Source organism: Paenibacillus sp. 598K (assembly GCF_003851045.1).
Classification (GTDB): domain Bacteria; phylum Bacillota; class Bacilli; order Paenibacillales; family Paenibacillaceae; genus Paenibacillus_D.
Map to the genome: position 1 here is coordinate 102,961 of NZ_BFBX01000003.1, position 47,258 is coordinate 150,218.

The window sequence follows — 47,258 nt, forward strand, 5'->3', positions numbered from 1 at the left end:
AGCCGCAGCAGCCGATGATTCGGGATCGCTATCTTGAGGTGTTCCGCATGCACGAGCAGGGCAAATCGATCGAAGCGATCGCCCGCAAGGCCGGCCTGAACAAGGGAGAGGTCCAGTTGATCCTCCAGCTTTCCAGACAGGAGGAGCGCCATCGTGTTTAGAAATCGATCCTATATGCTGGGGCTCGGCACCGGCATTATCCTCGGCTGTCTGCTGCTCGTGCTTATGCAGGCGGCCGAGCAGGGCGAGGAGCGGCTGTTGGGCTTCGAGGATAGCGGCGGGACGCCTGCGGCCCAGGAGGGCAAGCAGTATACGGAGGAAGCGCTGCAGGCGCTGCTCGCGGAGGAGGCGGAGCGGGTAAGGGCCGAGCTGGCGGAGCAGGCCACCGCTGTGCACGAGCTGGAGACGGCGGAGGGAGCTGCGAAGGCGGAAGAGGAGGCTGTTGCGGATGCGAAGCCGCTGCAGCGCGTCGTCCGGATCCAGAGCGGCACGACGCTGCAGAAGACAGCGGGCATCCTGGAAGATTACGGCCTGATCGACAACCGTCTGCAGTTTATGGCACGGATGAAGGAAGCGGGCGCCAAAATTCGACGGGGCACCTTTTATTTTGAAGGCATGCCGGACGAGGACGAAGTGATGCAGATCATTACGGGCCCGCCGATCACGCTGGATTGACAGGATCGGGCGGATCGTGGTTTGCTAGCGGATTTGCAGCGCATCTGCGGTTGCACAGGCTTTGGAGATATGGTATAGTAATTGACGGTGTTAAAAACACACGCTTGTCAATTTTGCCAAGGGTGCTTGCTTATGGAAGCGAGTCTTGTCAAAAGATGCGACGGGCGGAGGACACAAATAAAACCATGTACAGGAGGTGTTGTGAAAATGGCGGTTATTTCCATGAAGCAGCTGCTTGAGGCTGGGGTACACTTCGGTCACCAGACACGTCGTTGGAACCCGAAAATGGATCGTTATATTTTCACAGAAAGAAACGGTATCTACATCATTGACCTGCAAAAAACGGTCAAAAAAGTTGAGGAAGCGTACAACTTCGTTCGCTCCATCGCGGAAGAAGGCGGCAGCATCCTGTTCGTCGGCACGAAGAAGCAAGCTCAGGATTCCGTTAAGGAAGAAGCGGAGCGTTGCGGCAACTTCTACATCAACCAGCGTTGGCTGGGCGGTACGCTGACTAACTATCAGACGATCCAAAAACGGATCGACCGTCTGAAGCAGCTCGAGAAATGGGAAGAGGACGGCACGTTCGAAGTGCTGCCGAAAAAAGAAGTTATCATTCTCCGCAAGGAGAAAGAGCGTCTGGATAAATTCCTGGGCGGCATCAAAGGCATGAGAGGCCTGCCAAGCGCGCTGTTCATCATCGATCCGCGCAAAGAGCGCATCGCAGTTGCCGAAGCTCGCAAGCTGGGCATCCCAATCGTCGGTATCGTCGATACGAACTGTGATCCGGACGAGATCGATTACGTGATTCCGGGCAATGACGACGCGATCCGCGCAGTCAAGCTGCTCACGTCGAAGATGGCAGATGCGATCGTTGAAGCCAACCAAGGCGAGCAAACGACTGCATAATTAACGCCGATAACGTTCTAGAATATAAAGAACACACAGAAGGGTGGTCAGAAGCTGTATAGCCTCTCACCATCCTTTTTTTGAAATGAAGATCCACTGCGGTTCATCCCAGGCATTACATATTCCGAAGATTAACAGGAGGGTTATTCCTATGGCAGTTAGTGCAAGTGCGGTAAAAGAGTTGCGTGAAAGAACAGGCGCGGGAATGCTGGATTGCAAAAAAGCGCTGGACGAAACGGGCGGCGACATCCAAAAAGCATCCGAGCTGTTGAGAGAAAAAGGTCTGGCAGCGGCCGCTAACAAAGCGGGCCGCGCAGCGACTGAAGGTCTGGTCGAGTCTTACATCCATGGTGCCGGACGCGTCGGCGTACTGGTCGAAGTGAACTGCGAGACAGACTTCGTAGCTAAAACAGATCAATTCCGCACATTCGTCAGAGACATCGCGATGCAGATCGCAGCTGCCAACCCGAAGTACGTGCGTCGTGAAGAAGTAGCTGCCGACGAGCTGGAGAAGGAGCGCGAGATCCTGCGTGCCCAAGCGCTCAACGAAGGCAAGCCGGCTCACATCGTCGACAAAATGGTCGACGGCCGCATCAGCAAGTACTATGAAGAGCATTGCCTGCTCGAGCAAGCCTTCATCAAAGATCCGGACAAAACAATCTCCGTCCTGCTGAACGAAAAAATCAGCGCGATCGGCGAAAATATCTCGATCCGTCGCTTTGCTCGCTTCGAGCTGGGCGAAGGTCTGGAGAAAAAAGAAGATAACTTCGTAGAAGAAGTTATGGCGCAAGCAAAACTGTAAACCGAACGCAATTGGCGGAGCGGCTCGTCCGCCCCGCCAACTTCTTATACGCGGCGCGGCAAGCGCGTCTAGGGACAGGATAGATCAACCTCTTGGTAAGAGGTGCAAGATGGAGGTTATAGCGTGGAACAGCCCGTGTACAAACGTATAGTATTGAAAGTTAGCGGTGAATCGCTGTCTGGTCAAAATGGGTACGGCATCGAGGCCTCGATGATCGCATCGATCGCTGAACAGGTCAAGGAAGTCGTCGATATGAAGGTAGAGGTTGCCATCGTTGTCGGCGGCGGCAACATCTGGCGGGGCATCGCCGGAACGGAGAAAGGCATCGATCGCGCAACGGCGGATTATATGGGCATGCTGGCGACGGTCATGAACTCGCTGGCGTTGCAGGATGCGCTTGAGCAGATTGATGTGCCTACGCGCGTGCAGACCTCGATCGCGATGCAGCAAATTGCCGAGCCTTACATTCGCAGACGTGCGATTCGGCATTTGGAGAAGGGTCGGGTCGTTATTTTTGCAGCCGGTACGGGCAATCCGTTCTTCTCGACCGATACGACTGCAGCGCTGCGCGCAGCCGAGATCGAGGCCGAGGTCATCCTTATGGCTAAGAACAAGGTCAACGGCGTCTACTCTGCGGATCCGTTCAAGGACGAGACGGCAGAGCTGTTCGAGCAACTGACCTATCTGGATGTGCTGAACCGCAACCTGGGAGTCATGGATTCCACGTCAACCTCTCTCTGTATGGACAATAATATCCCGCTCGTTGTCTTCTCGATCACCGAGAGCGGCAATATCAAGCGTGTCGTGTTAGGCGAGAAGATCGGCACTATTGTGAAAGGAAGCGTGAATTAAGATGCCACAATCGATCAAATCGAATGCGGAAGAGCGTATGGACAAAGCAATAGGAGCACTGAAGCGCGAGCTTGCGACCCTGCGTGCAGGGAGAGCGGCGCCAGCGCTGCTCGATCGCGTGCAGGTGGAGTATTATGGAGCGATGACGCCTGTTACTCAGCTGGCCAATGTGAACACGCCGGACCCCCGCACCTTACTTATCCAGCCGTGGGACAAAACGTCGCTGGGCGCGATTGAAAAAGCGATTCTCAAGTCGGATCTGGGCTTGACGCCTTCCAACGACGGCAACATGATTCGAATCAGCATCCCGATGCTGACGGAGGAGCGCCGGGCCGAACTGGTCAAAACGATGAAAAAAATCGGCGAAGAGGCGAAGGTTGCGATCCGCAACATCCGTCGCGATGCCAACGACGACATCAAAAAGCTGGAAAAGGGCGAGATTTCGGAAGACGAATCGCGTGGACATCAAGCCGACATCCAGAAAACAACGGACCAATTTGTGGCCGAGGTCGACAAATTGCTGGCCGCCAAAGAAAAAGAAATTATGGAAGTGTAATAGCTGCTTAGCCCGCCCCTCCGACAGGTGGGGTTTGTTGTACTTATTGGGGTTTCTGCCGGGCGCTTGCGCCGACGCTTGACGGTCTCACGTCCCATTAGGGAGGAAAGTTACATGATGGAACGAGTGAAGAGCTGGTTCATAAAGCCTGCTAAGCCCGTAGAGGCTGCTCTCAAAGCGGACAATATTCCGCAGCATGTCGCTGTCATTATGGATGGCAATGGCCGGTGGGCAAAGGAACGCGGACTGCCAAGAATGGCTGGCCATCACTCCGGCATGAAGGCGGTAAAACGGATTACGATGGCTGCAGATCGACTTGGCATACGTTATCTGACCTTATACGCCTTCTCTACGGAGAACTGGAAACGGCCGAAGGCCGAAGTCGATTTTCTGATGAAGCTGCCACAGGAGTTTCTCTCGATCGAACTGGACGATCTGATCAAAAACAATGTGCAAGTAAAAATGATGGGCTACCGTGAAAGTCTGCCCGATTATACGCTGGGCGCAGTGGAAGAAGCGATCGCCAAGACGGCTGGCAACACCGGTCTCGTCCTTAATTTTGCTCTTAATTACGGCAGTCGTAAAGAAATGGTCGATGCGGTGCGCGAGATTGCGATCGATGTTCGCGAAGGCAAACTGGCTCCAGAGGCCATCGACGACGCGCTCTTCAGCGAACGATTGCTCTCCTGCGAGCTGCCGGACCCGGATCTGCTGATCCGGACAAGCGGAGAGCTCCGGATCAGCAATTTTATGCTCTGGCAGATGGCTTACAGCGAGCTGTGGTTCACCGATGTGTACTGGCCGGAGTTCACGGACGAGCATTTTTACGAGGCGATTCGAGAATACCAGCGGCGCGCTCGCCGATATGGCGGCGTATAGCCTTTATTGGAGTGAACTGACGTTGAGACAACGCATCCTGACGGGCGTCGTAGCTGGCGCCTTGTTTGTCGGCCTCGCCATCGTTGGCGGCTGGGCTTATATGGCGATGATCCTGCTCTTGGCGGTGATCGGCTACGCCGAGTTCGCGCGCATGATCGGCTACGCCTGGCATCATCCGGCCGCGCTAGCCGGCTTTGCTGGCTTGCTGCTGCTCGTCTTCCCCTGGTCCCAGGCAGGCTTGTCCGCCCCGGACCCGCTGGTCTCGCTATGGCTGCTAATGTTTGTGCTGCTTAGCATCACAGTCGTAACGCGCAATCGGGTAGCTGTAGATCAGGCGGCGCTATTGCTGCTCGGCAGCTTGTACATAGGAATAGGCTTCTCCGCGATGATTGCCGTTCGCGAGCTGGAGCCGCATGGCCTGTTTTATACCGCGCTCGCATTCGGCTGCATCTGGTCCTCCGATATCGGCGCTTATTTCACTGGTCGAGCCTTCGGCAAGCATAAGCTGTGGCCCGCTATCAGTCCCAACAAGACAATCGAAGGCGCGCTTGGCGGCATCCTGCTGGCAGTTGCGGTCGCGCTCGTGTGCGCGCTCGCCGCTCCCGCGTGGATCGGACTCGGCAAGGCGTTGCTCATCGGACTGATAGCGGCCGTCGCCGGTCAGCTGGGGGATCTGATCCAGTCGGCCTACAAGCGAGTCAAAGGGATCAAGGATACCGGCAATCTGTTGCCCGGTCACGGCGGTGTGCTGGATCGATGCGACAGCTGGCTGATCGTATTCCCGATCCTGACCTTGACAGGCTTGCTATAGACGAATAGGGGGCACTATGAAGAAAATTACGATCTTGGGGTCCACCGGCTCCATCGGTACGCAGACGCTGGACGTCATCGCTAGCCATCCCGATCAATTCGAGGTCGTCAGCCTGGCCGCCGGGGCCAACGTCGAACTGCTCGTCGAGCAGGCGCGGCGGTTCCGTCCGCGCGCCGTATCGCTGGCGACCAAGGAGGCTGCAGAACAGGCAGCCGGCCTGCTGCCTGCGGAGATCCGGGTGCTGCACGGTGAGGAATCGCTGAGCGAGCTGGCGGCCGACCCTGCATCGGATTATGTCGTAACGGCGATGGTCGGTAGCCGAGGCTTGCGTTCGACGCTGGCTGCCATCGATGCCGGCAAGACGATTGGTCTGGCCAACAAGGAGACGCTTGTCACCGCCGGACATCTCGTCATGAAACGAGCAGCCGAACGCGGCGTCCGCATCCTGCCGGTGGACAGCGAGCATTCCGCCATCTTCCAATGCTTGAATGGCGAGTCCTTACGCGATGTGAACAAGCTGATCATCACCGCCTCCGGCGGTTCTTTCCGCGATCGGACGCGCGCTGAGCTAGAGGGCGTCACGATCGAACAGGCGCTTAGCCACCCGAATTGGTCGATGGGAGCGAAGATTACGATCGATTCCGCGACGATGGTGAACAAGGGTCTGGAGGTGATCGAGGCGCATTGGCTTTTCGATATGCCTTATGATCGGATCGAAGTGCTGGTCCATCCCGAGAGCATCATTCATTCGATGGTCGAATTTGCGGATTACAGCACGATCGCCCAACTGGGCTGGCCGGATATGCGGGTGCCGATTCAATATGCGCTCACCTACCCGGATCGGCTGCCAACGCCCACCAAGCCGTTTAATCTGGCGGAGCTCGGCAAGCTGCACTTCCGCGAGATGGACTATGAGCGCTTCCCGTGTCTGGCTATGGCCTTCGAGAGCGGACGGGCTGGCGGCTCGGCACCAACGGTGTATAATGCGGCCAATGAAGTAGCGGTAGCGCGTTTCCTCGCCGGGGAGATCGCCTTCCTGGATATCGAGCGGACGATCGCCGCTGTCCTCGAACGTCATGCCGTACAGCAACTCCCCGACCTGGAGACGATCGAGGAGATCGATCGCTGGGCCAGACGGTCCGCTGCCGACTGCATCTAATGGTTCTCTTGTAACCTCCGGGAGAATAATGATAATCTAGGTACAGGCCATTACGAACAGGAGGCTTTACAAGGTGGAAATGGTGCAGACCGTCTTATTGGTTGTGCTTGTGTTTTTTGTTATCGTGTCGATCCATGAATGGGGACATTTCTTCTTCGCCAAACGCGCGGGCATCCTCGTGCGGGAGTTCGCCATCGGCTTCGGGCCGAAGCTGTTCTCCGTCAAGAAAGGCGAGACTCGATATACGCTGCGTCTGATCCCGGCGGGCGGCTTCGTGCGGATGGCCGGGGAGGACCCGGAGATCGTCGAGGTGCAGCCCGGCCAGACGATCGCCGTACGCCTCGCAGGCGATCAGGTGACGCGTATCTATCTGGACCGTCTAGAGGAGCGTACCGATGTCATTCGCGGTGAGGTCGAGACAATCGATCTGGAGCGCTCGCTTGAGATCGTCATGGATGTCGAGGGCGTGCGCGAGTCGTACAAGGTTCATCCGCAGGCCTTTATGGTCAGCAAAGGACGCGACACGCAGATCGCGCCGCTGGATCGCCAGTTCGGCAGCAAGACGGTCGGCCAGCGTGCGCTGGCGATCTTCGCTGGTCCGTTCATGAACTTCGTCCTGGCGTTCGTGCTGTTCATGGTGTACATCCAGATGGTCGGCGTGCCGATCGATCCGCCGGACAAGGTGATGATCGGCCAGATTATCGAGGGCCGTCCCGCCGCAGACGCCAATCTGGAGGTCGGCGACGAGATCCAGAGCATCAACGGCGAGGCGATCGGCGGCGACTATGAACGGATGATCGCTCTGATCGGCGCTTCGGCTGACAAGCTGATGCAATGGACCGTCCTGCGAGACGGCCAGCCGATCAACGTCGAGATTACGCCGATCCTCGATCCCGAGGCAGGCGAGGGCAAGGTCGGCATCTCGCCGTCGTTCCCGATGCGCTCGGCGTCGGTGGGCGAGACGATCAGCTATGCCGGTAAAGCGATGAAGAACATGACCGAGCTCATCTTGCAGGGACTGAAGAAGCTGGTGCTCGGAGATTTTGTACTCGATGATCTGGGCGGTCCGGTACGGACGGCGGAAGTGACCGGGCAGATTGCAAAGCAAGGCATTGCGCAACTGACCTCCTGGACCGCGATCTTAAGTCTCTACCTGGGCATCTTCAACCTGCTGCCGTTTCCGGCGCTGGATGGAAGCCGACTGATCTTTATTGGTCTGGAGGCGGTCAGGGGACGTCCGATCGATCCGAACCGCGAGAGCATGGTCCATTTCATCGGCTTTGCGATGCTGATGCTGCTTATGCTTGCGGTCACCTACAACGATATTTTGAGATTGGTCAGGGGATAGCTGTGGCGTCCCCTTCTTTTTAAGCATTGGCTCGCACGTTCATTACAAAGGTGGAGGCTACTCATGGCAAAAGATAAGCAATTTGTTACCGAAATTACGCCGCAAAGCGAGGATTTCTCCCGCTGGTATATCGATGTCATCAAGAAAGCAGAGCTGATGGACTACTCGCCTGTGCGCGGCTGTATCGTATTCCGTCCCGAAGGCTATGAGCTGTGGGAGAACATCCAGCGGGAGCTGGACAGCCGCTTCAAGGCAACCGGGCACCGCAACGCATACTTCCCGATCTTCATCCCCGAGAGCTTCTTCCAGAAGGAAAAGGAGCATGTCGAGGGTTTTAATCCGGAACTGCCGTGGGTAACCGAAGCGGCGGGCGAGAAACTTGAGGAGCGACTGGCGATCCGACCGACCTCGGAGACGATGTTTGGACATATGTACGCCAAATGGATCCAGTCCTATCGCGATCTGCCGTTGCTCATCAACCAGTGGGCGAACGTCGTCCGTTGGGAGAAGCGGACGCTGCCGTTCCTGCGGACGAGCGAATTCCTCTGGCAGGAGGGCCACACCGCGCATGAGAACGAAGAGGAAGCGCGCGCCGAGACGATGCAGATGCTGGAGATCTATCGCGACTTCGTCGAGTCGTTCCTGGCTATTCCGGTCGTCGTCGGCCAGAAGACACCGTCCGAGCGGTTTGCCGGCGCGGTTGACACGTACTCGATCGAAGCGATGATGAAGGACGGCCGAGCGGTGCAGGCAGGCACGTCCCATTACCTCGGCACCAAGTTCGCTGTGGCATTTGATATCAAGTTCCTCGATCGCGACAACAATCTGCAGCATGCCCATACGACATCATGGGGCGTCAGCACGCGGCTGATCGGCGCGATGATCATGGTGCATGGCGACGATCGCGGTCTGGCATTGCCGCCGAAGGTCGCGCCGACCCAGGCTGTGATGATCCCGATCGGTCCGGCCAAGACGCGTGACGCTGTAGTCGCGCGGGTGGACGAGCTATACGCCGAGCTGAAAAAAGCCGGCGTCCGCGTCCGTGTCGACGACCGTACGGATGTGTCGCCGGGCTGGAAGTTCAACGAATACGAGATGCGCGGCATCCCGCTGCGGATCGAGCTCGGACCGCGCGACATGGAGAATGGCCAGATCGTGCTCGTCTCGCGGATCAGCGGCGAGAAGCGGATTATCGCCCAGGATACGCTCGTCGAGGAAGTCGGCCGCATGCTGGAGCAGATCCATCAGGAGATGTATGAGCGGGCACTCAACTTCCGCGATAACAACTTCAAGGCCGTCGATACGCTCGACGAGATGAAGGCGTTTATGGAAGAACGCCGCGGCTTCGTCGAGGCTGGATGGTGCGGGTCCGAGGCGTGCGAGCGCCAGGTGAAGGAAGAGACCGGCGCCACCAGCCGCAACATTCCGTTCGAGCCGCGCGAGCGCAAGCACAGCTGTCTCGTATGCGGCGACGCCGCCACCGAGACCGTCGTTTTTGCGAGAGCTTATTAGGATTTGAATGTGAGTAAGGGGGGGAATGAACATTTCACAAGCAAAGCGCGAGCGGTTTGTGCTGTTGATGCAGCAGGCCGGGCTTACGGAGGCGTTCATCGACACCTATTTCCGGGACGGCCGCATCGAGCAGGTGCGGGTCAGTCCCAATAATCGAGCGTGGACGTTTTGCCTGAGCAAAACGTCTTTGGTGCCTTCGGAAGCCTGGGCCGGCTTCACACAGAAAGTCAAGGACAAGTTCAGTCACATCGCCGAGGTGCGGTTCGTCCTGCAGTACGACGAGAGCGTACCCTTCGGCGAGGTGATGGCCGAGTATTGGCCCTTCTTCGTCCAGTGGGCGCAGCAGGAGCTGCCGTCGGTGAACGGCTGGCTCGGACGCGCGGATATCCGCAGCGACGGCGATCTGCTCACTGTGACGCTGCAGAACGAGACGGCGTTAGAGATGGCCCGCAAAAAAAAGCTGGATGAAGAGGCAGTTCGTTTCTTTGAACGCCACTTTGGCCGTGCGGGACGGCTCAAGCTGGTCGCCGGAGAGATCAAGGCGGAGGAGCAGGAGCTGTTCCGGCAGCGGCTCGAGCAGGAGGAGCGGGATATCATCGAGCAGATGATGGCCAGCGCCCCAAGCGAGATGCCGCTGGAGGAGGAAGGCGATGTTCGGCTCGTCGTCGGCTACGACATCAAGGAACCGCCGGTGCCGATCATGCAGATCATCGAGGAAGAGAAGAAGATTACGGTGCAGGGTACGGTGTTTGGCCTCGATCGCAAGGAGCTGCGCAATGGCAGTACGCTGTTCACCTTTAATCTGACGGACTTCTCGGATTCGATCGCCATGAAAATGTTTGCCAAGACCAAAGAGGATGTCAAGGTGTTAAGCCAACTGGCTAACGGCAAATGGATTAAGGCGCGCGGGCGCGTCGAATATGATCGGTTTATGCAGGAGCCGGAGCTCGTCATGATGCCCAATGATCTGCATGAGGTGAAGGCGCCGGCAGATCGGACGGACAAGGCGGAGCAGAAGCGGGTCGAGTTCCACCTCCACACGACGCTGAGCACGATGGACGCCGTGACGCCGATCGATGCTTATGTCAAGACGGCGGCGCGTTGGGGTCATCCGGCGATCGCCGTCACCGATCACAGCAATGTGCAATGTTATCCCGATGCGGTCAAGGCGGCCAAAAAGCACGGCGTCAAGGTGCTGTTCGGCCTTGAGGCCAACGTCGTCAACGACGCGGTGCCAATGGTGCTGGAGCCGCGCGAGGAATCGCTGGCGGATGCCGTCTATGTCGTCTTCGATATCGAGACGACGGGTCTGTCGGTTATTAACAACCGGATCATCGAGCTGGCGGGCGTGAAGATGCAGGACGGCAAGGAGATCGATCGCTTCTCGACCTTTATCAACCCGCATGAGAAAATCCCATACCATATCCAGCAGCTGACCAACATTAACGACGAGATGGTCAAGGATGCGCCAGAGCTAGAGCCGATGCTGCGACAGTTTCTGGAGTTCGTCGGCGATGCTGTGCTGGTCGCTCATAATGCTCGCTTCGATATCGGCTTCCTCCAAGCCTCCTGCAAAAATCTGGGGCTGCCGGAGATTAAAAATCCGGTGCTGGACACGCTGGAGCTGGCACGCTTCCTGCATCCGTCAATGAAAAATCATCGGCTCAACACATTGTCCGACAAATACAAGGTCAGCCTCGACAACCATCACCGCGCCGTTGATGACTCGGTGGCGCTGGGCGGCGTGTTGTTCGGGTTGATCAAGGATGCGGCAGACCGCAATATAACCGGACTTCATCAATTAAATGATTATGTCGGCTTGGATCTCTCCAATGCAAGGCCGTTCCACTGCCTGATCTTCGCGATCAATGCAGCAGGCAAAAAAAATCTGTTCAAGCTGATCTCGATGTCGCATACGGAGCATTTCAAGCGGGTGCCGACGATTCCGAAAAGCAAGCTGGTGACGATGCGGGAAGGACTGCTGGTCATCTCCGGCTGCGAGAAGGGCGAGTTTTTTGAGACAGTGCTCAACAAGACTGTCGAGGAAGCCGAAGAGGTGGCGCGTTTCTATGACGTACTGGAGATCCAGCCGATCACCTTCTACATGCATCTCGTCGACAAGGGGCTGGTCGGAAGCCGCGCCGAGGTGGAGCAAGCGTTGCGCCGGGTCGTCGAGATCGGCGAGAAGCTGGAGAAGCCGGTCATCGCGACAGGCAATGTCCATTACTTGAATCCGAAGGACAAAATGTTCCGCGACATTACGATCCACGGTATCACGGGCTTTAGCCCGCTGAAGGATCAGAACAAGCCGGACGCCCACTTCCGGACGACCGACGAGATGCTGGAGGAATTCAAGTTCCTCGGCGAACAAAAAGCGTATGAGGTCGTCGTCGAGAACACCGTAGCGCTCGCCGAACGCTTCGAGCCGTTCGATATGTTCCCGAAGGAGCTGTTCACGCCGATCATCGAGGGGGCCGAGGAGGAGATCCGCAACACCTGCTACGATACGGCCAAATCGCTGTACGGCGAACCGCTGCCCGAGGTCGTTGTCGAGCGGCTGGAGAAGGAGCTAAAGCCGATCATCGGCTATGGCTTCTCCGCTAACTATCTGATCTCCGAGCGGCTGGTGAAGAAGTCTAATGCCGACGGCTATCTGGTCGGCTCGAGGGGGTCCGTCGGGTCCTCAGTCGTCGCCACCTTCCTTGGCATCTCCGAGGTTAACCCGTTGCCGGCCCATTATATGTGCCGCAACAGCGAGTGCAAGTATAGTGAATGGTTCCTCGATGGCAGCGTCCCGAGCGGCTTCGACTTGCCGGACAAGCTCTGTCCGAAGTGCGGCAAGCCGATGAAGGGCGAGGGTCAGGACATCCCGTTCGAGACGTTCCTGGGCTTCAAGGGCGACAAGGTGCCCGATATCGACCTTAACTTCTCGGGCGAATACCAGCCGCATGCACATAACTATACGAAGGTGCTGTTCAGCGAGAAATGCGTCTTCCGGGCGGGCACGATCGGCACCGTGGCGGAGAAGACGGCTTACGGCTTCGCCAAGAAATACGAGGAGCATGTAGGCAAAAAATGGCGGGGCGCCGAGCTGAACCGACTCGCCAGCGGCTGTACCGGCGTCAAACGCAGCACGGGTCAGCATCCCGGCGGCATCGTCGTCGTCCCGGATTACATGGAGGTCGAGGATATCACGCCGGTGCAGTACCCGGCTGACGATACGAGCGCCGAGTGGAAGACGACGCACTTCGACTATCATGCCTTCGACGCCAACCTGCTGAAGCTCGATATCCTCGGACACGATGATCCGACGATGATGCGGATGCTGCAGGATCTGACGGGCGTCGATCCGACGACGATTCCGATGAATGATCCGAAGGTAATGAGCCTGTTCAACTCGACGAATGCGCTCGGCGTCACGCCGGAGCAGATCAAGTCGCCGGTGGCGACGTACGGGGTGCCGGAGATGGGCACCAAGTTCGTCCGCCAGATGCTCGAGGAGACGCAGCCGTCGACCTTCGCCGACTTGCTGCAGATCTCGGGGCTGTCCCACGGCACCGGCGTCTGGCTCGGCAACGCGCAGGAGCTGATCAAGAATAACACCTGTTCGATCAAGACGGTCATCGGCTGTCGCGACGACATTATGCTCTACCTGATCTACAAAGCGGGCATGGACGCCTCGCTCGCCTTCAAGATTACCGAGAGCGTGCGTAAGGGCAAGGGGCTGACGCCGGAGTGGATCGACGAGATGAAGGCGTGCAAGGTGCCGCAATGGTACATCGATTCCTGTCTGAAGATCGAGTACATGTTCCCGAAGGCGCACGCGGCTGCCTATGTTATCTCGGCGGTGCGCACGGCCTACTTCAAGCTGTATCATCCGATAGCTTTTTATGCGACTTACTTTTCGGTCCGGGCCGAGGACTTCGATCTGGAGCTGCTCTGTCAGGGCTACGACGCCATCAAGCGCAAGCTGATCGAGATCGAGGCCAAGGGCTTCCAGGCGCTGCCGAAGGAAAAGGCGATGATCTCGATTCTCGAGATGGCGTTAGAGATGACGGCGCGCGGCTTTTCATTCAAGCCGATCGACCTGTACCGCTCCGACGCTACCCGCTTTATCGTCGACGGCGACTCGCTCATCCCGCCGTTCGCGGCGATCGGGGGCATCGGGGACAACGCTGCCCGCAACATCGCCGGGGCTCGCGATCATGGCGACTTCCTGTCGGTGGAGGATTTCCAGCAGAAAGCCAAAGTCGGCAAAACGATCGTCGAGGTATTGGCGTCGATGGGCTGCTTCCGAGGCTTGCCGGAGTCCAATCAGCTGTCGCTCTTCTAGTGCTGGCAAGGCCTCATCCGGGGACTCCCCTTGTCACTGTGACAGGGTTATGGTATAATTTTTCTGGTAATCCTGATGATATCGGTATTCGCGTAAAGAGTGGGGCAACCCACTCTTTAGCTTTTGTCCACACCAATTTCGGCAAGACAACCGGGAGGTTACAACGTTTGAGCAGATCCAACATTAAAGCCGTTATCGAGTCCATGGTTGCCCCGTATCTCGAATCCGGGGGTTTCGAGCTGGTCGATATTGAGTATGTCAAGGAAGGCAGTAACTGGTTTCTCCGTATTTTCGTCGATAAGGAAGGCGGCATCGATATCGACGAATGCGGCGTCATCAGCGAATATATAAGCGAGCAGCTCGACAAGGAGGATCCGATTAAGGAAGCTTACTTCCTTGAGGTATCCTCGCCCGGCGCAGAGCGCCCGCTCAAAAAGGCCGAAGATGTCCGCAAGGCGGTCGGCAAGCATGTGTTCGTGACGACCTACGAGCCGATCGACAAGCGCAAGGAATTCGAGGGCAAGCTGGACGCCTTCGACGGGGAGCGCCTAGTTATCGAGATCGGCAAAAAGCAGGTAGAGATCCCTTATGCCAAGGTGGCAAGCGCCCGCCTGGCGATTGTTTTTTAATTGTCCACAAGGAGGAACTCATTTCAAATGAGCATGGATTTTATTGAAGCCCTGTCGGAGATCGAACGGGAAAAAGGTATCAATAAGGATGTCTTGCTGGAAGCGATCGAAGCGGCGCTGATTTCCAGCTACAAGCGCAACTTTAACAGCGCTCAAAACGTCAGGGTCGACATCAATCGCTTCACCGGCGTCATTAAGGTCTATGCGCGCAAGACCGTCGTGGACGATGTGCTGGATTCGCGTCTGGAGATTTCGGTGGAGGCCGCCCGCGAGATCAATCCGCACTACTCGCTCGACGATATTGCCGAGATCGAGGTTACGCCTCGCGACTTCGGTCGGATTGCCGCCCAGACGGCCAAGCAGGTCGTCACGCAGCGGATTCGCGAAGCGGAGCGCGGTCTCATTTACAATGCCTTTATAGACAAGGAAGAAGACATTGTAAACGGGATCGTCCAGCGTCAGGATACGCGCAATCTGTTCATCGATCTGGGCAAGGTTGAGGCGGTGCTGCCGCTGACCGAGCTGATGCCTAACGACAAGTTCAAGCACGGCGACCGCGTCAAGTCGTTCATCACCAAGGTGGAGAACACAACCAAGGGGCCGCAGATTATCCTCTCCCGTTCGCATCCCGGTCTGCTGAAGCGGCTGTTCGAGCTCGAGGTGCCGGAGATCTACGATGGTGTTGTGGAGATCCGCTCGGTCGCTCGCGAGGCGGGCTTCCGTTCGAAGATCGCCGTTCATTCCCGCAATGAGGAGGTCGATCCTGTCGGCTCCTGTGTCGGACCGAAGGGGATGCGCGTGCAGACGATCGTCACGGAGCTGAAGGGCGAGAAGATCGATATCGTCCGCTGGTCCGACAGCGTGGAGGAGTACGTCGCCAACGCGCTCAGTCCGTCCAAAGTCGTCGAGGTCATCGTCTTCGAGCAGGAGAAGATGGCTCGCGTCATCGTGCCGGATTATCAGCTCTCGCTGGCGATCGGCATCAAGGGACAGAATGCGAGGCTGGCGGCCAAGCTGACCGGCTGGAAGATCGACATCAAGAGCGAGACTCAGGCCGAGGAAGAATACGGGCGCCCGAAAACGCAGTCGGGTACGATGCATCAGGATTCGGTTTCGATCGACTGAGCCCTGGGCGCAGGAATTACGGATAGGCCAGGGGGTAGTGAGAAATGAAGCCGAGAAAAATACCGCTTCGCAAATGTATCGCTTGCCAGGAAATGATGCCCAAAAAGGAACTCATCCGTATCGTACGCACGCCGAGCGGCGACATCCAGATCGACCTGACGGGCAAAAAGCCCGGACGCGGTGCCTATCTGTGCGGCAAGGTGAGCTGCTTCCGGCTCGCGCAGAAGAGCAAGGCGCTCGAGCGTGCGCTTAAGCAACCGGTCGCTCCAGAGATCTACGAGCAGCTCGAACGGGATTTCATCGGGGTGCAGGATGAGTTCCTCGCCAGAGGGGAGCAATCCGATGACGACGAGGAATAAAGGGCTGTCGGCGCTTGGTATGGCGATGCGGGCCGGCAAGCTGATAACCGGGGAAGAGACGGTGCTGAAGGCTGTCCGCGCAGGGAAAGCCTGTCTCGTACTCGTCGCCGGCGACGCCTCCGACAACACGAAAAAGAAGTTCCGCGACAAATGCGCCTCCTACGGAGTTGCGATAGCTGAAGCTTATGATCGAGTCCAGATCGGCCAGGCAATCGGTAAGGAGATGAGAGTGCTGATTGCTGTCACCGACCAGGGATTTGCGAAGATGATCCAAAATCAACTGAGTGATCAAGCGGAGGTGGAGTATATTGACTAAACAAGACAACAAAGATAAACTGCGCGTGTATGAATATGCAAAATCGCTTAATATGAGCAGCAAAGAAATTATTACCATCCTGAAACGACTGAACTTGCCGGTCAATAATCATATGAGCGTGATGGAAAACGAAATGGTGCATAAAGTGGAAGGTTTCTTCCGCGATATCAAAGCCAATGCCGCAGCCAAACGCGCGCAAGAGGGCAGCGCATCCGTATCCTCGGCAACCCAGACGAAGTCGTCCGGCACACGTCAACCGAGTCAGGCCGTACAACCGCAAGGCAACAAAAATAAACCAGTGGAACGACAGGAGCCTATGAATAGTACTGAATCGAAAACCCAAAACCAAACGACATCTAATCAACCACGCAGTCAGTCCGGTCAAGGTCCAAGCCAGGGCGGCAATCGCCCGCAAGGCAACCGGAACGGCAATCAACAGCAACGTCCTCAAGGTCAAGGGGGCGGCAATCGGCAAGGCCAAGGTCAGGGCCAAGGCGGCAATCGTCCGGCTCAAGGCAGCCAGGGCGCTCGTCCCGGTGGCCAAGGCGCTCAGGGCGGCAACCGTCCGAGCGGTCCAAGCCAGGGCGGCAATCGCCCAAGCGGTCAAGGTCAGGGCGGAAACCGCCCCGGCGGTCAAGGTCAAGGCGGCAATCGCCCGTCGCAAGGCCAAGGCGGCGGCGCTTCGGCAGGTCGCGGCACTGCGCCGCGCTTCGATAACAATCGTCCATCCACGCAAGGACAGGGTGGTCAAGGCGGCGACCGTAACGCTTCGCGCGGCAAATCCCGCCCAGGCGGCGGTAGCGGTGGCGGCCAGCAGCGTCGCTTCGACGACAATCGCGGCGGCAATTTCCGCAGCGGTCGCGGGGGCAAAAACAACCGCGGACGCAACAATCAGCAAATGGAACGTCGCGAAAAAATCGACAATACGCCGAAGAAAATTATCGTCCGCGGCAACATGACGGTCGGCGACCTAGCGAAGCTGCTCCACAAGGACGCTTCGGAGGTTATCAAGAAGCTGCTGTTCCTCGGCGTCATGGCGACGATCAACCAGGAGCTCGATCTGGACGCGATCCATCTGGTCGCCGAAGAGTTCAAGGTTGAGGTCGAAGTGAAAATTCCGGTCGAAGAGGATCAGTTCGAAACGATCGAGGAAATCGACGACGAAGCCGATCTGGAGGCGCGCCCGCCGATTGTCACGATCATGGGTCACGTCGACCACGGCAAGACGACGTTGCTCGACGCGATTCGCTCTACAAACGTGACCGGCGGCGAAGCCGGCGGCATCACGCAGCATATCGGCGCTTATCAAGTCGAAGTCAACCACAAGAAAATTACTTTCCTGGATACGCCGGGTCACGAAGCGTTCACAACGATGCGTGCGCGCGGCGCCCAGGTAACCGATATTACGATCCTGGTCGTCGCCGCAGACGACGGCGTTATGCCGCAGACGGTTGAGGCCATCAACCATGCCAAGGCCGCAGGCGTGCCGATCATCGTCGCGGTCAACAAGATCGACAAGGAAGGCGCCAATCCGGAGAAGATCAAGCAGTCGCTCACCGAATACGAGCTCGTCCCCGAGGAGTGGGGCGGCGACACGATCTTCGTCGAGCTCTCGGCCAAGCAGCGCATCAATCTGGAAGGGCTACTGGAGATGATCTTGCTCGTGGCAGAGGTTAACGACTACAAGGCCAATCCGAACAAACGGGCGCGCGGCACCGTTCTCGAGGCGGAGCTGGACAAAGGTAAAGGCCCGATCGCCCGCATCCTGGTACAGCACGGCACGCTGAAGGTTGGCGATGCTTACGTTGCAGGCAACTGCTTTGGCCGGATCCGCGCCATGATCAACGACAAAGGACGCCGTCTGAAGGAAGCCGGTCCGTCCACTCCGGTGGAGATTACCGGTCTGACCGATGTGCCTCAGGCTGGCGATCCGTTCCTCGTGTTCGAGGACGAGCGCAAAGCGCGGGCCATCGCCGATCGGCGCGCGACGAAGCATCGTCAGTCCGAGCTCGTATCGAACACACGGGTGACGCTCGACGATCTGTATCAGCATATCAAGGACGGCGAGATCAAGGATCTGTACGTCATTATCAAGGCGGATACGCAAGGTTCGTTCGAGGCGCTCAAGGGCTCCCTTGAGAAAATCGAGATTGAGGGCGTGCGCGTCAAGATCATCCACAGTGGCGTCGGTGCGATCACCGAGTCGGACATTATTCTGGCTACAGCGTCCAACGCGATCGTCATCGGCTTCAACGTTCGTCCCGAGCCGCAAGCGAAGATCGCAGCCGAGCAAGAGAAGGTCGACGTGCGCCTGCACCGGATCATCTACAACATCATCGACGAGATCGAACAAGCGATGAAGGGCATGCTCGACCCGATCTACAAGGAAGTTGTGATCGGTCATGCCGAGGTCCGCAACCTGTTCAAAGTAAGCAAGGTTGGCACGATCGCCGGCTGTATGGTCACCTCCGGCAAGATGGCTCGCAACGCCGAGGCTCGCGTCGTACGCAGCGGCATCGTCGTCTTCGAGGGCAAGCTGGACTCGTTGAAGCGGTTCAAGGACGATGCCAAGGAAGTCGCGCAAGGCTACGAGTGTGGCATCACGCTGGATAATTACAATGATCTCAAGGAAGGCGACATCATCGAGGCCTTCATCATGGAAAGCGTAGAGAGGTGAGCCGTCTATGGCTAAAATCCGTGTAGAACGCGTCGCGGAGCAAATCAAAAAGGAACTGAGCCAGTTGATCCAGGCCGAGCTGAAGGATCCGCGCATCGGATTTATCACGGTGACGGGCGTTGAGGTGACGGGCGACCTCTCCCAGGCACGCGTCTTCCTGAGCGTGCTCGGCAGCGAGGAGCAGAAGGAAGAGACGCTTAAGGCGCTGGCCCGCGGCAAAGGCTTCCTGCGCTCCGAGCTTGGCAAACGGATTCGATTCCGGCATACGCCGGATCTGCTGTTCAAGTTTGACAGCAGTATCGAGTACGGCAGCCGCATCGAAGCGCTGCTCGACCAGCTTAACCAAGGGAAGGGCGGCCAATGACCGAGCGTTCGGCGCTTTACGAGCAGCAGCTGTCGGAGGCGTATGCATTCCTGCAGGACGGAGATGACTTCCTCGTCGTCTCCCATGTTCAGCCTGACGGCGACGCGATCAGCTCGACTGTGTTGATCGGCTGGCTGTTGGACCGGCTGGGCAAGCGGGCCGTCTTGGTCAATGAAGGGACCGTGCCCTCGCGGCTTGGTTATCTGACCTTGGCGGATACGATTCAGACTGTGTCAGAGCGACCGCTTGAGCGGACCTTCGCGCGCATCGTCTCTGTAGACTGCGCGGATTACCGCAGGATCGGCACGGTCAGCGGGTCGTTCGCCCCGGACGCGCAGTTGCTCAATATCGATCATCATCCGACCAACGACGGCTTTGGCGCAGTCAACCTGATCCGGCCTGATGCTGCCGCTACGGTGGAGATCCTATACGATCTGATCCGTCACGGCGGACTAGCGCTTGATCTGGAGGCGGCGACAGCCGTCTACACCGGGTTGTTGACCGATACGGGCGGCTTCCGTTACTCCAATACGACCTCGCATGTGATGGAGATCGCCTCCAGTCTGCTGCAGATCGGGGTCCGCGGCCATCAACTTGCCCAGCATCTGCTGGAGAAGATGACGATGCCGCAGCTGAAGTTGCTGCAACGCGGGTTGTCGCGTTTATCCTTTAATGAGGATGGCCGGATTAGCTGGCTCTATATCGAGCCGACCGATCTGGAGGAGACCGGAGCAGCTGGCGAGGATCTGGAAGGTCTGGTTAACTATGCGCTTAATGTGGAAGGCGTCGAGGTCGGCATCCTGTTCAAGATCGGCGGCGACGGCAACACCAAGGTCAGTCTTCGTTCGGCTGGCAAGGCAGATGTCGCGGCGATCGCTCAGCAATTCGGGGGCGGAGGCCATGTGCGCGCTGCCGGATGCCGCTTGGAAGGCCAGACGCCGGACGTTATCTCCACCGTGGTCGAGTCTGTCAGGAGGTCTTTGCAATCATAATGGATGGCATATTAGCGGTATGGAAACCGGCCGGCTGGACCTCGCATGATGTCGTAGCCAAGGTGAGAGGGATGCTGCGGATCCGGCGGATCGGCCATGCTGGCACGCTCGATCCCGAGGTGACTGGCGTGTTGCCGCTCTGTATCGGCCGCGCGACCCGGGTCGTCGAGTACTTGCAGGAGAGGCCCAAGGCCTATGAAGCGGTGCTGGAGCTTGGCATTGCGACCGATACGGAGGATCTGACCGGTCAGATTATTGAGTCGGTGGATCAAGTGACAGTCGATGAGGAGGCGGCGCGCCGTGTGCTGGCCTCCTTCGTCGGCGAGATCGAGCAAGTGCCACCGATGTTCTCGGCGGTCAAGGTAGACGGCAAGCGACTGTACGAGCTGGCCCGCGAGGGCAAGGTCGTCGAGCGCAAGAAGCGTCTGGTGACGATTCACGAGCTGGAGCTGTTGCGGTTTGAGGCTGACGGCTCTCGTCCCCGGATCGCGTTTGCTGTTACTTGCTCCAAGGGGACGTATATCCGCACCCTGTGCGTCGATATCGGCAAGGCCTTGGGCGTTCCGGCGACGATGGCGGAGCTTAAGCGGACGCGCTCGGCCGGCTTTGGAGAGGCCGACTGTCTGACGCTTGAGGAGATCCGCGAGCTGCAGGAGAGAGGCGATCTGGCCGCACGTCTGCTCGGACCCGACGAGGGACTGACCCATCTGCCGCGATTGTCGGTGGACGCCGATGCGGCAGACCGGGCAGTCAAAGGCCAGAAGCTCAAGCTGACCGAGGAGGGCGCCCGCCTGGCGGAGGGACAGGTGATCCGTCTGTATGACGCGAGCAATCAGTTTCTTGGCATTTTCCGCGCGGAGCCGGTGCGAGGCCTGATCACCCCGGTCAAGGTCTTCTCCTGAGTTCGGTTTTCAGCACCGAGAAGGTTGAAGGCAGGAGGAAATGAGGAGCGCAGCGTAGTGGAGCTACGTGAGCACCGGAAGTTCCGACTGCATTCAAGATTCGATGTCGAATCCGCTTCTCGAGTAGCTTCGTGATCAAAAGCGGACTTTTTGAACAACCTCTATAAGAAATGCAGGTGTAGTAGTGAAAGTAATCGAATTAAGCTATCCGTTGACAGAGCAGCAGCTGGAAAACTGCGCGTTGCCGCAGACGCTGGCGATGGGACATTTCGACGGCGTTCATAAGGGACATCAGCAAGTCATCCGGCAAGCGATCGATGTAGCGCGCGCAGAGGGGCTGTGCCCTTCGATTATGACCTTTCATCCTCACCCGCGAGAGGTGTTGTCGCAGGAGGAGACGTATCTTACCTATCTGACGCCGCTCGATGACAAGATGACCTTGTTTGATGCCCTGGGGATCGAGGTTGCCTACGTGTTCCGCTTTGACCTGGCTTTCGCGGCTGTATCGCCGTTGCAATTTGTCGAGGAGGTGCTGCTGCCCTTGCAGGTTCGGCGGGCTGTAGTCGGCTTCGACTTTACCTTTGGGCATCGCGGATCCGGCAAGGCTGAGACGCTGGATGAGCTTGGCCAAGGAAGGCTGGCGGTCGATATCGTCGCTCCGTTTCACCAGGATGCCGAGAAGGTGAGCAGCACGCTTATCCGCAAGTCGCTTGCCGAAGGAGCGGTCGACGTGGCGGAGTCGCTGCTCGGGCGTCCTTATCGCTTCTCCGGCATCGTGCAGAGCGGCGACGGCAGAGGCCGCACGATCGGCTTCCCGACCGCCAATGTGCATCTGGTCCATCCATATGTGCTGCCTCGTCTTGGTGTCTATGCGGTGCGAGCGACGGTAGGAGATGCGACGTATCCGGCGGTTATGAATCTCGGCTTTAAGCCGACGTTCAACGCACCTGGCGGTGCGCCAACCGCAGAGGTCCACTTGTTTGACTTTCAGCAAGACTTGTATGGCAAGGAATTACAGGTAGACTTTTGCTTCTTTATCCGGGAAGAAAGAAAATTCGGCTCGGTGGGCGAGCTGATTGCCCAGATCGGCGCCGACGCCGAGCAAGCGCGCAAGCTGCTGGGCAGTCTTTCATCCTAGCGTTATACGCATGACGGCGGCGCCGGGTTTACTTCCGCAGGCTGCTGTGCTATACTGATTCAGGTTGCGGCGTTTTGGGCGCCTCATCCAAACCTTGGCTTGGATTCCCGATTCACCGGCGGTTTCGAGGCCACAGGCGATTATGATTAGGAGGTGAAGAGAATGGCTATCACACAAGAGCGTAAGAATGAACTGATCGACACGCACAAGACTCATGCTACCGATACCGGTTCTCCGGAGGTGCAGGTTGCGATTCTGACTGAGAATATCGTGAACCTGACTGATCATCTGCGGACGCACAAGAAAGACCATCATTCCCGTCGCGGTCTGCTGAAGATGGTCGGTCAACGCCGTAAGCTGCTGGCATACTTGAAAAACAAGGATGTTAGACGCTACAGCGCCCTGATCGAGAAGCTTGGTCTTCGTCGTTAATCGATTCGGGACCCCGAAGCAACCGGGTAGACAGCCGTTCCGCAACGAACGGCCGTCGCTTGGTTGCTTTTTATAGCATTATCTTCTATTTTCATCGTGTACATATAAATGGTTCGGTGAAGGAGTTGGGCCGGACATTGTCGAATTGAATTAAGAAAGACAGGAGGGATAACATGTTACAAAGCGTTGAAATGCAGCTCGGCGGCAAGCGTCTGGTGCTCGAAACCGGTCGTCTCGCTAAGCAAGCCAATGCTGCAGTAACTGTACGTTATGGCGATACTGTCGTCCTGTGTACTGTTACCGCTTCATCGGAACCAAAGAAGCTTGATTTCTTTCCCCTGACGGTGAATTATGAGGAGCGTCTCTATGCCGTAGGCAAAATCCCCGGCGGGTTCATCAAGCGCGAGGGTCGTCCAAGCGAAAAAGCGATTCTGGCGAGCCGTCTGATCGACCGCCCGATCCGTCCGCTGTTCCCGGAAGGCTTCCGCAACGATGTGCAGATCCTCGACCTCGTCATGAGCGTGGATCAGGATTGTTCGCCCAACATTGCGGCGATGATCGGCACCTCGGCGGCGCTGGCAATCTCCGATGTACCGTTTGACGGTCCGATCGGCGGGGTTGTCGTCGCGCGTATCGATGGACAGTTCATCATCAACCCATCGATCGATCAGGAAGAGAAAAGCGACATCTTCGTCGTCGTCGCCGGCACCAAGGACGCGATCATGATGGTCGAGGCGGAAGCCAACGAAGTGCCTGAGGACGTCATGCTCGAGGCGATCATGTTCGGTCACGACGAGATCAAGAAGATCGTTGCGATACAGGAGCAACTGATCGAACAAGCCGGCAAGCCGAAGATGGAGGTCGTCCTCCATGCGGTGAACGAAGAAGTGAACGCTGCCGTACGCGAGTATGCACAGACGCGTCTGGTCGAAGCGATCCGCATCGAGGAGAAGCATGCTCGTCAGCAAGCGATCGATGCGATCGAAGACGAGGCAGTCGCTCATTTCGAGACTGTCTACGCCGAGACACCGGACATGCTGGGCGATGTCAAGGAAGTGCTGCACGATATCGTCAAGGAAGAAGTGCGGCGTCTGATCACGGTGGACAAGGTCCGTCCCGACGGCCGCAAGCTCGACGAGATCCGCCCGATCGAATGCGATGTGGCGCAGCTGCCGCGTACGCATGGCTCCGGACTGTTCACGCGTGGGCAGACGCAAGCGCTGAGTATCTGTACGCTTGGTGCGCTGGGCGATGTTCAGATCCTCGATGGCATCTCGCTCGAGGAGAGCAAGCGGTTTATGCATCATTACAATTTCCCGCCATTCAGCGTCGGCGAAGCGCGGATGCTGCGCGCGCCCGGACGCCGCGAAATCGGCCACGGTGCACTCGGCGAGCGGGCGCTCTCTAAGGTCATCCCGTCTGAGAAGGAATTCCCGTATACGATCCGACTCGTATCCGAGGTGCTGGAGTCCAACGGTTCGTCCTCGCAAGCGAGCATCTGCGCCAGCACGCTGGCTCTGATGGATGCAGGCGTGCCGATCAAGGCGCCGGTTGCAGGCGTGGCCATGGGTCTGATCAAGGAAGGCGACCACTTCTCGATCCTGACCGACATCCAGGGGTTGGAGGATCATCTCGGCGATATGGACTTCAAGGTAGCCGGTACGGCAGAAGGCGTAACCGCCATCCAGATGGATATCAAGATCGCCGGCATCGATCGCTCGATCCTCGAGCAGGCGCTGGAGCAAGCGCGCAGCGGCCGGATGTTCATCCTCGGCAAGATGCTGGAGACGATGCAGCAGCCTCGTCCGAACCTGTCGCAATACGCGCCGAAGATCCTCATCCTGACGATCAACCCGGACAAGATCCGCGACGTTATCGGAGCGGGTGGCAAGATCATCAACAAGATTATCGAGGAGACCGGCGTCAAGATCGATATCGAGCAGGACGGCACAGTGTTCATCGCTTCTTCTAATGAAGAGATGAATCAAAAAGCCAGACAAATTATCGAAGGCATCGTCAAGGAAGTTGTCGTCGGCGAGATCTATGTCGGCACGGTCAAGCGCGTCGAGAAGTTTGGTGCATTCGTCGAGATTCTGCCAGGCAAGGAAGGACTCGTCCATATCTCGCAGCTCGCTGCAGAGCGCGTAGCGAAGACGGAGGATGTGGTCAAGATCGGCGATCAGATTACGGTGAAGGTAACCGAGATCGATCAGCAAGGCCGCGTCAACCTGTCCCGCAAGGCTGTACTTGCTGCGCAGACTCAAGTTTCCTCCAAATAAAAGCGTCACGACATTTCTATAGCACGATTGATAAGAGCCAGATTCTGTCTGACTCTTTTTTCGTGGCCTCATAATCCGGACCCGTCCCACATATGATGGAATGTACAAGGAGGGCGGGGGACATGGGGCGCAATAAAATCGTGGCGATGACGATAACGGCAGTGCTGCTGCTCGTCTGGCTGACGGCAGATGACAGCGTCGCCCGGTATGTCGATGCCGTCAAGGAAAGCCGAGTGAAGGCGCAGAGCGTGCTCGACAAAGGCGGGGGCAGCGATGACGAGCTGATGCAGCGTATCCGCCGCGAGGCGGCTGAGCTACGCGTCGCTCCGATCGAACCTCGTGTCGACCGCGTATGGAAGCTGATCCCCGGCTACAATGGTCGGGAGGTCGATGTGGAACGAACCTATTCGCAAAATCGGCCTACCTGGGTCGGCGGTGAGATCGATTATGTATATCGGCAAGTGGAACCGAAGCTCCGTCTGCAAGAGCTGGGGTCACATCCGATCTACAGGGGCAACCCGCAAAAAAAAATGACCGCGTTGATGATCAACGTAGCCTGGGGCAACGAATATATCCCGTCCATGCTGAAGGTGCTGGCGGACGAGCAAGTGAAGGCGACGTTTTTTTTGGACGGGTCATGGCTTAGCAAGCACACGGACATCGCGCGCGCCATTCAGTCGGCGGGGCACGAGATGTCCAACCACGCTTATTCGCATCCCAACATGAGCGAGTTGGGGCGCGAGGCTGCGCTCCGTCAGATCACACGCACCGAGCAGTTGCTCCGCGACCAGCTCGGCGTCGCCAATCGCTGGTTTGCGCCGCCCTCGGGCGATTACAATCAGCAGACGGTCGAGCTGGCCGCCTCACAAGGCTTGGGTACGGTGCTGTGGACACTGGACACGGTGGACTGGAAGAAGCCTTCACCAGACACGATCATCCGCAAGATCGCCGCCCGAGTCGAGCCTGGTTCGCTTATTCTGATGCATCCGACCGCTTCGTCGAGCGAAGCGCTGGCAGGGATGATTCGCGTGATCAAGAGCAAAGGGCTGGCGCTGGGCACGGTAAGCGAGCTATTGTCGACGGAACGGCTTGATTCGGTTGAGAGCGGGACATAATTCTGCTATAGTAAGATCATTGATTTTAGGAGGGTAACCTATCTTGAAGAAATACACCTTGAGCAACGGGCTTCGGGTTATCGTCGAGAGCATCCCGACCTGCCGTTCCGTTTCGTTCGGCATCTGGGTCAAGACCGGCTCGCGCAACGAAACGCCCGAGAACAGCGGCATCTCGCATTTCATCGAGCATATGCTCTTCAAAGGTACGAAGCAGCGTACAGCCAAGGACATCGCCGACGTCTTCGACGGGATCGGCGGCAATGTCAATGCGTTTACTTCGAAGGAATATACGTGTTATTACGCCAAAGTGCTTGACCAGCATCTGCCGATTGCGATCGACACGCTGGCAGATATGTTTTTCGAGTCCGAATTTGACGAGGGAGAGCTGGCCAAGGAGAAAAACGTGATCCTCGAAGAAATTTCCATGTACGAAGATACGCCGGATGACAAGGTGCATGACGATGCGTCGCGCGCCAGCTTCGGCAGCCACCCGCTCGCTTTTTCGATCCTCGGTGCAGAGGAGAAGCTGATGGGGATGACCGCCGATACGTTACGCGACTATATGCGTGGCCATTACAGGGTTGACAACACCGTCATCAGCGTGGCGGGCAATGTCGAGCCGGAGGCCGTATTAGAGCTGCTGGAGCGGTATTTTGGCCGCTTCGACGCGCGGGGCGAGAGCGCGCTGCTGCATCCGCCTGTATTCAAGGGCGAGTATTTGTTCCATAAGAAGAAAACCGAGCAGAATCATATTTGCCTCTCCTTCCAGGGCTGCTCGATCGCCGATCCCCGGCTGTACGCGATGATCCTGCTCAACAATGCGATCGGCGGCGGCATGAGCTCGCGGCTGTTCCAGGAGATCCGCGAGAAGCGTGGGCTGGCGTATTCGGTCTACTCCTATCATACGTCTTATGCGGACAGCGGCCTGTACACGATCTATGCCGGCACGGCGCCCAAGCAGACCAAGGACGTGCTTGACCTGACGCTTGAGCTGCTCGGCGATATCGGCGCTCAAGGGCTGACCGAAGCGGAGCTGCATCGTGGCAAGGAGCAGCTCAAGGGCAGCCTTATCCTATCGCTCGAGAGCACCAGCAGCCGGATGAATCGCAATGGCAAAAACGAACTGATGCTGGGCCGTCATTATACGCTGGATGAGATGATCCAAAAAATCGATGCTGTATCGATGGAGACGATCCATGAAGTGACGCGGCATATGCTTGCCGAGCCGTTTGCTGTCGCAATGGTCGGCTCAAGCGACAAGGCGGCCCAAAACGTAGGGAGGAATCATTTTGTATCCAGTCCAAATTAAACGGCTGCCGGGCAATGAAGACATCCAGCTGCCTGTAAAAATGTCTGCTGCGGCAAGCGGCTTTGATCTTCACGCAGCAGTCGCCGAGCCGCTTGTGCTGGCTCCCGGAGAGCGCCAGCTCGTGCCGACCGGCTTTGCGATGGCGATGCCAGTCGAGCTGGAGGCGCAGATTCGTCCGCGCAGCGGCTTGGCCTACAAGCACGGTATCACCTGTCTGAACTCGCCTGGCACGATCGATGCCGACTACCGCGGCGAAGTCAAGGTGCTGCTGATCAATCTGGGTCAGGAGCCTTTTACGATCGCCAGAGGCGAGCGGATCGCCCAGATGGTATTTCAGGTCGTGCCGCAAGTCGAGCTCCAGGAGCGGGACGAACTGAGCGATACGGTGCGCGGCGCCGGCGGCTTCGGCCACACCGGAACCTAGTTTCAGCCTGTCCGCGCGATGTATAGCCTTCACACCGATTGTTATTTCGGTGCGAAGGCTTTTTTGTGCTTTCCTGCGGACGCGTCAAAGCCGAACTTCAGTTTATGGGGTAATCACCAAGCATTGGGCGCGCGCATAAGATAGCTTATGACTCGTGCAGGAAAGGAGTGATGCTGCCATGCTGACAGGTACGCAAGTCGTGCTGCTGGGCGGGGATGCCCGCGCGCTGGAGGTGATCCATAAGCTAACCGAGCTGGATGCCGCCGTCACGCTATCGGGCTTTGACGGGCTGCATACGCAGCTCGACGGAGCTGTCCATGCGGCGTTCGACGAGTCGCTGTTCGATAATGCGGATGCGATCGTGCTGCCGGCAGTCGGGACGGATGACGACGGGCGAATCGCTGCGGTTTTTAGCAATGATGAATTAAGGCTGCAAGAGTCTCATATCGCCAGACTTTCCAAGCATAGTACCGTCTACACAGGAATGGCCAAACCGTATCTGCGCAAGTTATGCCAAGATCAAGGGATACGCCTTGTGGAGCTGCTGGAGCGCGATGACGTCGCCATCTACAATTCGATCCCGACGGCGGAAGGCGCGGTTATGATGGCCATCCAGCACACCGACATTACGCTCCACAGCTCCAGATGCCTCGTGCTTGGCCTTGGACGGACCGGATTTACATTGGCGCGAACCTTGCAAGGATTGGGAGCTAAAGTGAAGGCCGGCGTTCACACAGAAGCTGATTTTGCAAGAGCTCACGAGATGGGGTTCAGCCCCTTTTACACGACGGATCTGCTGTCTCATATGAGCGACCCTGACTTGATTTTTAATACAATTCCGACTATGATAGTCACAGCGCAAATGATCGCGAATTTGCCTTCGCGCGCCGTTATTATCGACCTGGCTTCGAAGCCGGGCGGTACCGATTTCCGCTTCGCAGAGAAGCGAGGGATCAAGGCGATGCTCGCGCCCGGTCTTCCCGGAATTGTCGCTCCCAGAACAGCAGGACGCATCATGGCGGATTGCTTGACTCGTTTAATGCTGGAGGACATACAATTGCGGGGGGATGGACGATGAACTGGCAAGGCAAAACGGTCGGCTATGCATTATCCGGATCACATTGTACATTTGCGGAAGTGATGCCGCAGATTCAGAGATTTATAGATGCAGGAGCCAAAGTCGTACCAATCGTCACGTCGACGATCATGACGACCGATACGCGATTCGGCAAGTCCGAGGACTGGCAGCAGCAGTTGAAGACGATTACGGGCAACGAGATTATCTCGACGATCGTCCAGGCTGAGCCGCTAGGTCCGTCCAAGCAGCTCGATGTGCTCGTCATCGCGCCTTGCACCGGCAATACGACGAGCAAGCTCGCCAACGCGATGACCGACAGCGCGGTACTGATGGCGGCCAAGGCTCAGATGCGTAACGGGCGCCCTGTCGTGCTGGCCATCTCGACCAATGACGGATTGGGGCTGAACGCCGCCAACATTGCGAAGCTGCTCGTCGCCAAGAACATCTATTTTGTGCCGTTTGGCCAAGACAACCCACAGCAAAAGCCGAATTCGCTGGTCGCTAGAATGGACCTCGTCATGGAAGCATGCGAAGCAGCGCTCGGCGGTGAACAACTGCAGCCAATGGTCATTGAACGCTTTAATTATGGCAGTTGACCGGGGGGCGGAACCGATGAGCATCCTTGTGCAAAAATTCGGCGGCACTTCCGTGTCCACCGCCGCCGCCAGAGAGCATGTAGTGCGCCATATCGAAAGGGAACGGCAGCGACACCAACTGGTGGTTGTCGTTTCTGCCATGGGCAGAAGCGGCGACCCATACGCTACCGACTCCCTGCTCGCGCTGGCAGGCGGAGGGCAAGGTCTGCCGCCGAGAGAGCGCGATCTGTTGCTCTGCTGCGGCGAGATCATCTCGGCGACGACGCTGTGCAGTCTGCTGGCAGAGCGGGGCATCGAAGCGGTCGTGCTCACTGGCGGACAGGCGGGGATCATCACCGACGAGCACCATGGCCAAGCTCAGATCATCCGCATGGATACGGCTGCCGTGACGAGGGAGCTGCAGCGGGACAAGGTCGTCGTCGTCGCCGGCTTCCAGGGCCGGACCGAGAGCGGCGAGTGGACGACGCTCGGCCGCGGCGGCAGCGACACCTCGGCGACGGCGCTCGGCGCTGCGCTCGGGGCAGTGAGAGCGGACATCTACACAGATGTTGACGGGATCCTGACCGCAGATCCCCGGCTCGTCGCGGATGCCCGCCCGCTCCGACATGTCGGCTATGCCGAGATGTGCAATCTTGCACGACAAGGCGCCAAAGTGATCCACCCGCGCGCCGTAGAGATCGCTGCGCAGGCCAACCTGCCGCTGCGCGTCCGCTCAACCTTCCTAGAGGAGGAGGGGACGCTCGTCAGCGGGCCGCTCCCGACTGCGGTGCAGGACCGCTATGTGACGGGGATTGCTCATGTCTGCGGGATTACGCAGCTATCGGTGCAGGCGCGGGACGAGGGAGGCGATATGCAGCTCCAGGTATTCCGCGCGATGGCAGGCAACGGTATCAGCGTCGACTTCATCAATGTTACGCCTGGCGGCGCGGTCTATACCGTATTCGACAGCGATGCTTCTCGGGCCTTGGCGGTGCTGCGATCGATTGGCTATGAACCGCAGGCTGTGCATGGCTGCGCCAAGGTATCGGTCATCGGCGGCGGCATGAATGGCGTGCCCGGTATTATGGCTTCTATCGTGGAGGCGCTGACTGGCAAGGGCATTACGATTCTTCAGTCCGCAGATTCGAACTCGACGATCTGGGTGCTCGTTCGCGAGGAGGAGATGGCGGCTGCTTTGCGATCTCTTCATGAAAAGTTTAAACTTCATCTTCCATAACGATCAGGTTTAATGGTATAAATATAGGATAACTAAGCTTAGTCTGAGCGATGACTTTAGGAGGATTCAAGATGGATTTTGGGAGATTGGTGACGGCCATGGTCACCCCGTTTGATGTCAATGGTCAGATCGATTGGGACACGACGGGACGATTAATAGATTACTTGATAGACGAGCAACAGAGCGAAAGTCTGGTCGTCTCCGGGACGACGGGCGAATCCCCGACGCTGACCGACGACGAGAAGCTGGAGCTGTTCCGCTTCGCCGTTCGTCATGCCGATGGACGCTGCAAAATTATCGCAGGGACAGGCAGCAATAATACGGCGCATTCCATTCACCTGACCCAGGCTGCCGAAGAGGCTGGCGTCGACGGGATTCTATTGGTTGTGCCTTATTACAATCGTCCGAGCCAAGAAGGGCTGTATCAGCACTTTAAGGCGGTCGCGCAGTCGACCAAGCTACCGGTCATGCTCTACAATGTCCCGGGACGGACAGGCGCTAATCTGAGTGCCGCAACGACGTTACGGCTTGCTCATATCGAGAATGTCGTGGCTACCAAGGAATGCGCTTCGCTGGACCAGTTGACGCATATTATTAGCGCGGCGCCGGAAGGGTTCCTCGTCTACGGCGGCGATGACAGCATGACGCTGCCTGTATTGGCCATTGGTGGCCACGGCATCGTCAGCGTCGCCAGCCATATTATCGGCCCGCAGATGAAGCGGATGATCGAAGCCTATCTGCAAGGCAATGTGAAGGAGGCGGCGCGTTTGCATGCGCAATGCCACCCGATGTTCAAGGGCATTTTCGAAGCTCCGGACCCGGTGCCTAATCCTGTGGCGATCAAATTTATTCTGGGCATGAGCGGCATGCATGTCGGCGGCGTCAGATTGCCGCTTGTCGATGTGACCGACCAGGAAGCCGAATTTTTGCGCAAATTACTGTAAATTTCGCCTTAGCCATGCCTAATTATGGAGCCGGTGCGACGAGCATCGGCTTTTTTTCTGACATGGATGCCAGCGGATTGACTTGTGTTTTGCAAAATGAATCATGTATAATGGATTTCAAGTGACTGGGTGCGGCAATTTTTTGAAATCAATCTTGAACGTTTGGAGAAGCGTTCCACGAACATAGGAGGTACAGATCGACGTGTCAAAAAAGAATAATCAAGACAAGCTGCTGATCTTTGCATTGGGCGGAGTAGGTGAGATCGGCAAAAATATGTATGTCATCCAGTATGGAAACGATATCGTAGTAGTCGATTCCGGACTGAAGTTTCCAGAGGAGGACATGCTGGGGATCGATATTGTCATCCCGGACATCACCTACCTGAAAGAAAATCGGGACAAGGTGAGAGGCATTCTCATTACCCATGGTCATGAAGACCATATCGGCGGCTTGCCTTATGTGCTCAAGAACCTCAATGTGCCTGTCTACGCCACGAAGCTTACGATCGGTCTGATCGAGGGCAAGCTGAAGGAAGCGGGCCTGCTGGGCGAGACGAAACGGATCCTGATCAATGCCGATTCGGAAGTAGAGCTGGGTCAGATCAAGGCGACGTTCTTCCGCACAAACCACAGTATCCCTGATTCGGTAGGCGTCTGCTTGGACACCCCGGAAGGGATCGTCGTCCATACAGGCGACTTCAAATTTGACCATACGCCGGTCAACGACCAATACGCGGACCTGCAACGGATGGCAGCCATCGGCAGCCGCGGCGTACTGGCGCTGCTCTCAGACAGCACCAACGCAGAGCGTCCCGGCTTCACCCCCTCGGAGAGCAACATCGGCAACGAATTCGAGGATATTTTCCGCAAATCGACACAACGTGTCATCGTAGCGACCTTCGCATCGAATGTCCATCGGATTCAGCAGGTCATCAACGCAGCGATGACTACGAAACGTAAGCTTGCTGTCATCGGACGCAGCATGGTCAACGTCGTCAACATCGCTTCGGAGCTGGGGTACCTGAACATTCCCGAGGGTATGCTGATCGAGCCGGATGAAGTGAACCGACTGGCAGCGGATCGCGTAGTCGTGCTGTCGACCGGCAGCCAGGGCGAACCGATGTCGGCTCTGACCCGGATGGCTCGCTCGACACATCGCAAGATCGACATTCTGCCGGGCGACACGGTCATCATCGCCGCTACGCCGATCCCAGGCAATGAGAAATACGTCGGTCGTACGGTGGACGAGCTGTTCCGTCTCGGCGCCAAAGTCATCTACGGTCCTGGCTCGGTATCGGGCGTTCACGTATCCGGACATGGCAGCCAGGAAGAGTTGAAGCTGATGCTTAACCTGATCAAGCCGAAGTACTTCATCCCGATTCACGGGGAGTACCGGATGTTGCGCCAGCATGCTCTGCTTGCCGAATCGGTCGGCGTGGAGCGCGAGAACATCTTCATCTGCGATATCGGCGACACCGTCGAGGTTCAGGGCGGCAAGGCGCGTAAGGGCAACAAGGTCCCATCGGGCAACATCCTGATCGACGGGCTAGGCGTCGGCGACGTGGGCAACATCGTCTTGCGCGACCGCAAGCTGCTCTCGCAGGACGGCATCCTGGTCGTTGTCGTCACGCTCAGCAAACAGGACGGCAAGATCCTTTCCGGACCGGATATTATCTCGCGTGGCTTCGTCTATGTGAGAGAGTCGGAAGGTTTGCTCGATGAAGCCAATCGTATCGTCAGCTCGACCCTTCACAAACTGATGAATGACAAGGTAAATGAATGGGCATCGCTCAAAACAAACGTCAAGGACGCGCTCGGCCGTTTTCTTTACGAGCAGACGCGTCGTCGCCCGATGATTTTGCCTATTATAATGGAAGTTTAATGGTTCACACTACCTAGCCACTGGCCATTGATGCGCTCTTTCTCCAGGAGCCTTCAATGGCATTTTTGCGTTCAACGACGAATGGCCTGCGGGCGGCGTTCGGCCGGATGAAGCATAAAAGCGGCAATGGAACCCATACTATGACAAGCTGCTCGCTTGCGATCAGTGATCTCAACTATCAGGAGTATAGGAGGCAAAAGGCATGATGCATAAGGGCAATTATACGAATCAGGAACCGCAGCCCGAGCCGGTGCCCGTTCCGACGGAGAAGCCGCGCAATCCGGTTGTCGATACGATACAGCAGCTTGGGCAGACGACGGTGCCTGTCATGGACTCCAATATTTTTTGCATGACGATTATCGGTCAGGTTGAGGGTCATCTCGTGTTGCCGCCGCAAAACAAGACGACCAAATACGAGCATCTGATCCCGCAGTTGGTCGCAGCGGAGCAAAATTCGAAAATTGAAGGCGTGCTGATCGTCTTGAATACGGTCGGTGGAGATGTCGAGGCAGGTCTGGCGATTGCCGAGATGATCGCTTCGCTGTCCAAGCCCTCGGTTACGATCGTGCTGGGGGGCGGCCATTCAATCGGGGTGCCGATTGCGGTGGCGGGCGACATGTCGTTTATTGCAGAGACCGCTACGATGACGATCCACCCGATCCGTCTGAATGGACTCGTCATCGGCGTGCCGCAAACCTTCGAATACCTCGAAAAAATGCAGGAGCGGGTCGTGCGTTTCGTGATGTCGCATTCACGAATTACCGAACAGAAATTCAAGGAGCTGATGTTCAAAACGGGGGAGCTGACCCGGGACATCGGCGCAACCGTAATCGGTCCTGACGCCGTGACCTATGGGCTTATCGACGCAGTCGGCGGTGTCGGGGCAGCGATCCGCGAGCTGAATCGCCGGATCGAGGAGAATCGGGCTCGCGCGTCGGCGGTGATCCAATGATCCTGTATACAAGTATGCCCTTGGAAATGGTGCTGAGTGGTTGGGATCAGGAGCGCGAAGCGACGTTGGAGCTCGTGCGCGACGGCGTGCGCATGCAGGTTGAAGCGGTGTCTCCTGGCGTCGGGCGCATCGTCCGGCTGCTCGATTGCGACTTGCACCGCTACCTCGATCCCGGGCTTGCGCCAGGCACGCTCATCATGCTGGCGCCGACGGACAGAGCTGGTTCGGAGTGATAGGAACATGACAGCAGCTATGCTATAATGGGTTATCGAGAGGTGACCATTTTGGCAAAGCGAAAACGTAAAAAGAAATCGATCGGCATGACGTTAAAATATGAAGTGTATGGCATTCTGCTCATTACGATTTCGGTCATTGCCTTGTCCGGAGAGGCCGTCGTCGGGCGTTCGCTGTCCAAGCTGTTTGGCTTGCTGCTGGGCAAGTTTTATTTTGTGCTGGCCTTGGTCGGCATCTATATCGGCTTATCTGTCATGGTGAAGCGAGCCTGGCCACAGGGCTGGTCCTCGCGCAAAAGCGGACTGCTGCTGTTCGTGCTGGCGCTGACGCTAATGAGCTCCATCGCGGAGATTAACGCCAAGTTCGCCGGTCTCGAGGAGACGACCGTCGTCTCGGCCGGTACGATCCTGCAGACACTCGGGAGCGATATTCGGGGCGAGCTGCTGACGGCCAGCGTACAGCCGGAACTACCGATGATGAGCAAGGCGATCAGCGGAGGCTATGCCGGCGCGGTGCAATATTCGATCTTGTTCTGGCTGTTCGGCAACATCGGCGCCCGCTTCGTGCTGATCGTGATGTTCGCGATTGCAGTCATGCTCGTCACAGGCAAATCCTATGTCGAGCTGATCCAGACGCTATCCAGCAAGACGGCCCGTCTCTACACCTTGCTCCGCGTTAAATTCAAGAGCCGCCGCTCTGCCGCTGCTGCGAAGAAGCCTGGCGGCAAGCGGACAACGGCGGTTCCCATACATAATGAGCATGATGACTATTCCGAAGACGATAACGACACTTTTGACCCATATAGTACGGAGCCTCCACCCGCGCCCGTGCAGCGCAAGAAGCCGGCGTTCTTCAGTTGGCTGCAGGATTACGCGGACAAGCTGCGGCGCGAGCCGGAGCAGGCACTGACGCAGGAGCAAGGCCGCAAGGGGGACGACGAATCGGAAACCGGCTGGCCGCCCGAAGCCGACCCTTATGGCGATGCTCAGGAAAAGCCGACGTGGCTGGTAGAGCCGCCGGATACCTTGGCCATACCGCTCGAAGAGGAGACGACGACGTGGCCGGAGGCTCTGGTTCCCCATACTGGCGAGGCGATGGAGCCGAATCCCGTTGACGAGGCCTTGTTGATCGACGCTGTGGCCGACGAGACTCCAGAGGGCGGAGAGGAGACGGCTGTTGTGATTGCTGGCGACGGCGAGCAGCCGCCAGTGATCGTTCCTACGGCCAAGCCTTATCGCTTGCCGCCGCTCTCGCTGCTCGCGAAGCCGCAAGGACATGGAAAATCGGGGCCGGAGGGCGCGCTGGAGTCGCGACGCAAGCTCGAAGCGACGCTCGAGAGCTTCGGCGTCAAGGCCAATGTGCTCGACGTTGTGCGCGGTCCGGCTGTTACGCGTTATGAGGTGCAGCCTGCGACCGGAGTCAAGGTCAGCCGGATCGTCGGCTTGACCGACGATATCGCGCTTGCATTGGCCGCCAAGGATATCCGGATGGAGGCGCCGATCCCCGGCAAGTCGGCGATTGGCATCGAGGTGCCGAACACTGAGGTCTCGGTCGTGACGATGCGAGAGGTGATGGAGACGACTGCCTTCCAGCGTGCTGCCTCCAAGATGTCGATCGTCTTCGGGCGCGATATCGCAGGCACGCCGATCGTCGGCGATCTGGCCCGGATGCCCCATCTGCTGGTCGCTGGGGCGACCGGATCGGGCAAGTCGGTGTGCATCAACGGCATCATCACTAGCATCCTCTACAAGGCCAAGCCGGACGAGGTTCGCTTCCTGATGATCGACCCGAAGATGGTCGAACTGAATGTTTACAACGGCATCCCGCATCTGCTGGCTCCGGTCGTCACCGATCCGCGCCGCGCCTCGCTTGCGCTCAAGAAGATCGTTGTCGAGATGGAGAAGCGGTATGAGTTGTTCTCCAAGTCCGGGACGCGCAATATCGAAGGGTACAACAGCTTGATGGCCGATAATCCGGCTGCGCTATTGCCTTATATCGTCGTCATCGTCGACGAGCTCGCCGACCTGATGATGATCGCTGCCAACGATGTGGAGGATGCGATCTGCCGTCTCGCGCAGATGGCGCGTGCCTCGGGCATCCATCTGATCATCGCTACGCAGCGGCCGTCCGTTGATGTCATCACCGGTCTGATCAAGGCCAATATCCCGTCGCGGATCGCCTTTGGCGTCTCTTCCCAGGTCGACTCCCGGACGATCCTCGACATGGTCGGCGCAGAGAAGCTGCTCGGCCGCGGCGATATGCTCTTCCTGCCGGTCGGCATGTCCAAGCCGATCCGTGTCCAGGGCGCATTCCTCTCCGATCAGGAGGTAGAGAGCGTCGTCGGCTATGCTCGCAGCCAAGCGGAGGCCGAATATAAAGAGGATCTGGTGCCAGAGGTGGAGGAGATGGCCGAGGAGGAAGACGAGAATCTTGATGAGCTATATGACCAGGCTGTATCGATCGTCGTCGAGGCCAAGCAGGCATCGGTGTCCTTGCTGCAACGCCGGATGCGGGTCGGTTATACACGGGCAGCCCGGCTGATCGATACGATGGAGGCGAAGGGCGTCGTCGGACCGTACGAGGGGAGCAAGCCCCGCGAGGTGCTGATGAGCCCCGAGCAATTCCAGGCCGGCAAAATAACGTCCTAAAACGATTTGCGAAATGGAGAAAGGTGCATAGAAGTACAATCCGTGCCTCATACTAGGATCAAGCAGCTTCTCGCATGATGATGGCTCATTACGCACAGAAAGGCTTGATCCACCTATGAAAACCCGTTTGGTTATTGCAACAGCCGTGATCGTCTGTCTGCTCTTCGGCTCTTTCGCAATCAGCAAGCAGGAGCACGGCGCTTCTACCGAAACGTTCAGCAAAGCGATCTTGAAGCAAGGCTCATCCGGCAAAGACGTCTACGAGCTGCAAGGGCGACTGAAGAAGCTCGGTTATTATGACGGCAAGGTGGATGGCCAGTTTGGAGCGAAGACGAAAAATGCCGTCACCTGGTTTCAATGGAAATTCGGGTTGAAATCCGACGGCGTCGTCGGCGGCAAAACAAAACTGAAGCTGTGGGAGGCGACCAAGGATTGGCGTCCTGCAGCAGACGAGCTGCCGGGAGGCACGACCGGCGGCAATGGAGGCGGCGGCTCGGGCGGTGGCGGCTCCGGCGGCAATCTGGCGCAGTCCAACAAATTGGGCTTGTCCGAAAACGATCTGAAGCTGATGGCCAACGCCGTTTATGGCGAGGCGCGCGGCGAGCCTTACGAGGGGCAAGTAGCGGTTGCCGCCGTTATTTTGAATCGGGTCCGTGACGAGAATTTCCCTGACTCGGTGTCGGGCGTCATCTTTGAGCCGCTTGCTTTTACGGCAGTGGCCGACGGCCAGATCTGGCTTGAGCCCAATGAGAGAGCCAGACAAGCGGTGGAGGCCGCGGTCAAAGGCTGGGATCCGACGAACGGCTGTCTGTATTATTTCAATCCCGCGACGGCAACGTCCAAATGGATTTGGACGAGGCAGCAAGTGATGACGATTGGCAAGCATATTTTCTGTATTTAGGTTCGTTCAAGCAACCCCGCTTGCAGGTCAGGAGTGCGGGTTGCTTCTTCCATTTCTAATGGGTTAGAATGGTATAGAGTCTACGAAAATCGAATACATTACGGAGTATGGATGCAGAGACGGAAGGAGCAATGACTTATCGTGACGGCAACTCTTTTTGAACGGGCGCAAACAGGACGCATGCGGCTGCATGTCATGCCTACCAAGCGCTTCAAGACCTTTGCCATATCTTTGTACGCAGGTGTTCCGCTTGCAGAATCATCCGTAACGACTACCGCTCTGACGCCTTTTGTCCTGCGCAGAGGCACGCGGTCGACGCCGGAGACCTTGGCATTCCGCGAACGTCTGGATGATCTCTACGGCGCAGGCTTCGGCTTCGATATCTATAAACGCGGCGACGCGCAGATCGTCCAGTTCCGCATGGACGTCATAAATGACCAATTCGTCTCTTCCGGTACGCCTCTGCTGGCAGCTGCGCTGAAGCTGCTCGGAGAGATTGTCACCGATCCGGCGCTCGAGGACGGCATCTTCCGGGGCAAATATGTGGCCGCCGAGAAGATGACGCTGCAGAAACGGCTGGAGGCGATCATCAACGACAAGATCCGTTATGCCGCCGAGCGGTGCTTGGCCGAGATGTGCCGGCATGAGCCTTATCGGCTGCATGCCCTTGGCAAGCTCGAGGATCTGCCCGGCATCTCGTCGGAGTCGTTGTATGACGCTTATCGTGGGTGGTTGGGTGAGGCCGAGCTGGATCTGTATGTGGCGGGAGATACGACGCTGGCCGAGGTCGAGCGACTCGCCGCCGAAGCTTTCCGGCTGGAGCCGAGCGCAAGCGCAGGAGCCGGTTATGCCCGTCCCGAGGTGGGGACGACTGCGGAGGAGCCGCGGACGGTCATCGAGACGCTGGATGTCAGTCAAGGCAAGCTTAATATGGGGCTTCGCACTCATATCGGGTATGCTGACGAAGCGTATCCCGCTTTGCTGATGTATAACGGCATTCTCGGAGGCTATCCGCATTCCAAGCTGTTTTTAAATGTTCGCGAAAAGGCAAGTCTGGCCTACTACGCCGCTTCCCGCCTGGACGGTCACAAAGGCATTTGCACCATTCAGTCGGGCATCGAGATTGCCAACTTCGAGCAGGCCAAGACGATTATTTTGGCCCAACTGCAGAGCATGAAGGAGGGGCAAATCTCCGAGCTCGAGCTTAGCCAGACCAGGGCGATGATCAGCAATCAGCTGCGCGAGATGCAGGACTCGGCGTTTGAGATGATCAGCTATGACTTCAACAGCGTCTTGTCAGGCAAGAGCCGTACGGCAGCGGAGCTGATCTCCGCCATCGAGGCGGCGGGTGTCGAGCAGATCGTCCAGGTAGCCGACAAGGTGGAGCTGGATACGATTTATTTCCTGCGCGGAAAGGAGGCGCAACTGGCATGAAGACGCTAGCGTACCCGACGGTACAGGAGACGCTCTATTACGAGCAGATGCCTAACGGGCTCTCCGTGTATGTACTGCCCAAAAAAGGCTTCCAGAAAACCTACGCAACCTTTACGACCCGTTTTGGGTCCGTCGATAACCAGTTCTCGCTTCCGGGCGAGCAGAAGATAAGAGTAGAGGACGGGATTGCGCATTTCCTGGAGCACAAGATGTTCGAGGAGCCTAGCGGCGACATCTTTGCGACTTTTGCCTCGCAGGGGGCCTCGGCTAATGCCTTTACCAGCTTCGACCGCACGGCATACCTGTTCTCGGCGACCGAGCAGATCCCGGCGAACCTGACGACGCTGCTCGACTTTGTCCAGAATCCTTACTTTACGGATGAGAACGTCGAGAAGGAAAAGGGCATCATCGAGCAGGAAATCAACATGTACAAGGACAATCCCGATTGGCGAGTCTATACGGGGCTCATCGATGCCCTCTACCACGAGCATCCGGTCCATATCGATATCGCCGGTTCGGTCGAGTCGATCCGCCGCATCACCAAAGAAAGTCTCTATCAGTGCTACCATACCTTCTATCATCCTTCCAACATGCTGCTCTTCGTTGTAGGGGGCGTTGACAAGGATGAGATTATGGAGCTCGTGCGTCGCAACCAGACGTCCAAATCGTTTGGTGAATCGCCGCAGATCAAGCGATTGCTCGAGAAGGAGCCCGACGCGGTGAAGCTGCCGGTCAAGCGAAGCGAGCTGGCAGTCAGCCTGCCGAAGATGATGTTCGGCTTCAAGGAGACCGTCTTGCCTGCCGACAGCGAGCAGCTGCTGCGCAGGGAGGTAGCCAGCAAGCTGATGCTGGAGGCATTGCTTGGACCCAGCTCCAAACTGTATCAACAGCTATATGATGACGACCTGATCTCCGATTCGTTCGGCAGCGAGTACAACAGCAGCGCCACCTATGGCTTCACGATGATCGGCGGCGACACTCGCGATCCTGAGGCGTTGCTGGCGGCGATACGCAGCGCGATCGAAGAGAAGCTCGCGACAGGCATTGCAGCGGATGATTTTGAGCGGGTGCGCCGCAAGCGGATCGGCGGTTATTTGCGGATGCTTAACTCGCCGGAAGCGATCGCCAACGAGTTTACCCGCTATCAGTTCCGCGGCAACAATCTGTTCGAGCTGCTCCCGCTGTACGAGTCGGTGACGCTGGAGCAAGTGAATGAGCGGATGCGCGAGCATTTTCGCTGGGATCAGATGGCCGTCTCGATCGTCGACAAGGCCAAGACGTGAAGCCGCTCAGCGAGATGACGGTGCTGGTCACCGGAGGCAGCCGCGGCATTGGCGCGGCGATTTCGCGACGCTTTGCTACAGAAGGAATGAATGTCGTCATCCATTACAACAGCTCTCATGAGGCGGCCAACGAGACGGCTCGCGAGTGTATGCGGCTCGGCGCCCAGGTGATGACGGCATGCGCCGACCTGCGTTCGCGGGAGCAACTCGAGCGGATGAAGGAGAAGCTGGAGGATGCCGGGCGGCGTCCCGACATTGTGGTCAACAATGCCGGGATCGCCCACTACGGCATGTTAGCCGATGTGACAGACGACGTTTGGGACGATGTGATGGCGGTTAATTTAAAAGGGATGTATCTGTGTACGCAGCTCTTCATGCCGGCGATGATCCGGCAACGCTTCGGACGAATCATCAATGTGTCGTCGGTGTGGGGGATCTCGGGCGCCTCTTGCGAGGTGCTCTATTCCACGACGAAAGGCGGCATGAACGCCTTCACCAAGGCGCTTGCGAAGGAGCTGGCTCCCTCTGGCGTCACCGTCAACGCGGTAGCTCCCGGAGCCGTCGATACGGCGATGAACGCGCATCTGGACAGCACAGAGCATGCAGCGCTGGCCGAGGAGATCCCCGCCGGCCGTTTGGGACATCCGGATGAGATCGCATCGCTGGTCTACTTTCTGGCATTGCCGGAATCAGGTTATATTACAGGACAAGTCATAAGTCCCAATGGCGGGTGGGTCACATAAGGTTAAGCTTTTCGCCTCGGGATGAAACTTCTGCCGTTCGGTCGACGTCGAATAATTAACCGGGCGACAGCGAACAATAGGACTGTTGTACATCCTTTTCTTCAACGACTACAGGAGGCGAAGAGATATGGCAACTGTCCTGAACAACTATGATACGTGGAAGCATTTTTTGGCGGATCGGGTGGAGCAGGCCAAGAAAATCGGGTTGAGCGAAGAAGCCATCTCCAATCTGGCGTTCGAAATCGGCAGTTTTCTGGATGAGAAAGTCGATCCGAAAAACGACGAGCAGCGTGCGCTGAAAGAGATTTGGGATGTCGGCGATGAAGATGAGCGGAAGACCATTGCTCGTCTCATGGTGAAGCTTGTCCAAAACTCGTAATAGGCTTTGCAGACTGGCCTCCATTCGGGGGCCTTTCTGATAGGGTTGTTCCGCTGTTGCAGGATATTGACGAAAATTGTAGAATTATATTTTCGGGAAGCAAAATCGGATCGTGGGATTGTAACGCGGGAAGGAGACTTATGGAATACAAACAGTGGTACATGGAATACAAGATACATAAAAACCGTCCCGGTCTGTTGGGAGATATCGCTTCGTTGCTCGGCATGCTTGAGGTAAACATTATTACCATCAACGGGGTAGAAAACCGCACGCGGGGTATGCTGCTCCAAACCGATGACGACGAGAAAATTGAACTGCTTGGCAAAATGCTGAAAAAGGTCGACAACATTACGATTAACGCCCTACGTCCCCCGAAGCTCGTCGATATTTTGGCGGTCCGACATGGTCGGTACATCGAGCGGGATTCCGACGACAAGAAGACCTTTCGCTTTACGCGGGACGAGCTCGGGCTGCTCGTGGATTTTTTGGGCGAGATTTTTAAGCGGGAGGGCAATCAGGTGATCGGGCTGCGCGGCATGCCGCGCGTCGGCAAGACCGAATCGATCATCGCGGGCAGCGTATGCGCCAACAAACGCTGGGCGTTTGTCTCCTCGACCATGCTGAGGCAGACGGTACGCAGCCAGTTGTCCGAGGACGAGATGGATCCCGGCAACATTTTTATTATTGACGGGATCGTCAGTACGGTTCGTTCCAATGAGAAGCACTATAGTCTGCTGCAGGAAATTATGTCCATGCCTTCGACCAAGGTGATCGAGCACCCGGACATTTTCGTTAAGGAATCCCATTACGACCATGGCATTTATGATTGCATTATCGAGCTGCGCAACACCCCGGACGAAGAGATTTCGTACGAGAGCATTACTAGCGACATCCATGAATTTTAGTAAGGAGGTGAAGACATGTCTGATCTGGGCGCGCTTCTGAAGGAGGCACGACAGAAGAAGGGCTATACGCTGAATGATATCCAGGAAATGACCAAGATTCGTGTCAGATATCTGGAGGCGATAGAAGCGGGCGATTACAAGGTGCTGCCAGGCTCCTTTTATGCTCGCGCATTCATCAAAAATTATGCCGAAGCCGTCGGGCTCGATGCGGAGGAACTGCTGCAGCAGCATCAGAACGAAGTGCCGGCGCTGCCTACAGAGCCGATCTCCGAGCAACCGATGATGAAGCCTCGGCGCGCCTCGGCGCGGGCCTCGGATCGCTGGAGCAAATGGGGATTCGGCGTTCTCCTTTGGTGCTTTTTGGCACTGATCGCCGTCATCGTCTATGTCTTTGTGCTGAACAATCCCAACGATCCTCCGCCAACGGTCGATCCCACCAATCTGACGGAGAACACGGAGGATAACGACCCGCCGACTGCTCCGGGAGGAACAGAGACGCCGGATAACGGCACCGAGGCGCCGGGAGGAACGGAAACGCCTGGAGGGTCGGAGAATCCTGACGATGGCGAGGAAGAGCCGGAGCCGCCGAGCGGCGAGACGACGCTGACGCCGATCGGCGACATCACGCGCCGTACGACCAACTACGAGCTATCGCCCAAAGGCGTCCATAAGTACGAAGTGATCGTGAGCGGCGAGAGCTGGGTCGAGTTCCGCAACGAAGAGACTGGAGATCGTCTGGTGTACGAGACGCTGAAGGATACGACGAAGACGTTTGAGCTGTCTGCTCCCGTCTACATCAGCCTCGGCTTCGCCCCTAGCGTACAAATCAAGGTGGACGGTCAAGCGCTGCACAACGGCGGCGAATCGGGGACGAGCAAGCGGTACAACATTACACCTGTGGATAGCCCGTCGGCTGAAACGGACACGCAATAACAGGCATCGGACGAAGGCATCCTTGGCATCTCATCAGGGATGTCTTTTGCTGAGATCGATACATTGGGACGAGGAGTGGTAGAGATGAGTTCGGAAAGTTCATTTGATATTGTATCCAAGGTAGATATGCAGGAGATGGCCAACGCCATCCAGCAAGCCGAGCGGGAGATCAGCACGCGGTTCGACTTTAAGGGCAGCAAGAGCAGCATCGAGCTGGACAATGGCGAGCTGGTCGTCGCTTCCGATGACGAGTTCAAGCTTAAAGGGGTGCTCGATATTTTGTTGTCGAAGATGATCAAGCGCGGCGTGCCGATCAAAAATCTCGACTACGGCAAAATCGAGCCCGCCTCCGGCGGCACGGTGCGTCAACGAATCAAACTGAAATCCGGCATCGATCAGGAAAATTCCAAAAAAATCAACATCTTGATCCGCGATGCCAAGCTTAAGGTCAAATCGCAAATCCAGGGCGATCAGATTCGCGTGACTGGTAAGAGCAGAGACGATCTGCAGGCGGTCATCGCCCTGCTGCGCAAGGCTGATCTGACCGTAGACCTGCAGTTTGTCAACTATAAGTAAGTTTCGTGCTAAAGCTGCTTCAAGGTGTCATAGGCATGCGACGAGCGGCTCGCCCGTCGTTTTGACACCGCGAAGGCAGATCGTTTATACTTACTTGAAGGTATTGGGATCTGGAGGAATTGCTGAACATGACAGAACGCGTAAAGGTAGTAACGCTCGGCTGCGAGAAAAATCTGGTCGACTCCGAGATTATGTCGGGACTCATCGATCAGCGCGGTTTCGAGCTGGTGGAACAGGCGGAGGATGCGACCGTCATTATCGTCAACACCTGCGGCTTCATTGATGCCGCCAAGGAAGAGTCGGTCAATACGATCCTAGATATGGCTGATCTGAAAGAGACGGGGCGTCTGAAAGCGCTGATCGTCTCCGGCTGTCTTACGCAACGATACAAGCAGCAGCTGATGGAGGAGATGCCGGAGATCGACGGGATTGTTGGCACCGGCGATTTCCATAATATTAACGACATCGTCGACGAGGCGCTGCGCGGCAAACGGCCGGTATGGGTCGGCAACCCGGTATTTAATTATGAGCAGGCGTTGCCCCGCAAGGTGGCGACTCCGAGATATACGGCGTTTGTGAAGATTGCCGAGGGCTGCGACAATGCGTGCACCTTTTGCAGCATTCCGATCATGCGCGGCAAGTTCCGCAGCCGTTCGGTCGAATCGATCGTCGAGGAGGTTCGGCTGCTGGCGAGCCAGGGCGTCAAGGAAGTCAGTCTGATCGCTCAGGATTCGACCAACTATGGGACTGATCTGTACGACCGCTTTATGCTGCCGGCGCTGCTGGACCGCGTCAGCGAGGTGCCCGGCATCGCCTGGGTGCGGCTCCATTACGCCTACCCTGGATTTTTTACGGATGAGCTGCTGGAGACGATGGCGACCAACCCGAAGGTGTGCAAGTATATCGACATGCCGCTCCAGCATAGCGAGGACCGGATATTGAAGCGGATGCGCCGGCCGGGCAGGCAGCGCGATGTGCGCGAGCTGATCCGCAAGATCCGCGATCGGATGCCGGAGGCGGCGCTGCGCACCTCGATCATCGTCGGCTTCCCTGGAGAGACTGAGGAGGACTTTGAACGGCTGTGCGATTTTGTCCGCGAGGTGAAGTTCGACCGTCTGGGCGTCTTTACATACTCCAGCGAGGAGGACACGCCCGCGGTTCGTCTCCCGGATCACGTCTCGGACGAGGTCAAGGAATGGCGCGCCAATACGCTGATGGAGATTCAGCGCGAGGTGTCCAAGGACAACGGGAGCAAGTATATCGGCCGCGAGATCGACGTGCTCGTGGAGCGCTATGACGGCCGCAGCGACGTCTACATCGGCCGCTCGCAATACGATGCGCCAGAGATTGACGGCGAGGTGTTTATTACCAAAGCTTCAGCAACCATCGGAGAGATGCAGAAGGTTCGAGTGACACATGCGTACGAGTTTGATCTTTCCGGGGAGGGAATCGCATGAATCTGGCCAATCGCATCACATTGGCGAGGATTTTTCTGGTGCCGATCATCGTCTTCTTCCTATTGGTGCGGCTGGATATCGAGCCGATTGTGTTCGGAGATTTCCAGATCACGTATAATCAGATCATCGCGGCGCTGATTTTCATCATCGCGGCGAGCACGGATGGACTAGACGGCTATATCGCTCGCAAAAACAAGCAGGTCACCAATTTGGGCAAGCTGCTCGACCCATTGGCAGACAAGCTGCTCGTTGCTGCCGTGCTGATCTCGCTCGTCCAAATGAACAAACTGGATGCTGTCATCGCGATTATTATTATTAGCCGGGAGTTCGCGGTTACGGGACTGCGGCAGATCGCCCTGCTCGACGGCAAGGTCATGGCCGCCAGCAACTGGGGCAAGTGGAAGACGGCGGTGCAGATTACGATGATTATCGCGCTGCTCCTCAACAACTTCCCGTTTGCCTTTATCGATGTGCGTTTCGATCTGATTTCGAGCTGGGTCGCGGCGCTGATTACGCTCTATTCCGGCGTTGACTACTTCATCAAGAATAAAAATATCATTCCCGTCTCCGAGTAATCGATACGGGAGCAGGACGGCGCGCGGATTGTGATGCGAGGCGCGCCCACGGATGGACAGACATCATTCCCGCGTGGAATGATGTCTTTGTTTCCTCAATTTTCGATACGCAAACTAGGAGGATGGCTAGCGATGAAGGCAGAGATCATAGCTGTTGGAACAGAACTGCTGCTCGGACAGATCGTCAATACGAATGCGCAATATTTATCCAGAGGATTGGCCGATCTGGGCATCGACGTCTATTTCCAGACGGTCGTAGGCGACAATACGACACGCTTGACGCAAGCAATTCATACCGCCCGGGCGCGCGCCGACCTGATCTTGTTCACCGGCGGACTGGGCCCGACCCAGGATGATCTGACCAAGGATGCGCTGGCGGCCGATCTGGGCCGGGGACTGCATATCGACGAGCCGTCGATGGCCAAGATCGAAGCGCTGTTCGCTGGCCGGGGCGCACAGATGGTGGAGAGCAATCGTCGGCAGGCGCTCATGATCGAAGGCTCTGACCCGCTGGCCAACGAGACCGGGCTCGCGGTCGGCAATGCGCTCACCGTCGAGGGCACGCACTACATGCTGCTGCCGGGCCCGCCGCGCGAGATGAAGCCGATGTTCGATGGACCGGCGAGCG

44 protein-coding genes are annotated in these 47,258 nt (G+C 57.3%); all 44 read left to right on the forward strand.

All coding sequences use genetic code 11. The features are described 5' to 3' along the window. The first annotated feature begins 153 nt into the window (after positions 1 to 153). Positions 154 to 675 (forward strand): hypothetical protein, encoded by a 522-nt coding sequence (locus tag PA598K_RS01300; protein WP_128655101.1) that lies wholly within the window; start codon positions 154 to 156, stop codon positions 673 to 675. A 207-nt stretch (positions 676 to 882) separates the two neighbouring features. After that, a complete protein-coding gene (rpsB, locus tag PA598K_RS01305; RefSeq protein ID WP_020615255.1) occupies positions 883 to 1,581 on the forward strand; it encodes a 30S ribosomal protein S2 in 699 nt (232 codons plus the stop codon). Between the two features lie 151 nt (positions 1,582 to 1,732). Beyond that, a complete protein-coding gene (gene tsf, locus PA598K_RS01310) occupies positions 1,733 to 2,383 on the forward strand; it encodes a translation elongation factor Ts (RefSeq protein WP_128655102.1) in 651 nt (216 codons plus the stop codon). 123 nt (positions 2,384 to 2,506) lie between these two features. Continuing rightward, on the forward strand, positions 2,507 to 3,235 hold the full coding sequence (gene pyrH / locus PA598K_RS01315; RefSeq protein ID WP_128655103.1) for a UMP kinase: 729 nt from the start codon (positions 2,507 to 2,509) through the stop codon (positions 3,233 to 3,235). A gap of 1 nt (position 3,236) precedes the next feature. Continuing rightward, positions 3,237 to 3,791, forward strand: coding sequence for a ribosome recycling factor (frr, locus tag PA598K_RS01320; RefSeq protein ID WP_128655104.1), 555 nt, complete (start codon positions 3,237 to 3,239; stop codon positions 3,789 to 3,791). 114 nt (positions 3,792 to 3,905) lie between these two features. Further along, the gene (locus PA598K_RS01325) at positions 3,906 to 4,670 is read left to right on the forward strand and encodes an isoprenyl transferase (RefSeq protein WP_128655105.1); all 765 of its coding nucleotides are present in this window, start codon (positions 3,906 to 3,908) and stop codon (positions 4,668 to 4,670) included. 22 nt (positions 4,671 to 4,692) lie between these two features. Beyond that, positions 4,693 to 5,481, forward strand: coding sequence for a phosphatidate cytidylyltransferase (locus PA598K_RS01330; protein ID WP_185601408.1), 789 nt, complete (start codon positions 4,693 to 4,695; stop codon positions 5,479 to 5,481). A 16-nt stretch (positions 5,482 to 5,497) separates the two neighbouring features. Continuing rightward, positions 5,498 to 6,640, forward strand: coding sequence for a 1-deoxy-D-xylulose-5-phosphate reductoisomerase (locus PA598K_RS01335; protein WP_128655106.1), 1,143 nt, complete (start codon positions 5,498 to 5,500; stop codon positions 6,638 to 6,640). A gap of 73 nt (positions 6,641 to 6,713) precedes the next feature. Then, positions 6,714 to 7,988, forward strand: coding sequence for an RIP metalloprotease RseP (gene rseP, locus PA598K_RS01340; RefSeq protein WP_128655107.1), 1,275 nt, complete (start codon positions 6,714 to 6,716; stop codon positions 7,986 to 7,988). Between the two features lie 63 nt (positions 7,989 to 8,051). Continuing rightward, positions 8,052 to 9,500, forward strand: coding sequence for a proline--tRNA ligase (gene proS, locus PA598K_RS01345; RefSeq protein WP_128655108.1), 1,449 nt, complete (start codon positions 8,052 to 8,054; stop codon positions 9,498 to 9,500). A 25-nt stretch (positions 9,501 to 9,525) separates the two neighbouring features. Then, positions 9,526 to 13,833, forward strand: coding sequence for a PolC-type DNA polymerase III (locus tag PA598K_RS01350; RefSeq protein ID WP_128655109.1), 4,308 nt, complete (start codon positions 9,526 to 9,528; stop codon positions 13,831 to 13,833). Positions 13,834 to 14,000: 167 nt separating this feature from the next. Beyond that, positions 14,001 to 14,462 carry a ribosome maturation factor RimP gene (gene rimP / locus PA598K_RS01355; RefSeq protein WP_128655110.1) on the forward strand — a complete coding sequence of 154 codons (462 nt, stop codon included), beginning with the start codon at positions 14,001 to 14,003 and terminating at the stop codon, positions 14,460 to 14,462. 27 nt (positions 14,463 to 14,489) lie between these two features. Then, positions 14,490 to 15,587 carry a transcription termination factor NusA gene (nusA, locus tag PA598K_RS01360; protein WP_128655111.1) on the forward strand — a complete coding sequence of 366 codons (1,098 nt, stop codon included), beginning with the start codon at positions 14,490 to 14,492 and terminating at the stop codon, positions 15,585 to 15,587. 44 nt (positions 15,588 to 15,631) lie between these two features. Continuing rightward, entirely contained in the window at positions 15,632 to 15,946 is a 315-nt protein-coding gene (gene rnpM, locus PA598K_RS01365; RefSeq protein ID WP_128655112.1) for an RNase P modulator RnpM, read from the forward strand. After that, positions 15,930 to 16,262, forward strand: coding sequence for a L7Ae/L30e/S12e/Gadd45 family ribosomal protein (locus tag PA598K_RS01370; protein ID WP_128655113.1), 333 nt, complete (start codon positions 15,930 to 15,932; stop codon positions 16,260 to 16,262). The genes rnpM and PA598K_RS01370 overlap by 17 nt, the downstream gene beginning before the upstream one ends. Beyond that, complete coding sequence (gene infB / locus PA598K_RS01375; protein WP_128655114.1) at positions 16,255 to 18,939, forward strand: translation initiation factor IF-2; 2,685 nt, start codon at positions 16,255 to 16,257, stop codon at positions 18,937 to 18,939. The genes PA598K_RS01370 and infB overlap by 8 nt, the downstream gene beginning before the upstream one ends. Before the next feature lie 7 nt (positions 18,940 to 18,946). Then, positions 18,947 to 19,303: a 30S ribosome-binding factor RbfA gene (gene rbfA, locus PA598K_RS01380; protein WP_128655115.1), complete on the forward strand. Its 357-nt coding sequence runs from the start codon at positions 18,947 to 18,949 to the stop codon at positions 19,301 to 19,303. Continuing rightward, positions 19,300 to 20,295, forward strand: coding sequence for a DHH family phosphoesterase (locus PA598K_RS01385; protein ID WP_128655116.1), 996 nt, complete (start codon positions 19,300 to 19,302; stop codon positions 20,293 to 20,295). The genes rbfA and PA598K_RS01385 overlap by 4 nt, the downstream gene beginning before the upstream one ends. Continuing rightward, positions 20,295 to 21,197: a tRNA pseudouridine(55) synthase TruB gene (gene truB, locus PA598K_RS01390; RefSeq protein ID WP_128655117.1), complete on the forward strand. Its 903-nt coding sequence runs from the start codon at positions 20,295 to 20,297 to the stop codon at positions 21,195 to 21,197. The genes PA598K_RS01385 and truB overlap by 1 nt, the downstream gene beginning before the upstream one ends. 184 nt (positions 21,198 to 21,381) lie before the next feature. Next, positions 21,382 to 22,335: a bifunctional riboflavin kinase/FAD synthetase gene (locus PA598K_RS01395; RefSeq protein ID WP_128655118.1), complete on the forward strand. Its 954-nt coding sequence runs from the start codon at positions 21,382 to 21,384 to the stop codon at positions 22,333 to 22,335. A 162-nt stretch (positions 22,336 to 22,497) separates the two neighbouring features. Beyond that, on the forward strand, positions 22,498 to 22,767 hold the full coding sequence (gene rpsO, locus PA598K_RS01400; protein WP_020615236.1) for a 30S ribosomal protein S15: 270 nt from the start codon (positions 22,498 to 22,500) through the stop codon (positions 22,765 to 22,767). Positions 22,768 to 22,940: 173 nt separating this feature from the next. Continuing rightward, positions 22,941 to 25,046: a polyribonucleotide nucleotidyltransferase gene (gene pnp, locus PA598K_RS01405; RefSeq protein ID WP_128655119.1), complete on the forward strand. Its 2,106-nt coding sequence runs from the start codon at positions 22,941 to 22,943 to the stop codon at positions 25,044 to 25,046. Positions 25,047 to 25,168: 122 nt separating this feature from the next. Next, the gene (locus PA598K_RS01410; RefSeq protein WP_128655120.1) at positions 25,169 to 26,161 is read left to right on the forward strand and encodes a polysaccharide deacetylase family protein; all 993 of its coding nucleotides are present in this window, start codon (positions 25,169 to 25,171) and stop codon (positions 26,159 to 26,161) included. Between the two features lie 43 nt (positions 26,162 to 26,204). After that, positions 26,205 to 27,470, forward strand: a complete 1,266-nt coding sequence (locus PA598K_RS01415; RefSeq protein ID WP_128655121.1) for a M16 family metallopeptidase — start codon at positions 26,205 to 26,207, stop codon at positions 27,468 to 27,470. Further along, positions 27,451 to 27,894, forward strand: a complete 444-nt coding sequence (dut, locus tag PA598K_RS01420) for a dUTP diphosphatase (protein ID WP_128655122.1) — start codon at positions 27,451 to 27,453, stop codon at positions 27,892 to 27,894. The genes PA598K_RS01415 and dut overlap by 20 nt, the downstream gene beginning before the upstream one ends. Before the next feature lie 178 nt (positions 27,895 to 28,072). Then, positions 28,073 to 28,972, forward strand: a complete 900-nt coding sequence (dpsA, locus tag PA598K_RS01425; RefSeq protein ID WP_128655123.1) for a dipicolinate synthase subunit DpsA — start codon at positions 28,073 to 28,075, stop codon at positions 28,970 to 28,972. Further along, a complete protein-coding gene (locus PA598K_RS01430) occupies positions 28,969 to 29,568 on the forward strand; it encodes a dipicolinate synthase subunit B (RefSeq protein WP_128655124.1) in 600 nt (199 codons plus the stop codon). Before dpsA ends, PA598K_RS01430 begins: the two co-directional genes overlap by 4 nt. Before the next feature lie 16 nt (positions 29,569 to 29,584). Next, positions 29,585 to 30,784, forward strand: a complete 1,200-nt coding sequence (gene dapG, locus PA598K_RS01435) for an aspartate kinase (RefSeq protein WP_128655125.1) — start codon at positions 29,585 to 29,587, stop codon at positions 30,782 to 30,784. Positions 30,785 to 30,855: 71 nt separating this feature from the next. After that, entirely contained in the window at positions 30,856 to 31,728 is an 873-nt protein-coding gene (dapA, locus tag PA598K_RS01440) for a 4-hydroxy-tetrahydrodipicolinate synthase (protein WP_128655126.1), read from the forward strand. A gap of 202 nt (positions 31,729 to 31,930) precedes the next feature. Continuing rightward, complete coding sequence (locus PA598K_RS01445; RefSeq protein WP_128655127.1) at positions 31,931 to 33,610, forward strand: ribonuclease J; 1,680 nt, start codon at positions 31,931 to 31,933, stop codon at positions 33,608 to 33,610. A gap of 202 nt (positions 33,611 to 33,812) precedes the next feature. After that, positions 33,813 to 34,562, forward strand: coding sequence for a ClpP family protease (locus PA598K_RS01450; RefSeq protein WP_128655128.1), 750 nt, complete (start codon positions 33,813 to 33,815; stop codon positions 34,560 to 34,562). Continuing rightward, positions 34,559 to 34,795: a YlzJ-like family protein gene (locus tag PA598K_RS01455; RefSeq protein WP_128655129.1), complete on the forward strand. Its 237-nt coding sequence runs from the start codon at positions 34,559 to 34,561 to the stop codon at positions 34,793 to 34,795. Before PA598K_RS01450 ends, PA598K_RS01455 begins: the two co-directional genes overlap by 4 nt. 48 nt (positions 34,796 to 34,843) lie before the next feature. Beyond that, entirely contained in the window at positions 34,844 to 37,444 is a 2,601-nt protein-coding gene (locus PA598K_RS01460; protein WP_128655165.1) for an FtsK/SpoIIIE family DNA translocase, read from the forward strand. A gap of 115 nt (positions 37,445 to 37,559) precedes the next feature. Then, positions 37,560 to 38,345: a spore cortex-lytic enzyme gene (sleB, locus tag PA598K_RS01465; RefSeq protein WP_128655130.1), complete on the forward strand. Its 786-nt coding sequence runs from the start codon at positions 37,560 to 37,562 to the stop codon at positions 38,343 to 38,345. Positions 38,346 to 38,486: 141 nt separating this feature from the next. After that, positions 38,487 to 39,779, forward strand: a complete 1,293-nt coding sequence (yfmF, locus tag PA598K_RS01470) for an EF-P 5-aminopentanol modification-associated protein YfmF (RefSeq protein WP_128655131.1) — start codon at positions 38,487 to 38,489, stop codon at positions 39,777 to 39,779. Next, positions 39,776 to 41,062, forward strand: coding sequence for an EF-P 5-aminopentanol modification-associated protein YfmH (gene yfmH / locus PA598K_RS01475; protein ID WP_128655132.1), 1,287 nt, complete (start codon positions 39,776 to 39,778; stop codon positions 41,060 to 41,062). Before yfmF ends, yfmH begins: the two co-directional genes overlap by 4 nt. A 14-nt stretch (positions 41,063 to 41,076) precedes the next feature. After that, positions 41,077 to 41,805: an elongation factor P 5-aminopentanone reductase gene (gene ymfI / locus PA598K_RS01480; RefSeq protein WP_128655166.1), complete on the forward strand. Its 729-nt coding sequence runs from the start codon at positions 41,077 to 41,079 to the stop codon at positions 41,803 to 41,805. 127 nt (positions 41,806 to 41,932) lie between these two features. Further along, entirely contained in the window at positions 41,933 to 42,184 is a 252-nt protein-coding gene (locus tag PA598K_RS01485) for a DUF3243 domain-containing protein (RefSeq protein WP_128655133.1), read from the forward strand. Between the two features lie 140 nt (positions 42,185 to 42,324). Beyond that, on the forward strand, positions 42,325 to 43,089 hold the full coding sequence (locus tag PA598K_RS01490) for a DUF3388 domain-containing protein (protein ID WP_128655134.1): 765 nt from the start codon (positions 42,325 to 42,327) through the stop codon (positions 43,087 to 43,089). Between the two features lie 15 nt (positions 43,090 to 43,104). Then, on the forward strand, positions 43,105 to 44,022 hold the full coding sequence (locus PA598K_RS01495; RefSeq protein ID WP_128655135.1) for a helix-turn-helix domain-containing protein: 918 nt from the start codon (positions 43,105 to 43,107) through the stop codon (positions 44,020 to 44,022). 84 nt (positions 44,023 to 44,106) lie between these two features. Then, positions 44,107 to 44,598 carry a YajQ family cyclic di-GMP-binding protein gene (locus tag PA598K_RS01500; protein WP_128655136.1) on the forward strand — a complete coding sequence of 164 codons (492 nt, stop codon included), beginning with the start codon at positions 44,107 to 44,109 and terminating at the stop codon, positions 44,596 to 44,598. 128 nt (positions 44,599 to 44,726) lie between these two features. Then, the gene (rimO, locus tag PA598K_RS01505) at positions 44,727 to 46,055 is read left to right on the forward strand and encodes a 30S ribosomal protein S12 methylthiotransferase RimO (protein WP_128655137.1); all 1,329 of its coding nucleotides are present in this window, start codon (positions 44,727 to 44,729) and stop codon (positions 46,053 to 46,055) included. Beyond that, on the forward strand, positions 46,052 to 46,630 hold the full coding sequence (pgsA, locus tag PA598K_RS01510) for a CDP-diacylglycerol--glycerol-3-phosphate 3-phosphatidyltransferase (protein WP_128655138.1): 579 nt from the start codon (positions 46,052 to 46,054) through the stop codon (positions 46,628 to 46,630). Before rimO ends, pgsA begins: the two co-directional genes overlap by 4 nt. A gap of 132 nt (positions 46,631 to 46,762) precedes the next feature. Then, positions 46,763 to 47,258 (forward strand): molybdopterin-binding protein (locus PA598K_RS37655; RefSeq protein WP_260405216.1); only part of this gene is annotated, 496 nt, incomplete at its 3' end.

What these genes read in the sequence shown, in the direction of transcription:
- rpsB (WP_020615255.1), top strand. Translation starts at nt 883, where the DNA reads ATGGCGGTTATTTCCATGAAGCAGCTGCTTGAGGCTGGGGTACACTTC.
- tsf (WP_128655102.1), top strand. Translation starts at nt 1,733, where the DNA reads ATGGCAGTTAGTGCAAGTGCGGTAAAAGAGTTGCGTGAAAGAACAGGC.
- frr (WP_128655104.1), top strand. Translation starts at nt 3,237, where the DNA reads ATGCCACAATCGATCAAATCGAATGCGGAAGAGCGTATGGACAAAGCA.
- PA598K_RS01325 (WP_128655105.1), top strand. Translation starts at nt 3,906, where the DNA reads ATGATGGAACGAGTGAAGAGCTGGTTCATAAAGCCTGCTAAGCCCGTA.
- PA598K_RS01335 (WP_128655106.1), top strand. Translation starts at nt 5,498, where the DNA reads ATGAAGAAAATTACGATCTTGGGGTCCACCGGCTCCATCGGTACGCAG.
- proS (WP_128655108.1), top strand. Translation starts at nt 8,052, where the DNA reads ATGGCAAAAGATAAGCAATTTGTTACCGAAATTACGCCGCAAAGCGAG.
- PA598K_RS01350 (WP_128655109.1), top strand. Translation starts at nt 9,526, where the DNA reads ATGAACATTTCACAAGCAAAGCGCGAGCGGTTTGTGCTGTTGATGCAG.
- nusA (WP_128655111.1), top strand. Translation starts at nt 14,490, where the DNA reads ATGAGCATGGATTTTATTGAAGCCCTGTCGGAGATCGAACGGGAAAAA.
- rnpM (WP_128655112.1), top strand. Translation starts at nt 15,632, where the DNA reads ATGAAGCCGAGAAAAATACCGCTTCGCAAATGTATCGCTTGCCAGGAA.
- PA598K_RS01370 (WP_128655113.1), top strand. Translation starts at nt 15,930, where the DNA reads ATGACGACGAGGAATAAAGGGCTGTCGGCGCTTGGTATGGCGATGCGG.
- rbfA (WP_128655115.1), top strand. Translation starts at nt 18,947, where the DNA reads ATGGCTAAAATCCGTGTAGAACGCGTCGCGGAGCAAATCAAAAAGGAA.
- PA598K_RS01385 (WP_128655116.1), top strand. Translation starts at nt 19,300, where the DNA reads ATGACCGAGCGTTCGGCGCTTTACGAGCAGCAGCTGTCGGAGGCGTAT.
- truB (WP_128655117.1), top strand. Translation starts at nt 20,295, where the DNA reads ATGGATGGCATATTAGCGGTATGGAAACCGGCCGGCTGGACCTCGCAT.
- rpsO (WP_020615236.1), top strand. Translation starts at nt 22,498, where the DNA reads ATGGCTATCACACAAGAGCGTAAGAATGAACTGATCGACACGCACAAG.
- pnp (WP_128655119.1), top strand. Translation starts at nt 22,941, where the DNA reads ATGTTACAAAGCGTTGAAATGCAGCTCGGCGGCAAGCGTCTGGTGCTC.
- PA598K_RS01410 (WP_128655120.1), top strand. Translation starts at nt 25,169, where the DNA reads ATGGGGCGCAATAAAATCGTGGCGATGACGATAACGGCAGTGCTGCTG.
- dpsA (WP_128655123.1), top strand. Translation starts at nt 28,073, where the DNA reads ATGCTGACAGGTACGCAAGTCGTGCTGCTGGGCGGGGATGCCCGCGCG.
- PA598K_RS01430 (WP_128655124.1), top strand. Translation starts at nt 28,969, where the DNA reads ATGAACTGGCAAGGCAAAACGGTCGGCTATGCATTATCCGGATCACAT.
- dapG (WP_128655125.1), top strand. Translation starts at nt 29,585, where the DNA reads ATGAGCATCCTTGTGCAAAAATTCGGCGGCACTTCCGTGTCCACCGCC.
- dapA (WP_128655126.1), top strand. Translation starts at nt 30,856, where the DNA reads ATGGATTTTGGGAGATTGGTGACGGCCATGGTCACCCCGTTTGATGTC.
- PA598K_RS01450 (WP_128655128.1), top strand. Translation starts at nt 33,813, where the DNA reads ATGATGCATAAGGGCAATTATACGAATCAGGAACCGCAGCCCGAGCCG.
- PA598K_RS01455 (WP_128655129.1), top strand. Translation starts at nt 34,559, where the DNA reads ATGATCCTGTATACAAGTATGCCCTTGGAAATGGTGCTGAGTGGTTGG.
- sleB (WP_128655130.1), top strand. Translation starts at nt 37,560, where the DNA reads ATGAAAACCCGTTTGGTTATTGCAACAGCCGTGATCGTCTGTCTGCTC.
- yfmH (WP_128655132.1), top strand. Translation starts at nt 39,776, where the DNA reads ATGAAGACGCTAGCGTACCCGACGGTACAGGAGACGCTCTATTACGAG.
- ymfI (WP_128655166.1), top strand. Translation starts at nt 41,077, where the DNA reads ATGACGGTGCTGGTCACCGGAGGCAGCCGCGGCATTGGCGCGGCGATT.
- PA598K_RS01485 (WP_128655133.1), top strand. Translation starts at nt 41,933, where the DNA reads ATGGCAACTGTCCTGAACAACTATGATACGTGGAAGCATTTTTTGGCG.
- PA598K_RS01490 (WP_128655134.1), top strand. Translation starts at nt 42,325, where the DNA reads ATGGAATACAAACAGTGGTACATGGAATACAAGATACATAAAAACCGT.
- PA598K_RS01495 (WP_128655135.1), top strand. Translation starts at nt 43,105, where the DNA reads ATGTCTGATCTGGGCGCGCTTCTGAAGGAGGCACGACAGAAGAAGGGC.
- PA598K_RS01500 (WP_128655136.1), top strand. Translation starts at nt 44,107, where the DNA reads ATGAGTTCGGAAAGTTCATTTGATATTGTATCCAAGGTAGATATGCAG.
- rimO (WP_128655137.1), top strand. Translation starts at nt 44,727, where the DNA reads ATGACAGAACGCGTAAAGGTAGTAACGCTCGGCTGCGAGAAAAATCTG.
- pgsA (WP_128655138.1), top strand. Translation starts at nt 46,052, where the DNA reads ATGAATCTGGCCAATCGCATCACATTGGCGAGGATTTTTCTGGTGCCG.